Origin of the sequence: Allobrachymonas chironomi DSM 19884 (assembly GCF_000374625.1) — a bacterium.
Lineage (GTDB): Bacteria > Pseudomonadota > Gammaproteobacteria > Burkholderiales > Burkholderiaceae_C > Brachymonas > Brachymonas chironomi.
On record NZ_KB894776.1, the window covers coordinates 1 to 51,197 of the forward strand.

The 51,197-nt window shown below is 64.0% G+C and carries 40 protein-coding genes, 2 tRNA genes and 1 riboswitch; of the genes, 21 read left to right on the forward strand and 21 right to left on the reverse strand.

Features of this window, described 5'->3' with window-relative positions:
* On the forward strand, window positions 1-150 hold a 150-nt coding region (locus tag C513_RS14320), incomplete at its 5' end, for a Tn3 family transposase (RefSeq protein ID WP_018715988.1).
* A 127-nt stretch (window positions 151-277) separates the two neighbouring features.
* On the opposite strand, the gene purL is transcribed toward C513_RS14320, so the two are convergent.
* From purL to C513_RS0110615, 5 genes are all read right to left on the reverse strand, one after another.
* The gene (gene purL, locus C513_RS0110595; protein WP_018715989.1) at window positions 278-4,324 is read right to left on the reverse strand and encodes a phosphoribosylformylglycinamidine synthase; all 4,047 of its coding nucleotides are present in this window, start codon (window positions 4,322-4,324) and stop codon (window positions 278-280) included.
* Window positions 4,325-4,426: 102 nt separating this feature from the next.
* Complete coding sequence (locus C513_RS0110600) at window positions 4,427-5,200, reverse strand: ABC transporter ATP-binding protein (RefSeq protein WP_018715990.1); 774 nt, start codon at window positions 5,198-5,200, stop codon at window positions 4,427-4,429.
* The gene (locus C513_RS0110605; RefSeq protein ID WP_018715991.1) at window positions 5,197-6,225 is read right to left on the reverse strand and encodes a FecCD family ABC transporter permease; all 1,029 of its coding nucleotides are present in this window, start codon (window positions 6,223-6,225) and stop codon (window positions 5,197-5,199) included. The genes C513_RS0110600 and C513_RS0110605 overlap by 4 nt, the downstream gene beginning before the upstream one ends.
* 8 nt (window positions 6,226-6,233) lie before the next feature.
* Entirely contained in the window at window positions 6,234-7,133 is a 900-nt protein-coding gene (locus C513_RS13280; protein ID WP_051084442.1) for an ABC transporter substrate-binding protein, read from the reverse strand.
* A 6-nt stretch (window positions 7,134-7,139) separates the two neighbouring features.
* On the reverse strand, window positions 7,140-9,182 hold the full coding sequence (locus C513_RS0110615; RefSeq protein ID WP_018715993.1) for a TonB-dependent receptor plug domain-containing protein: 2,043 nt from the start codon (window positions 9,180-9,182) through the stop codon (window positions 7,140-7,142).
* A 144-nt stretch (window positions 9,183-9,326) separates the two neighbouring features.
* A riboswitch (cobalamin riboswitch) is annotated at window positions 9,327-9,586 on the reverse strand.
* 116 nt (window positions 9,587-9,702) lie between these two features.
* Between C513_RS0110615 and map the strand changes: the two genes are divergently transcribed.
* From map to C513_RS0110650, 6 genes are all read left to right on the forward strand, one after another.
* On the forward strand, window positions 9,703-10,521 hold the full coding sequence (map, locus tag C513_RS0110620) for a type I methionyl aminopeptidase (protein ID WP_018715994.1): 819 nt from the start codon (window positions 9,703-9,705) through the stop codon (window positions 10,519-10,521).
* 25 nt (window positions 10,522-10,546) lie between these two features.
* Window positions 10,547-13,375, forward strand: coding sequence for a [protein-PII] uridylyltransferase (gene glnD, locus C513_RS0110625; RefSeq protein WP_018715995.1), 2,829 nt, complete (start codon window positions 10,547-10,549; stop codon window positions 13,373-13,375).
* An 82-nt stretch (window positions 13,376-13,457) separates the two neighbouring features.
* Window positions 13,458-14,528, forward strand: a complete 1,071-nt coding sequence (locus C513_RS0110630) for a 3-deoxy-7-phosphoheptulonate synthase (RefSeq protein WP_018715996.1) — start codon at window positions 13,458-13,460, stop codon at window positions 14,526-14,528.
* Between the two features lie 84 nt (window positions 14,529-14,612).
* Window positions 14,613-14,697 (forward strand) — tRNA-Leu (locus C513_RS0110635).
* Between the two features lie 285 nt (window positions 14,698-14,982).
* Window positions 14,983-15,195: a ZIP family metal transporter gene (locus C513_RS14450; protein ID WP_018715998.1), complete on the forward strand. Its 213-nt coding sequence runs from the start codon at window positions 14,983-14,985 to the stop codon at window positions 15,193-15,195.
* A gap of 13 nt (window positions 15,196-15,208) precedes the next feature.
* Window positions 15,209-16,078 carry a GIY-YIG nuclease family protein gene (locus C513_RS0110650; RefSeq protein WP_018715999.1) on the forward strand — a complete coding sequence of 290 codons (870 nt, stop codon included), beginning with the start codon at window positions 15,209-15,211 and terminating at the stop codon, window positions 16,076-16,078.
* 46 nt (window positions 16,079-16,124) lie between these two features.
* Here C513_RS0110650 and C513_RS0110655 read toward each other — a convergent pair whose 3' ends face one another.
* From C513_RS0110655 to smc, 4 genes are all read right to left on the reverse strand, one after another.
* Window positions 16,125-17,636, reverse strand: coding sequence for a CYTH and CHAD domain-containing protein (locus C513_RS0110655; RefSeq protein ID WP_018716000.1), 1,512 nt, complete (start codon window positions 17,634-17,636; stop codon window positions 16,125-16,127).
* An 87-nt stretch (window positions 17,637-17,723) separates the two neighbouring features.
* Entirely contained in the window at window positions 17,724-19,823 is a 2,100-nt protein-coding gene (ligA, locus tag C513_RS0110660) for an NAD-dependent DNA ligase LigA (RefSeq protein WP_018716001.1), read from the reverse strand.
* Window positions 19,820-20,917 (reverse strand): cell division protein ZipA C-terminal FtsZ-binding domain-containing protein, encoded by a 1,098-nt coding sequence (locus C513_RS0110665; RefSeq protein ID WP_018716002.1) that lies wholly within the window; start codon window positions 20,915-20,917, stop codon window positions 19,820-19,822. The genes ligA and C513_RS0110665 overlap by 4 nt, the downstream gene beginning before the upstream one ends.
* A 32-nt stretch (window positions 20,918-20,949) precedes the next feature.
* Entirely contained in the window at window positions 20,950-24,477 is a 3,528-nt protein-coding gene (gene smc, locus C513_RS0110670) for a chromosome segregation protein SMC (RefSeq protein WP_026320766.1), read from the reverse strand.
* Window positions 24,478-24,607: 130 nt separating this feature from the next.
* Here smc and dapC point away from each other — a divergent pair, with 130 nt between their 5' ends.
* The 6 genes from dapC (at window position 24,608) to C513_RS0110700 (ending at window position 30,929) form a co-directional block, all read left to right on the forward strand.
* Complete coding sequence (gene dapC, locus C513_RS0110675; protein WP_018716004.1) at window positions 24,608-25,819, forward strand: succinyldiaminopimelate transaminase; 1,212 nt, start codon at window positions 24,608-24,610, stop codon at window positions 25,817-25,819.
* A gap of 26 nt (window positions 25,820-25,845) precedes the next feature.
* A complete protein-coding gene (gene dapD / locus C513_RS0110680) occupies window positions 25,846-26,670 on the forward strand; it encodes a 2,3,4,5-tetrahydropyridine-2,6-dicarboxylate N-succinyltransferase (RefSeq protein ID WP_018716005.1) in 825 nt (274 codons plus the stop codon).
* A 91-nt stretch (window positions 26,671-26,761) separates the two neighbouring features.
* The gene (dapE, locus tag C513_RS0110685; RefSeq protein ID WP_018716006.1) at window positions 26,762-27,925 is read left to right on the forward strand and encodes a succinyl-diaminopimelate desuccinylase; all 1,164 of its coding nucleotides are present in this window, start codon (window positions 26,762-26,764) and stop codon (window positions 27,923-27,925) included.
* Window positions 27,922-29,994: a ribosomal protection-like ABC-F family protein gene (abc-f, locus tag C513_RS0110690; RefSeq protein ID WP_018716007.1), complete on the forward strand. Its 2,073-nt coding sequence runs from the start codon at window positions 27,922-27,924 to the stop codon at window positions 29,992-29,994. Before dapE ends, abc-f begins: the two co-directional genes overlap by 4 nt.
* Before the next feature lie 103 nt (window positions 29,995-30,097).
* Complete coding sequence (locus C513_RS0110695; RefSeq protein ID WP_026320767.1) at window positions 30,098-30,346, forward strand: GlsB/YeaQ/YmgE family stress response membrane protein; 249 nt, start codon at window positions 30,098-30,100, stop codon at window positions 30,344-30,346.
* 61 nt (window positions 30,347-30,407) lie between these two features.
* On the forward strand, window positions 30,408-30,929 hold the full coding sequence (locus C513_RS0110700; RefSeq protein ID WP_018716009.1) for a hypothetical protein: 522 nt from the start codon (window positions 30,408-30,410) through the stop codon (window positions 30,927-30,929).
* A 111-nt stretch (window positions 30,930-31,040) separates the two neighbouring features.
* On the opposite strand, the gene C513_RS0110705 is transcribed toward C513_RS0110700, so the two are convergent.
* The 3 genes from C513_RS0110705 to C513_RS0110720 all read right to left on the reverse strand — a co-directional run bounded on the left by C513_RS0110705 (window position 31,041) and on the right by C513_RS0110720 (window position 34,447).
* Window positions 31,041-32,237: a branched-chain amino acid ABC transporter substrate-binding protein gene (locus C513_RS0110705; RefSeq protein WP_018716010.1), complete on the reverse strand. Its 1,197-nt coding sequence runs from the start codon at window positions 32,235-32,237 to the stop codon at window positions 31,041-31,043.
* Between the two features lie 168 nt (window positions 32,238-32,405).
* Window positions 32,406-32,846, reverse strand: coding sequence for a DNA polymerase III subunit chi (locus C513_RS0110715; protein ID WP_026320768.1), 441 nt, complete (start codon window positions 32,844-32,846; stop codon window positions 32,406-32,408).
* Between the two features lie 2 nt (window positions 32,847-32,848).
* Window positions 32,849-34,447, reverse strand: coding sequence for a leucyl aminopeptidase (locus tag C513_RS0110720; protein ID WP_033395062.1), 1,599 nt, complete (start codon window positions 34,445-34,447; stop codon window positions 32,849-32,851).
* 39 nt (window positions 34,448-34,486) lie between these two features.
* Between C513_RS0110720 and lptF the strand changes: the two genes are divergently transcribed.
* The 6 genes from lptF to C513_RS0110750 all read left to right on the forward strand — a co-directional run bounded on the left by lptF (window position 34,487) and on the right by C513_RS0110750 (window position 39,512).
* Complete coding sequence (lptF, locus tag C513_RS0110725; protein ID WP_018716014.1) at window positions 34,487-35,638, forward strand: LPS export ABC transporter permease LptF; 1,152 nt, start codon at window positions 34,487-34,489, stop codon at window positions 35,636-35,638.
* Window positions 35,635-36,732 carry an LPS export ABC transporter permease LptG gene (gene lptG / locus C513_RS0110730; protein ID WP_018716015.1) on the forward strand — a complete coding sequence of 366 codons (1,098 nt, stop codon included), beginning with the start codon at window positions 35,635-35,637 and terminating at the stop codon, window positions 36,730-36,732. Before lptF ends, lptG begins: the two co-directional genes overlap by 4 nt.
* Window positions 36,729-37,136 carry a sirohydrochlorin chelatase gene (locus C513_RS13290; protein ID WP_018716016.1) on the forward strand — a complete coding sequence of 136 codons (408 nt, stop codon included), beginning with the start codon at window positions 36,729-36,731 and terminating at the stop codon, window positions 37,134-37,136. The genes lptG and C513_RS13290 overlap by 4 nt, the downstream gene beginning before the upstream one ends.
* A gap of 66 nt (window positions 37,137-37,202) precedes the next feature.
* Window positions 37,203-37,279, forward strand: a tRNA-Pro gene (locus C513_RS0110740).
* 113 nt (window positions 37,280-37,392) lie between these two features.
* Window positions 37,393-38,334, forward strand: a complete 942-nt coding sequence (locus C513_RS0110745; protein ID WP_018716017.1) for a CysB family HTH-type transcriptional regulator — start codon at window positions 37,393-37,395, stop codon at window positions 38,332-38,334.
* An 11-nt stretch (window positions 38,335-38,345) separates the two neighbouring features.
* Complete coding sequence (locus tag C513_RS0110750; RefSeq protein ID WP_033395058.1) at window positions 38,346-39,512, forward strand: pyridoxal phosphate-dependent aminotransferase; 1,167 nt, start codon at window positions 38,346-38,348, stop codon at window positions 39,510-39,512.
* An 81-nt stretch (window positions 39,513-39,593) separates the two neighbouring features.
* Here the strand turns inward: C513_RS0110750 and C513_RS0110755 are convergent, their stop codons facing one another.
* The 3 genes from C513_RS0110755 to hrpA all read right to left on the reverse strand — a co-directional run bounded on the left by C513_RS0110755 (window position 39,594) and on the right by hrpA (window position 44,749).
* Window positions 39,594-39,929 carry a hypothetical protein gene (locus C513_RS0110755; protein ID WP_018716019.1) on the reverse strand — a complete coding sequence of 112 codons (336 nt, stop codon included), beginning with the start codon at window positions 39,927-39,929 and terminating at the stop codon, window positions 39,594-39,596.
* Between the two features lie 135 nt (window positions 39,930-40,064).
* Window positions 40,065-40,646 carry a c-type cytochrome gene (locus C513_RS13295; protein WP_018716020.1) on the reverse strand — a complete coding sequence of 194 codons (582 nt, stop codon included), beginning with the start codon at window positions 40,644-40,646 and terminating at the stop codon, window positions 40,065-40,067.
* 104 nt (window positions 40,647-40,750) lie between these two features.
* On the reverse strand, window positions 40,751-44,749 hold the full coding sequence (hrpA, locus tag C513_RS0110765) for an ATP-dependent RNA helicase HrpA (RefSeq protein WP_033395059.1): 3,999 nt from the start codon (window positions 44,747-44,749) through the stop codon (window positions 40,751-40,753).
* Between the two features lie 102 nt (window positions 44,750-44,851).
* Between hrpA and argA the strand changes: the two genes are divergently transcribed.
* Together argA and ppk2 are read left to right on the forward strand one after the other, a co-directional pair.
* Window positions 44,852-46,198, forward strand: a complete 1,347-nt coding sequence (gene argA, locus C513_RS0110770) for an amino-acid N-acetyltransferase (protein WP_018716022.1) — start codon at window positions 44,852-44,854, stop codon at window positions 46,196-46,198.
* 67 nt (window positions 46,199-46,265) lie between these two features.
* Window positions 46,266-47,402 carry a polyphosphate kinase 2 gene (ppk2, locus tag C513_RS13300; protein ID WP_018716023.1) on the forward strand — a complete coding sequence of 379 codons (1,137 nt, stop codon included), beginning with the start codon at window positions 46,266-46,268 and terminating at the stop codon, window positions 47,400-47,402.
* Window positions 47,403-47,473: 71 nt separating this feature from the next.
* Here the strand turns inward: ppk2 and atpC are convergent, their stop codons facing one another.
* The 6 genes from atpC to C513_RS0110805 all read right to left on the reverse strand — a co-directional run.
* Window positions 47,474-47,935, reverse strand: coding sequence for an ATP synthase F1 subunit epsilon (atpC, locus tag C513_RS13305; protein ID WP_018716024.1), 462 nt, complete (start codon window positions 47,933-47,935; stop codon window positions 47,474-47,476).
* Entirely contained in the window at window positions 47,925-48,833 is a 909-nt protein-coding gene (atpG, locus tag C513_RS0110785) for an ATP synthase F1 subunit gamma (protein WP_018716025.1), read from the reverse strand. Before atpG ends, atpC begins: the two co-directional genes overlap by 11 nt.
* A 5-nt stretch (window positions 48,834-48,838) precedes the next feature.
* The gene (locus C513_RS0110790) at window positions 48,839-49,351 is read right to left on the reverse strand and encodes a disulfide bond formation protein B (RefSeq protein WP_026320769.1); all 513 of its coding nucleotides are present in this window, start codon (window positions 49,349-49,351) and stop codon (window positions 48,839-48,841) included.
* 627 nt (window positions 49,352-49,978) lie between these two features.
* Complete coding sequence (locus C513_RS0110795; RefSeq protein WP_018716027.1) at window positions 49,979-50,296, reverse strand: phage head closure protein; 318 nt, start codon at window positions 50,294-50,296, stop codon at window positions 49,979-49,981.
* A complete protein-coding gene (locus C513_RS0110800) occupies window positions 50,293-50,565 on the reverse strand; it encodes a head-tail connector protein (RefSeq protein ID WP_018716028.1) in 273 nt (90 codons plus the stop codon). The genes C513_RS0110795 and C513_RS0110800 overlap by 4 nt, the downstream gene beginning before the upstream one ends.
* A gap of 140 nt (window positions 50,566-50,705) precedes the next feature.
* Window positions 50,706-51,197 (reverse strand): terminase TerL endonuclease subunit (locus C513_RS0110805; protein ID WP_026320770.1); only part of this gene is annotated, 492 nt, incomplete at its 5' end.

A 51,197-nucleotide genomic window follows, 5' to 3' on the forward strand; every position in this document is an offset into this window, starting at 1 on the left:
CACGGTCAAGCCGTCGATGACGGCCTGTTGCAGTACCTGTCGCCGCTCGGCTGGGAGCACATCAACCTGACCGGCGATTACCTCTGGCGCAGCAGCGCCAAGATCGGCGCGGGCAAGTTCAGGCCGCTACGGCCGCTGCAACCGGCTTAGCGTGCTTTATTTTCCGTTTTCTGAGACGACCCCAAGTTCCGCCGCTGAACATTTCACCCGATAAAGAAAACGGGCCTGCAGGATGCACCTGCAGGCCCGTTGGCTTTTCAGCGCCTGTCCAGGCAGATCAGCCGATCCACTTGCGGGCATTCACCCACAGCTGCATCCACGGGCTGAAGCCGGTCTTGTCACCGGCCTGGGCCGGATCGGTCCAGCTCATCTGCAGCTGGCGGAACACGCGCTCGGGATGCGGCATCATGGCAGTGAAGCGACCGTCGGCGGTGGTGACAGCTGTCAGGCCGCCGGGGCTGCCGTTCGGGTTGAACGGATAGGCCTCGGTCGGCTGGCCGTGGTTGTCCACGTAGCGCATGGCCTTGTGCACCTGGGCGTGGTCGCCCTGCACCGCGAAGTTGGCAAAGCCTTCGCCGTGCGCCACGGCGATCGGCAGGCGGCTGCCGGCCATGCCCTGCAGGAAGATGCTGGGGGAATCCAGCACTTCGACCATGCTCAGGCGCGCCTCGAAGCGAGCGCTCTGGTTGTGCGTGAAACGCGGCCAGTGCTCGGCACCGGGGATCATGCCGGCCAGTTCGGCAAACATCTGGCAGCCGTTGCAGACGCCGAGGGCAAAGGTGTCCTGGCGTGCAAAGAACTGCGCAAAGGCATCGCGCAGCACCGGGTTGAAGGTGATGCTGCGCGCCCAGCCCACGCCGGCACCCAGGGTGTCGCCGTAGCTGAAGCCGCCACAGGCAACCACGCCCTGCACATCGTCCAGCTTGACGCGGCCGGTCTGCAGATCGGTCATGTGCACATCGAGTGCCTCGAAACCGGCACGGTCAAAGGCGTAGGCCATTTCCACGTGCGAGTTGACGCCCTGCTCGCGGACCACGGCCACGCGCGGACGGCTGGTGTGCACGGCAGGCGCCTCAGGCGTGAAGGTCAGGTGCACGTGCATGCCCGGATCGCCCTTGGCGCCAGCAGCCTGGTGTTCGCTGTCGGCGCAGGCCGGGTTGTCGCGCTGCTGGGCAATTTTCCAGCTCACGCTGTCCCACACCTGGTGCAGGTCTTCCAGTTCGGCACTGAAGATGTTTTGCGCATCGCGCCAGATCGAGAGTTGGCCCTTGCCGGCATCGACCTCGGAACTCTCGTTGCGCACGCTGCCGATGAAGTGGCTGCAGCCGCCCAGACCATGCGCGTTCAGCACCTGCATGACATCGTTGCGGTCTTCCTTGCGCACCTGCAGGATCACGCCCAGCTCTTCGTTGAACAACGCCTTGAGCGTTTCTTCGTGGCGGCGGCCCGAGGTCTGTTGCGCCCAGTTCTTGGCTTCGCCGCTGTCCAGACGGCTGTCGCTGAGGCCATCGCCGTGCGCCAGCAGCATGTCCACCGTCAGGGCCACACCGACATGACCGGCAAAGGCCATTTCGGCCACGGCTGCCAGCAGGCCGCCGTCGCTGCGGTCGTGGTAGGCCAGGATCTTGCCCTGCGCGCGCAGGGTGTTGACGGCCTGGACCAGGGCGATCAGGTCTTTCGCCTGATCCAGATCCGGCACGATGTCACCGCCCTGCCCCAGCACCTGGCTCAGGATGCTGCCGGCCATGCGCTGCTGGCCTCGACCCAGATCGATCAGCAGCAGACGGGTATCGGGCGTGTCGCGGTCCAGCTGCGGCGTGAGCGTGCCGCGCACGTCTTCCAGCGTGGCAAAGGCGGTAATGACCAGGCTGACCGGCGAGACCACCTTGCGCGCCTGGGCTGCGCCTTCGGCAGAAGGGTCCTGCCACTGGGTGCGCATGGACAGCGAGTCCTTGCCCACCGGAATCGAGATGCCCAGCTCGGGGCACAGCTCCATGCCCACGGCCTGCACCGTGCGGTACAGCGCGGCATCTTCGCCGGCTTCGCCGCAGGCGGCCATCCAGTTGGCGGACAGCTTGACGCGCGGCAGTTCGATCGGAGCGGCCAGCAGGTTGGTGATGGCCTCGGCCACGGCCATGCGGCCGGAAGCGGGCGCATCGAACACGGCCAGCGGTGTGCGCTCGCCCATGCTCATGGCCTCGCCGGCCACACCGGCGTAATCGGCCAGGGTCACGGCCACATCGGCGACCGGAATCTGCCACGGACCGACCATCTGGTCGCGGTGCGTCAGGCCCCCCACGGCGCGGTCGCCAATGGTGATGAGGAAGCGCTTGCTGGCCACGGTCGGGTGGCTCAGCACCTGGATGATGGCCTGCTGCAGGTCCAGATCGCCGGTATCCAGCGGCATGCCGTGGTGGATGATGGTTTGCACATCGCGCTGCATCTTGGGCGGCTTGCCCAGCAGCACGTTCATCGGCATGTCGACCGGCAGGTCTTGATCGACAATCTTGCCAGAGTCCAGATCGACCGCGCCCACATGCAGGTGGCGCTCGTCGGTGGTGACGCCGACTACGGCAAACGGGCAGCGCTCGCGCTCGCACAGGGCGCGGAACTGCTCCAGGCTTTCCGGGGCGATTGCCATCACGTAACGTTCCTGGCTCTCGTTGCACCAGATTTCCTTGGGTGCCAGACCGGTTTCTTCCAGCGGCACGCTGCGCAGGTCAAAACGCGCGCCACGGCCGGCATCGTTGACCAGTTCGGGGAAGGCATTGGACAGGCCGCCGGCCCCCACGTCGTGGATCGCCAGGATCGGGTTGTGCTCGCCCATGGCCCAGCAGTGGTTGATCACTTCCTGCGCACGACGCTCGATTTCCGGGTTGCCACGCTGCACCGAGTCGAAGTCCAGGTGGGCCGCGTTGGCACCGCTGCTCATCGAGCTGGCCGCACCGCCGCCCATGCCGATGCGCATGCCCGGGCCGCCGAGCTGGATCAGCAGCGTGCCGGCCGGGAATTCGATCTTGTGCGTCAGGCCGGCATCGATGCTGCCCAGGCCACCGGCGATCATGATCGGCTTGTGGTAGCCCATCTGGCGCACCTGCACGCCCTCCTGCGTGCGGCTGACGATGGTCTGCTCGTATTCGCGGAAATAGCCGGTCAGGTTGGGACGGCCGAATTCGTTGTTGAAGGCGGCACCACCCAGCGGGCCTTCGGTCATGATCTGCAGCGGGCTGGCGATGTGCTCGGGCTTGCCGCCCGGCTGGTCGCTCATGCCGCCCCACAGTTTCGATACCGTGAAGCCGGTCAGGCCGGCCTTGGGACGCGAACCGCGGCCGGTGGCACCTTCGTCACGGATTTCGCCGCCAGCGCCGGTCGAGGCGCCGGGGAACGGCGAAATCGCCGTCGGGTGGTTGTGCGTTTCCACCTTCATCAGCACGTGCTGCAGCTTGTCCTGGGCGCGGTAGCGCATGCCGTGGCCGGTGGATTCATCGGCCATGAAACGCTGGCTGACCGTGCCCTCCATGATGGCGGCGTTGTCCGAATAGGCCACGATGGTGTGCTGCGGCGATACCTTTTCGGTATTGCGGATCATGCCGAACAGGCTCAAGTCCTGTTTTTCGCCATCGATGGTGAATTCGGCATTGAAGATCTTGTGGCGGCAATGTTCGCTGTTGGCCTGCGCGAACATCATCAGTTCCACGTCGGTCGGATTGCGCTTGAGCTCCTGGAAGCCCTGCAGCAGGTAATCGATCTCGTCGTCGGCCAGCGCCAGGCCCCAGTCGCGGTTGGCCTGCTCCAGCGCGGCACGGCCACCTCCCAGCACATCGACGTGCTCCATCGGCACCGGGTCCAGGTGGGTGAACAGGCTGTTGGCGGCATCCAGCGTGGGCAGCACGCTTTCGGTCATGCGGTCGTGCAGCAGCGCGGCAATCTGTTCCAGCTGGCCATCCTTCAGCTTGCCGCCCTGTAGCGTGTATACGGTACCGCGCTCGATGCGGCGCACGCTGGCGGCATCGGTCAAGCCGCAGTTGCGCGCAATATCGGTCGCCTTGGAGGCCCAGGGCGACACGGTGCCAACGCGCGGCGTGATGACGATACTGGCCAGCGGCTGGCCAGCGGTTTCGGCCGGCTCGCCATAGGTCAGCAGCTGCTGCAGCGCCTGCTGACTGGCCGCATCCAGCGGTTGGTCGCTTTCAACCCAGTACATGAACTGGCCGGTGATGGCTCGCACACCGGGAGCGATCGCCTGGATCTGGCTCAGGAGTTGCTGGGAACGGAAATGGGTGAGAGCGTTGCCGCCCTCGAAACGGGTAATGGTTGTCTGCATGGAAATGAGAGGCAACAGGCAGCTGATGTAAACCGCCATTGTAATCGGCGGGCATGTCGGTGGGGGCTTCGTGGGCATTCCCCACGCACTTGTGCCCGTGCTTCAGGTGAGCACTTCCCAGGGCACGATGCAATCGGTGTCGAGCTGCTGCAGCCGCAGCGCCTGCAAGCCGAAAACCTGGCGCAACAGGGTATCGTCCAGCACCTGTGCCGGCTGGCCGTGCGCCTGGATGCGGCCCTGCTGCAAGACACAGACCTGGTGGCAGAAACGCGAGGCCAGCGTCAGGTCATGCAGCACCACGGCGATTGCCATGCCCTGCCCCGCCAGCTGGCGCAGCAGGCCCATGATCTGCAGCTGGTGCGCCGGATCGAGCGCGGCCAGCGGTTCGTCTGCCAGCAGGATCGGGGTTTCGGTGGCCAGCGCACGTGCCAGCAGCACGCGGGCGCGCTCGCCGCCGGACAGCGTCTGTACATTGCGGGTGGACAGGTGCTGGCAGTCGGTCAGCGCCATGGCCCGCTGGATGGCGGCTTCGCCAGCGGGACGCTCGGCATCGCCATGCGGCAGCCGGCCCAGCGCCACCACATCGGCTACCGGTAGCGGCCAGTGCACCTGCTGGCCTTGCGCCAGATAGGCGATGTGGCGTGCGCGCTCGCCGGCCGACCACTGCGCCAGCGGCCGATCCTGCAGCAGGATGCGGCCCTGGCTGGCCGGCGCCATGCCGAGCAAGGTGCGCAACAGGCTGGTCTTGCCGGCGCCGTTGGGGCCGAGAATGCCGAGCAGCTGGCCGCTGCGCAGTTCCAGATCGATACCGTGCAGCAGCGTACGCTTGCCGGCCTCCATCTGCACGCCTTGCATCTGCATCATCAGCGCACTCATGCCGACCTCCGGTGCAGGCCCAGGATCAGCGACAGGAAGAACGGCGCGCCAATCAGCGCCGTCAGCACGCCGAGCTTGAGTTCCTGGCCATCGTTGTAGGCCAGGCGCACGCCGATATCGGCCAGCAGCAGCAGGATGGCCCCGGCCCAGGCCGATACCGGCAGCAACGCGGCGGGATCGGCCTTGACGAAGGGGCGCATCACATGCGGTGCCACCAGCCCGACAAACCCGATGCTGCCCGCGACCGACACCGCTGCGCCCACGCTGCAGGCCGTGCCGGCCAGCACCAGCAGACGCAGTTGCGGCAGACGGATGCCCATGGTGTGTGCGGTTTCCTCGCCCAGCGCCAGCGCCTGCAGGCCACGGCGCGATTGCCACAGCAAGAGCAGGCCGAGCACGATCGCCGGCACGCCCAGTGCCACTTCACGCATGCTGCGATCCGCCAGCGAGCCCATCATCCAGAACACGATTTCCTGCAGCGCAAAGGCATTGCGCGACCAGTTCATCACCAGCGCAATCAGTGCGCTGCAGAGCGAGGAAATCGCCACGCCGGCCAGAATCAGCGTGGTGGTGTCCTGGTTGCGCTGCGCCAGCAGCAGCACCAGCAGCACCGCCAGCGCGGTACCGGCCATGCCGGCCAGCGGCAGTGCCAGCGCGGCCATCTGCGCCAGGCCGGTGTAGAGCGCGATCACGGCACCCAGCGCGGCGCCGCTGGTGACGCCCAGCAGGCCGGGTTCGGCCAGCGGGTTGCGCAACAGGCCCTGGAGTGCGGCACCGGACATGCCCAGTGCGGCACCCACCGCCACGCACAGCACGGTACGCGGCAGGCGCAGATCCCAGAAGATGCGGCTGGGCACCCAGTCACCAGCCAGCACGCCTTGCAGCAGGCGCAGCGGCGACATGTCCACATAGCCAATGGTGAGCGACAGCAGGCATAGCGCCAGCAGCACCAGCCCGGCCAGCAGCCAGCGGACGAGCGACCAACGGGCGCGACCCGGCATGGCAGAGAATTCGGAAACAGTCATGGCAGCGATTATCGGCCCTGGCGCTGCTGTGCCATGCGCGCTGCCGTATCCAGACTCCAGAGGCCGCCGCAGATGGTGGTGCGGGTCTGCATCGTCAGGCTGTCGAGCGCGGTGTGCTGCAGCGCCGGGTGCAGCTGGTCCCGCGGCACCACGCTGGGCATGTCGCTGGCGTAGTCGGGCGTGAGCATCAGATCGGGGTGGGTGGCCACCAACCGCTCCAGCGGCAGATAGCCATAGCCGGTCAGGCCGGCCTCGACGCCGGCATTGCGGTAGCCGGCCAGTTCGATCAGCTCGTTCATCAAGGTGCCTGTGCCGGTGCTGTAGCCCTGCCAGCTGCGCTCGGCCGCTACCGGCCATGGCGCGGCTTGCTGCTGCGCCGCCTGTTGCAACTCCAGCTGGCGCTGCTGTAGCGCCTGCACCAGCGCCCTGCCCTTGGCCGATTCTCCCACGGCATCAGCGACCAGCGTGATCTGCTGCTGCACCTCGGCCAGGCTGCTGGCCAGCGGCACTTCCAGCACCGGAATGCCCAGCGAGCGCAGCATCTGCGTGGTGTAGCGTGCCGTGTAACGGCCCACCAGCACCAGATCCGGTTTGAGCAGCAGCACCTCTTCGGTATCGCCACGGACTGCAGGCAGCGCACGCGCCTGCGGCTCCAGCACCGACAGGCCGGGATCGTGCGCCAGCCGGCTGACCGCGGCAATGCGCTGTGGTTCCACCAGCTGCAGCAGCAGCTGGTCGGTGCACAGGTTGAGGGAGACGATACGTTCGGGGTGACCCGGAATGGCCGCTGTCGCCTTGGGTTGCGACGGCCCGGGTTGACAGCCGGCCAGCGCCGCCGCCACGCAACCCGCGGCCAGCCAGCGTCGGGCGTGGCGCAGCATCGGGCGGCGAAGCGGACGGCTGGACATGGTCAATTACCTGAAGTCCCAACGGTAGCCAAGGCGGATTTCACGGCCCGGCATGTTGTAGTTATGGACTTCTTCATAGTAGCGGTCGAACAGGTTGTCCACGCTCAGGCTGACCGTCTGGCGCTTGTCGATGACATAGCCCAGGCTCATGTCCCACAGCGTGTAGCCGCCACGTTCAGCCTTGGATTTCCAGCTCTTGCCGTTGTAGCGGGTACCGAGGCGGGCATGCAGCCTGTCCCAGTTGCCGACCAGGGCGGCACGTGCGGTGTTCTTGGGCACGTACTCCAGGGGCGACCAGACACTGCCATTGCGCTGTTCGCTGCGGAAGCTGTGGGTATAGCCCAGATCCAGATGCAGATTCGGGTTGAACTGCCATTGGCCTGTCAGCTCGACGCCGCGCATGCGCGCCTCGTCGGCATTGCGCCAGCTCTTGAGGCCGGGGCTGACATCGTAGGCGACGATCTTGTCCTTGACGCGCGTGTGGTAGAGCGTCAGGTCCATGTTCCAGTTTTCGCGCTCGATACCGATACCGGCATCGACACTGACACTGCTTTCGGGATCCAGACTGGCATTGCCGACATAGGTGATCGGCACCGGATACCATTCCTTGGTAGCCTCATCATATTTCCAGTCGCTGCCAGAGTACTCGCCAGACAGCTTCCAGGCGCTGGGCGCACTGAAGCCCTTGCCGGCCGAAGCATGCAGCGAGATGCCCGGTGCCACTTCCTGCTTGATGCCGGCGCTGGGGCTGAACTGACTGAACTCGCGGCTTTGCGTCACGTTGCCCAGGCCATCGGTCGGCAGCGTGGACATGGTAATGCGGTCATAACGCCCACCCACGTAGAAGTTGGTCCTGCCCTCGTTCAGGTTGACGTTCTGTTGCGCATACAGGCCATGCGTCTTCAGCTTGCTGTCCGGGTTATAGGAGAAAGTCCAGGGCGGCGTGCCACTGCGTGCGCTGGCTTCGGTCTGGTTGTAATCGTAGCCAAACACCAGCTTGTAGCCGTCGGCCCAGTCCCATTCGTCCTTGAGTTGCAGGCCGTGCCACTTGATGCGCGAATCGTAGGATTGGGCCAGGCTGCTGTCTTTACGGAGATCGTAGTTGACGTAGTTTTCCTTGCCGGTATAGGCTGCGGCAGACAGCGTGTGTTGTCCCAGCTCGCCTTGCAGCGTCAGGCTGTACAGGTCGCGTTCGGCATCCTTGCTGGTCTCGAACTGCTTGATTTCCGGATCGGGGCCGGGGTTCTGCACGTCATCGGCACGGAACAGGTCGGCGCGCGCATCCAGCGTCCAGCCCGGTGCCAGTTCGGCACCCAGGCGCAGGCCATGGCTGTGCTTCTTGTAGCCGCTGAACTCCATGGTCTGACCGCGACCATCCTTGTAGTCGCGGCGTTTTTCCCAGTTGCCAAAATAGTCGAAATTGAGCGTCTCGTTGATGGCACCACCGATATCCGCCTCGACCTGGCGCAAGTTGTGGTTGCCGGCAGAGACGCCCACACCGCCCTCAATCTCCCCGGTACGACGCACCGGAATCACGTTGATCACGCCCGACATGGCCTGGGAGCCATACAGCGAAGATGCCGGGCCTTTCATGACCTCGATGCGCGCCACGCCGTTGACCGGCATGAAGCTGAGGTTGTTGTTGACGGCCGGAATGCCGTTCTGCAGGATCAGCGTCTGCATGCTTTCGCCAGTCATCGGCGAACTCGGCGTAAAGCCGCGCATGCCGACCGAGCCACTCATGCCCGGGTAGCGCTTGGTGTCCACGTTGGTCGTCTTGCCCAGCAGATCGGCCAGTTCACGATGCGGCGTGCGCTCGATCTCCTGGCGTGTCACCACCTCGATGCGCTGCGGCGTGTCCTTCAGCGGCATCGGTGCGCGCGCGCCGGTGACGACCACGCGGTACGGTTCGTCCTGCGGGCTGGCTGCAGCCACTTGCAAGGCCGACTCGACGGCATCGGGCTGGACGGTTTGCGCCACGGCAGCGGCAACCGGAGTCAGGCAGATCAGCAGACCTGCCAGGCGAATGGAATGAGGATGGAGTTTCAAGGCCTGTTCTCGTATCGATAGGCCGTGCTGCATGCGACAGGTCGGTCGTGGTGGCTGGCCGACAGCATCTGCCGGACCAAGCCTTGCCGCCGTGTCTGCTACCCCGCAGACGGCCAGGTTTTCCGCTGCCATCACCCTGTCATGGCAGCACATGCAACTCAGGCCGGTATCCGGACTCGCAAGTCTTGATGCATCGCCTTCCCGCCATCCGCGCCGGTTGCCGCATTGCACGGCACCGCATGGAATCTGCAGTGGCTGCCACCTGACATGGCCTGATGCACCCTCACTCGCTTACCGTTGCGGGGGCAGTCCGGGCATTGTGCGCTGGGCACGCACCCGGTTCCCGTTTAACCTGCCAGCCGGGTCATTCCGGCATCACAGGCACCTGGGTCTTGTCACCGGCATGGTGCCGGCAAGTGTCGGATTGTAAATGCAAAGCGCCACCTTGTCCGCCTGTTGTGCAGGCCCGACAATCCCTGCTGCCTGCGGTGTCCCGCTATTCCTAGGATAATTGCACCCCATGAGCATCAAGATCCATACCCCCGAAGAAATCGAACACATGCGTGTCGCCGGCCGCTTTGCCGGTGAGCTGCTCGACTACCTGGCGCCCTTTGTCGTGCCGGGTGTCACCACCAACGAGCTGGACCGCCTGTGCGCCGAATACACCACCTCGCGCGGCTCGGTATCGGCACCGCTGAACTACGCGCCGCCCGGCCATACGCCCTACCCCAAGTCCATGTGCACCTCGGTCAACCACCAAGTCTGCCACGGCATCCCCAATGACAAGCCGCTCAAGAAAGGCGATATCGTCAACATCGACGTGACGCCGATCACCAACGGCTGGCATGGCGACAGCAGCCGCATGTACATCGTTGGCGGTGAGGAAGCGGCTCCGCCGTTTGTCTCGCGTCTGGTGCGCGTGACCTACGAATCGATGTGGCTCGGCATCCAGCAGGTCAAGCCGGGGGCGCACCTGGGCGACATCGGCCACGCCATCCAGCAGTACGTGGAAGGCCACGGCTACAGCGTGGTGCGCGAGTTCTGCGGCCACGGTACCGGCCAGGAATTCCACACCGAGCCGCAGGTGCTGCACTATGGCAAGCCCGGCACGCTCGAAGAGCTGCAGCCCGGCATGATCTTCACCATCGAGCCGATGGTCAATGCCGGTCGCCGCGAGATCAAGCAGGGGCCGGATGGCTGGGCGATTGTCACCAAGGACCGCTCCCTGTCCGCCCAGTTCGAGCACACGCTGGTCGTTACCGAGACCGGCTACGAGGTACTGACGGTATCGCCCGGCATGCCGGCACTGCCGGATTTCGTCAGTTCCACCAAGACCTGATCCGCCACATTTTTTGCAGACCCGCATGCCGCAGACTCTCGCCCCTCTTTCCCCGGAAACACTGGCCGGTCTGCGCACCGGCTACCAGCAGGACAAGGAGGCCCTGTTCGCGGCCTTTGCTGCCAGTGGCCGCAAGCTGCGTGCGCTGCGCAGCGTCAACACGCTGTGGCGCAAGCTCACGCGCCTGACCGACCGCATGCTGACCACATTGTGGCGTGCGCACGGCCTGCAGCGCGGCGGCCTGCTGCTGGCAGCCGTGGGCGGCTATGGCCGTGCCGAGCTGTCGCCCTACTCCGATGTGGATGTGCTGATCCTGCTGCCCGATGGCCTGGACCTGGCTGGCAACCCGGAGCTGAAGGAGCGTGTCGAAAACTTCATCAGCTGCTGCTGGGATACCGGCCTGCAGATCGGCTCCAGCGTGCGCACGCTGCAGGAATGCATCGCCGAATCGCAGGCAGACATCACGATCCAGACCGCCCTGCTGGAGCGGCGCTACATCACCGGATCGCGCAAGCTGTTCACGCAGCTCAGCGCCGCCTGCGACAGCGCCATGCAGCCCTACGCCTTCTACCTGGCCAAGACGCTGGAAATGCGCCAGCGCCACGCCAAATACGACAACACGCCCTACTCGCTGGAGCCCAACTGCAAGGAATCGCCCGGCGGCCTGCGCGATCTGCATGTGCTGCTGTGGGTGGCCAAGGCTGCCGGTTACGGCAACAGCTGGGACAGCATCCTGCAAAGCGGCCTGCTGACCGATTACGAGGCGCGCCAGATCAAGCAGACCTATGCCATGCTGGGCATGATCCGCAGCCAGCTGCACCTGGTAACGCGCCGCCACGAGGATCGCCTGCTGTTTGATGTGCAAACCAGTGTGGCCGAACAGCTCGGCTACACCACCCAGTCACGCACCACGCGCACCGGCCCGGATCGCAATCCGATCCGTCCGAGCGAAGCGCTGATGCGGCACTACTACTGGACAGCCAAGGCCGTGGTACAGCTGAGCCAGATCCTGCTGCTCAACATTGCCGAGCGCCTGCGTGACAGCGGCCATACCTACGATTACGATCCGGCTCCGGTGACGGAAGCCATGCGCGCGCTGCAGCAGCGCCAGCAGGACAAGGCTGCAGCCGCAGCCGCCGAAGAGGCCTCGCCGCTGCAGCAGCAATCCGTGGTCAACCCGGTGGCCAGTACCGCACTGACCCGGCTGGACTACCTGCCGCGCCAGATCGATCGGCCGCGCCGCAAGATCAATGAGCGCTTCTTCGATACCGATGGCCTGCTCGACGTCGCCACCGACGATCTCTACCAGCGCCATCCGCACGCGATTCTGGAAACCTTTCTGGTGCTGCAGCGCGAAGTCGGCATCCAGGGCCTGTCGGCACGCACGCTGCGGGCGCTGTACAACGCGCGCGCCCTCATGGACAGCCGCTTCCGGCGCGATCCGGTCAACCGCCAGCAATTCCTGCAGATCCTGCAGGCCCCGAGCGGCGTGACGCAGGCGCTGCGCCTGATGAACCAGACCTCGGTGCTGGGCCGCTACCTGTGGGTGTTCCGCAAGATCGTCGGCCAGATGCAGCACGACCTGTTCCATGTCTACACGGTGGACCAGCACATCCTGATGGTGGTGCGCAACGTGCGGCGGTTTTTCAAGGCCGAGCATGCGCATGAATACCCGCTGTGTTCGCAGTTGGCTGCCGGCTGGGATGCGCCCTGGATTCTCTCTACCGCCGCGCTGTTCCACGATGTGGCCAAGGGCCGTGGCGGCGACCATTCGCAGCTGGGCGAAATCGAGATTCGCCGCTTCTGCAAGACACATGGCATCGGCAAGGACGATACCGAGCTGCTGGCCTTTCTGGTGCGCGAACACCTGACCATGAGCCAGGTCTCGCAAAAGCAGGACCTGAACGATCCCGAGGTGATTACCCGCTTTGCCCGGCTGGTCGGCAGCGAGCGTTACCTGACGGCGCTCTATCTGCTGACCGTGGCCGATATCCGCGGCACCAGCCCGAAGGTATGGAACGCCTGGAAAGGCAAGCTGCTGCAGCAGATGTACCAGAGCACGCAGCGTGTGCTGGGCGGCCATATTCCCGATGCCGATGCGCTGGTGGAAGCCCGCAAGCGCGAGGCGCTGATCGAGCTGGCACGCCACTCCATGCCGCACAACGGCCATGTGAAGCTGTGGCAGACGCTGGATGTGCGCTATTTCATGCGCCACGAAAGCGGCGACATCGCCTGGCACACGCGTCATCTGGCACGCCATGTAGGCGAAGGCAAGACGATTGTGCGCGCACGCCTGTCGCCGCATGGCGAGGGCCTGCAGGTAATGGTGTACACGCCGGACGAACCGGATCTGTTTGCCCGCATCTGCAGCTTTTTCGAGCGCGGCTCGTTCAGCATTCTGGATGCACGTGTACACACCACCAGTGACGGCTGCGCGCTCGACACCTTCCTGATGGTCACCGCCATCATGCCGGAGCACTACCGCGAGTTCATCACCATGGTAGAAACCTCGCTGACACAGACGCTGGAAAAGCGTGAACCGCTGCGCGAACCCGGCCGCACACGCCTGTCGCGCCGCGTCAAGGAATTTCCGATCACGCCCTATGTGAAGCTGGCCCCTGATGACAAGGGCCAGAACTGGCTGCTGACCATCAACACCAGCGACCGCATCGGCCTGCTCTACCGCATCACGCGCGTACTGGCGGCCAACGGTATCGCGCTGGAGCTGGCCAAGATCTCCACCATGGGCGAGCGCGTGGAAGACACCTTTCTGATCCATGCGCCGGAGCTGTCTTCCACCCGATTCCAGACCGAACTGGAGCACCAGCTGCTGGAAGCGCTGGATACCAACTGATTCCCGCCTGCCGCTGTTCCATGGCCGTGTCACCGGGCATGGTTACAATGCGGCGGCATAGCCATTGCCACGGACAAACGACATGACCCAAACGACTCACGACACCACCCGCATCGACGATACCCGTATCCGCGCCGTGCGCCCGCTGCTGACACCGGCCCTGCTGCAAGAAAGCCTGCCGGTCAGCGATACGCTGATCGACCGCGTGGAGCAACAGCGCCGCGCCATCAGCGATGTGCTGCATGGCCGCGATGACCGCCTGATCGTGGTGGTGGGGCCCTGCTCCATTCACGACCATGACCAGGCCATGGAGTACGCGCGCCGCCTGCAGCCGCTGGCGCAGGAGCTGGCCGACGACCTGCTGGTGGTGATGCGCGTGTATTTCGAGAAGCCGCGCACCACGGTGGGCTGGAAAGGCTATATCAACGATCCGCACCTGGATGGCACGTTTGCCATGAATGAAGGCCTGGAGCGCGCACGCCGCCTGCTGCTGGAAGTGGTGGAGCTGGGCCTGCCGGCCGGCACCGAGTTCCTGGACCTGCTGAGCCCGCAGTTCATCAGCGACCTGATCGCCTGGGGCGCGATTGGTGCACGCACCACGGAAAGCCAGAGCCACCGCCAGCTGGCGTCGGGCATGAGCTGCCCGGTGGGCTTCAAGAACGGGACCGATGGCGGCGTCAAGGTGGCGGTAGACGCCATTGTTTCGGCGCAATCTCCCCATGCCTTCATGGGCATGACCAAGATGGGCCAGGCCGCGATTTTCGAGACGCGCGGCAATGACGACTGCCACGTGATCCTGCGCGGCGGCAAGACCCCCAACTACGATGCCGCCCACGTGCAGGCCGCCTGTGAGGCGCTGCAGGCCAGCCAGTTGCGCCCGCAGGTGATGATCGACCTGTCGCACGCCAACAGCAGCAAGCAGCACCAGCGCCAGATCGACGTCGCCTCCGACGTGGCCAGCCAGATCGCCGGCGGCGATGCGCGTATCACCGGCGTGATGATCGAAAGCCACCTGGAAGAAGGTCGTCAGGATCTGGGCAAGGGGGAGCTGAAGCGCGGTGTGTCGATTACCGATGCCTGCATCAGCATGGAGCAGACCGAACCGGTGTTGCGCGAGCTGGCGGCGGCGGTGCGCAAGCGTCGGGCGGGCTGAGCCTGTCTACCTGTCCTGCCTCATCGGGGCGGGGCCTCTTCTTTTATAATGGCGCGTTGCCGACCGGTCACGCCCGGTAACCCTGCCCGGGTGATGGAATTGGTAGACATACCGGACTTAAAATCCGGAGCCGCAAGGCGTACGGGTTCGACCCCCGTCCCGGGCACCATGACTATTGCAGGGGTGTTTTTCACCAATCTGCCGGTGTCATGACCTCCTCCCCCTTCCTCCTGATGGCCATTCCGGCCGTGGTCGCCCTGGTCGGCGGCTTGCTGGCGGCCGTCTGGTCACCCGGCCACCAGACGCGCAGCATGATCCAGCACTTTGCCGCCGGTGTCGTGCTGGCCGCCCTGGCGGTAGAACTGCTTCCAGAAATCGCCCGCGAACACCCTCAGCCCTGGCACATCATTGCTGCCTTTGCCGCTGGCAGCTTGTTCATGTACGGCCTCAAGTTGTGGAGCCTCCGGCCGGCAGCCTGCTGCTGGCGCAAGTCTCGCACGACACCATCGGCACCGTCCTGTCCTTCAGTGCCGCGGCTCTGCTCTATCTGGTAACCGAAGAGCTGCTGATGGAGGCCCACGAAGTGGAAGAAAAGTCCTACTTCACGCTGATCCTGTTTGGTGGCTTCCTGACATTCTGGTGTATCCAGTTGCTGGGGCAAGGCTGAGCATATAGCAACCATGACAAAACCAACTCCCAAAACCATCCAGATTTTTCTGCCAGGCGGTAGTCCAACAGGCATTCGCGTCGCTGAAATAACGACACGTATCGTCCAGGTATTTGACATCCCGAGAAAGCTGCTGGCTGACTTCCTGAAGATGCCGGAAAGTCAACAGGTAGGCGTTTATTACCTGGTTTCAAAGCCGGAAGACGGTAGTGAGCCACAAGTCTATGTGGGTCAATCGGGTGACCTGCAGACGCGTCTCAAAGGGCATGACACGCAGAAAGATTTCTGGGAGCGCGCGCTGGTCATGATTTCCCGCACCAACTCCCTGACCCAGACACATGCCCTGTTTCTGGAATGGCACAGCCTTCAGACGATTCGCAAGATTGATCGCTACTCTGATTTGAACGGCAATGCAGGGTCACGCCCCTACACGCCTGCTCCCATGGAAGCCGATTGCCACGAAATATTCGAAACGGGGCAAATCCTGCTCGCTACCTTGGGGTATCCGATGTTTGACCCATTGGTGCAAACAAGCAAGCCGGATGAGCCAGAAGAATATTTCTATTGCAAATCTGGCGGAACCCAGGGTCGAGGGCTGTATACCGAAGAGGGTTTTGTCGTGTTGACAGGCTCGGTTGGCCGCAAAAGCCATGTCCCCTCAATCAGGGGAACCAGTACCGCCAATCTTCGGGACAAGCTACTGGAAGATGGGGTCATGAAGGCGGTAGGAGATACCGTGATCTTTACCAAAGACCATCTATTCCGCTCGCCCAGCATGGCAGCAGCGGCCATACTGGGACGTACAGCCAATGGCTGGCAAGAGTGGAAAGATGAAGAAGGCAGGACGCTGGATGCAGTGAAGCGTCAAGCCCCACTGCCGTGAACTCTTCGGTGATACGGAAGGCCGGTGAATCTCTCGGTTTACCGCCTTACCAATACACCTTCGCCCCACGCATCTCTTGCAGCGCCGGCATGATTTCTTCCACGGCCAGATAGCCAATGCGCTCTTCCCAGCCAGCCGCTGCACCCGCGGCAAACGCCGTAGCCGGTTGCTGCACCGCCAGTTGCTGCAGCAATTCGCGGCTGACCACGGCGTCGTTCATCAGGCCCAGCGCTTCCTGCACGTCGCGGTAGGAGCCCAGGAATTTCTTCACGCGCGCGGCCGGGTACAGGCTGGAGAAGAATTCGGCGCTGTAGCGCAGTTTCTTCACATGCTTGCGCAGCGTATGGCGTTCGGGTTCGTCCAGCTTCTCCCAGCGCTTGGCGTACTTTTCCACCGCCGACAGGCGCTTGTCCAGCGCGGCATGGGCAAAATCCTTCAGCGTCACGCCTTCGGCGGCCGCGTCTTCCGGATGGTCCACATGCAGCCAGGCCAGCAGATGCAGCAGCAGCGTGCCGATGCGCGGCGAATGCATCGTCGTGCGCACCTTCTGGATCAGCTCCTCGCGTTGCTGCAGCAGTGCCTGCTGCACCACATGCAGCGGAATCTTGCCTTCAAAGGCCGGCTCGATGCGCGCCAGGGTTTCGTGTACCAGCACATCGCGGTCACGCACATCCCCCAGCATCTGGGCCAGAGACTGCAGGCCGGTTTCCAGACGGTTCCAGGTGGCATCATCCGGCAGCGCGGAAAACGCCTTGTTGGCCGAGCGCATGCGGCGAATCGCCACGCGCGCCTGGTGGATGAATTCCATGTCATCGCCCTGGCCTACCCACGGCAGGTTGGCCTGCAGGTGGCGCAGGCATTCCATCTTGATCAGGCGGCGCGCCTCGACCGGCGTCATGTCGGGTAACAGCTCGGGCAGCTTGGCCCCTTCCGGCTTGATCGGTGTCTGCGTGAACAGGCGCGAACCGCGCTCGGCCTTGCTGCGCGGCTGCGGCAGCAGCGGAAACGCCTTGGCCAGCGTCAGCGCCACGCCAAACACCGCCTCGATCCTGCCCTGCTTGAGTTCGACCTCGACCTCGTTCACCACGGTGCTGCGGTCATCGCAGGAGATATGGCCGATGTCCAGCGCAATCTCGACGATATTGCCCTGCTTGTCCTCCACCTCCCACAGCGTGCGCTGGATGCGCGTGGTGAATGCCGGCTGCAGGCGCGTGGCGATCTTGTCATCGCACAGGAAGTTGCGCGCGTCCAGATCGGCGATATTCGCCAGCTCCAGCGCCGGGCCATGCGTGATGTGCTCGAACTCGGCACGCGCATTCAAGCCGCCACCGGCACTCTGGCCGTACTTCACGGTCTGGATCCACTGCTCGCCCTTCTGGCGCAGGCGCAGCCCCATCTCGCGGCGCTGCAGGTCCATGTTCGGCGTATCGTAATAAATGCTCAGCAGATCCTGCTGTACCGCCTTGCCGGCGGCGGGCAGCAATTTGGGCAGCTTCTGGATAAAGGCAGCGTTCAGCTCTGCCGGCAAGGCCAGACAGAGTTCAATTTCCTGATCCATGGCGATCCCTTTCTCCTGTCACAATGGTTTGTCGCAAAGGACAAGGCTATCACGAAAGCCCTTGTGAATGATGACAAGCGAGCTGGCTCAGCCCTGCTGCGCCAGCAGATCCAGCATGCCCTGCTGGTCCAGCACCGGGATGCCCAGTGTCTGTGCCTTGTCCAGCTTGCTGCCGGCTTCCGCCCCGGCGACGACGTAATCGGTCTTCTTGCTCACGCTGCCGGTGACCTTGGCGCCGGCGGCTTCGAGCAGTTCCCGGGCCTCGTCGCGGCCCATGGAAGGCAGCGTGCCGGTCAGCACAAAGGTCTTGCCGGCCAACGGGCTGGCGCTGGCCAGGGCAGCCGCCTCGCCTGCCGATTCCGGCCAATGCACACCCAGCGCACGCAGGCGTTCCAGTACTTCGCGGTTGTGCGGCTCGGCCAGGAAGCGCAGCAGGCTGTCAGCCACTACCGGCCCCACATCGGGTACCTGCAGCAGCGCTGCCTCATCGGCCTGCAGCAGGGCATCGAGGCTGCCAAAGTGGCGTGCCAGGTCCTTGGCCGTGGTTTCGCCCACATGGCGGATGCCCAGGCCGTAGACAAAGCGGGCCAGCGTGGTGGATTTGCTCTTTTCCAGCGCATCCAGCAGGTTGTGCGCAGATTTCTCGCCCATGCGTTCCAGCCCGGACAAGGTGTCCAGCTGCAGCGTGTACAGATCGGGCAGGCTGTGGATGATTTCGCCATCCACCAACTGCTCCACCAGCTTGTCGCCCAGACCTTCAATGTCCAGCGCGCGGCGCTGGGCAAAGTGCAGCACCGCCTGCTTGCGTTGTGCGCTGCAGTAGATGCCGGCAGTGCAGCGGGTATCGACCTCACCCTCTTCCCGCGCCACGGCGCTGCCGCAGACCGGGCAGGCATCGGGCATGGCAAACGGCACTGTGCCCTCGGGGCGCTGCTCCAGCACCACCGACACCACCTCGGGAATCACGTCGCCGGCGCGACGCACCACCACGGTGTCGCCAATGCGCACATCCTTGCGATTGGCCTCTTCCTGGTTGTGCAGCGTGGCGTTGGTGACAGTCACGCCGCCCACGAACACCGGTTCCAGCTTGGCTACCGGCGTCAGCTTGCCGGTACGGCCCACCTGCACGTCGATATCGCGCACCACGGTCAGCATTTCCTGCGCCGGGTACTTGTGCGCCACGGCCCAGCGCGGTTCGCGGCTGACAAAACCGAGCTGGCGCTGCAAGGCGATGCGGTTGACCTTGTAGACCACGCCGTCGATATCGAACGGCAGGCTGTCACGACGTTCGGCAATCTGCTGGTGAAAGGCGATCAGGCCCTGCGGGCCCTGGCTGACCACACGTTCTTGGGACACCGGCAGGCCGAAGGCCGCAAAGGCATCGAGCACACCGCTGTGGCTGTCGGGCATGGCCTCCCAGCCCTGCACCTCGCCCCAGGCGTAGGCATAGAAACTCAGCGGGCGCTGCACGGTGATGGCCGGATCCAGCTGGCGCAGCGAGCCGGCGGCGGCGTTGCGCGGGTTGACAAAGGTTTTCTCGTTCCTGGCACCGCGGGCGATTTTCTCGCGCTGACGTTCGTTCAGCGCCTCGAAGGCATCGCGCCGCATATAGACTTCGCCGCGCACTTCCAGCACTGCCGGCAGCGCCTCGCCGCGCAGGCGCAGCGGAATCTGGCGGATGGTGCGCACGTTCTGCGTGATGTCTTCGCCGGTTTCACCATCGCCCCGGGTTGCGGCCTGCACCAGCACGCCCTGCTCGTAGCGCAGGTTGACCGCCAGGCCGTCAAACTTGAGCTCGGCCGCGTACTCGACCGGAGGCTCTGCCGGCGTCAGGCCCAGCTCCTTGCGCACCCGTGCATCAAAGGTGGTGACGCCGCTGGCTTCGGTATCGGTCTCGGTGCGGATCGACAGCATGGGTACGGCATGGCGCACAGCGGCAAAGCCCGGCAACAGCTGTCCCAGCACCCGCTGGGTGGGCGAATCGGCAGTCAGCAACTCCGGATACTGCTGCTCCAGCGTCTGCAGCTCCTGGAACAGGCGGTCGTACTCGGCATCGGGCAGTTCGGGCGCGGCCAGCGTGTAGTACAGATAGGCATGGTGGTGCAACTGCGCACGCAGGGCTGCGGCACGCTCGCGCGCCTGCAGCAGCGGATCGGGCTGCGCCCCGAACAGGTCGGGCGTGCTCATGAGAACAGGCGGCGCGCCAGGTCGGAACCGGCCGGAAAACCGTGCGCATCCAGCTCCTGGTACAGGCCTTCGAGCTCCTGCGCAATCTTCTCCATCGATTCCGGCATGATGCGGATGCCATTGCCGTCGGTGACATTGCCGCCCATGTCTTCGGCCAGCTGCAGCGCGATCTCGCACATGCGTGCAAATGGACGTTCCTCGGCGGGAACATGCGTGACTTCCAGACCCAGCAGCGTCTCGTAAATGGCGGATTGCTCCAGGTCTTCGGCCAGCGCTGCCTGGGTGTCGTATTCCAGGCTCAGCAACGGGGCTGCGCCTTCGGTGGCGGACGGCAGCACCAGACGGCCCGGCAAGGCCCCCGGCACGAAACCGTGGCGCGCCACGGTCTGCTGCAGGTAGCCAATGCTCCAGGCGGCCTGTCGTGCACGCAGCACAAAGTGCAGACGCGCATCGTGGCTGGCGGCAAACTGGTCCAGTTCGCGTGCGCGATGCACCTCGTTGCGCATGTCGGGGATGCGCGCAGAGCCATTGATGGCATCGGCAAAATCCTGCGCCTTGAGCGTGAATTCGGAAAAACCGATGTCGTTCAGTGCGCCACTGCGGTTGGCCAGCTGCACGCCGGCCTGGAAGCCGTTGTACAAGTGGCCGGGCTGCGGGTATTCCCACTCGCCGGAGTCCTTGAGACGGCCTTCCACCGCAAACGGCTTGTTGTCCACGCGGCGTGTCGCCGGCAGGGCCGACAAGGCGGCATCGCCGGAGACCAGCGCGCCCTCATCAAGCAGGATCGGTGCCAGCGCATCCAGCAGCGGATCCAGCATCAGGCGGCGCTCCTGGTGGACCGGTACCTGCAGCGTGATTGGGGTGGCGGCCTCATCGGCGGCCAGCGTGGCGGCATCGCCCAGTTGCGGTTCCTGGCGCTCGGCTTCGCCGGGCACGATGGCGCCGGCATCGGCGGTTTCATGCAGCGGCGTGGCGGTTTCGGGCTCGGCCTTGCGCGGACGCGCCTTGCGTGCCTGCAGCACGTTGTGCAGTACCAGGCCTGCCAGCACCACGCCACCTGTTGCCGCCAGACCGATTTGTAGGGAGTAACTCATGGGATTTCCGTATGACTTGGCCGTATCTTAGGTCAAACCGGCTCGGAATCGGCCATGGAGACAGCCGATTCCATATCTACCGCAACGATGCGTGACACGCCCTGCTCCTGCATCGTCACGCCAATCAGCTGTCTGGCCATTTCCATGGCAATCTTGTTGTGGCTGATGAACAGGAATTGCGTTTCGGCGCTCATGCGCGTCACCAGCCGGGCATAGCGTTCGGTGTTGGCATCGTCCAGCGGCGCATCCACCTCGTCCAGCAGACAAAACGGGGCCGGATTGAGCTGGAAAATGGCAAACACCAGCGCGATCGCGGTCAGCGCCTTCTCACCCCCCGAGAGCAGGTGAATCGTCTGGTTCTTCTTGCCGGGCGGCTGTGCCATTACCTGCACGCCGGAGTCGAGGATTTCATCGCCGGTCATGATCAGCCTGGCCTGACCACCGCCAAACAGTTCGGGGAACATGCGGCCAAAGTGTTCGTTGACGGTGTCAAAGGTCGATCCCAGCAGTTCGCGTGTTTCGCCGTCGATCTTGCGGATCGCATCTTCCAGCGTGGTGATGGCATCGAGCAGGTCTGCCGACTGCGCATCCAGAAAGGTCTTGCGCTCGCGTGCGCTGACCAGCTCGTCCATGGCGGCCAGGTTGACCGCGCCCAGGCCGGCAATCTCGCGCTGGATGCGGTCGATCTCGCCCTGCAGCCCCTGCAGCTTGACGCCTTCTTCCTCGATCCCTTGCGCGATGGCTGCCTCATCGGCCTCGGCTTCCTGCAGCGACTGGCTGAACTGCTCCACGCCAAGGCGTGCCGCCTGCTCCTTCAACTGCAATTCGGTGATGCGCTGGCGCAGCGGGTCCAGCTCGCGCTCCAGCGTCAGGCGGCGCTCGTCGCTGGCGCGCAATCGGGCGCTCAGATCTTCATACTGGCTGCGGCGGGCCGCCAGATCCAGCTCGCGCTCGGCCTTGCGCTCCAGCGCGTCCTGCAGGCCGTCCTGCGCCTGATCGGCCGTCATGGCCTGCAGATCCTGGCGCGCCTGTTCCAGCTGGGCCTGCAGTGCTTGCGCCTGCTGGCTGGCCGTGGCCAGGGTGCGCTGCAACTCGGCCGCGCGCGATTGCAGGCTGCGGCGCGCAAACACCGCCTCCTGCGCCGAACGCTCCAGGCTGCGCTGCTGCTCGCGGCTGTCCGACAGCTTGCGCTCGGCAGCCATCACCTGATCCTCGGACTGGGCATGGCGCTCCTGCACATCGGCCAGCTGCATGTCGAGTTCCTCGAAGCGGCCTTCGGCAGTGGCGCGGCGGATTTGCAGCTCTTCCAGCAGCGCATCGATTTCTTCCAGGTCGGCACCGATCTGGGCGCTGCGCGCACGCATCTGTTCGGACTGCTCCTGCAAGCGCAGCTGCTCCACCTGTAGCGCGTGATGCGCCGATTGTGCATCGGCGGCCTCGCGGCGCACGCTGGCCAGACGCTGGCTGGCATCGGCATAGGCGGCATCGGCGCGCGACAAGGCCAGCCGCGCTTCTTCGTGGATCAGCTGCCGGGCACGCAGGGCCTTGTCCAGGTTATCGATCTCGTGGGCGCGCGCCAGCAGGCCGGCCTGTTCGCTGTCCTGGGCGTAGAAATCCACGCTGTGCGCGCTCACGGCATGGCCGGCGCGCACCAGAATCCGTTGCCCTGGCGCCAACTGCTGGCGCTGCGCCAGCGCCTCGTCGAGCGTGGCGGCCGCGTAGCAGCCGTGCAACCATTCGGCCAGCAAGCCCTGCAGACCGGCATCGTGCACGCGCACCTTGTCGATCAGGGCCGGCAGCGCCACCGCACCAGATGCCGTGATCGCGGTCGCCTGCGGCAGGCTGTAAAAGCCCAGCTTGGCCGGAGGCGCATCGCTGGCAAAGGCGCGAATGCTGTCCAGCCGCGATACCTCCAGCGCGCCCATGCGCTCGCGCAGCGCCGCCTCGATGGCGTTTTCCCAGCCGGATTCGACCTGCAGCCGCGACCACAGGCGCTGCATGCCGTCCAGCCCGTGCTTGTGCAGCCAGGGCGCGAGCTTGCCGTCGGTCTTGAGTTTTTCCTGCAGTGCCTTGAGCGCTTCCAGTCGTGCCGTCAGGTCGGCCAGCTTGCCCGATTCGCTGTTCAGGCCCTGCTGGGCATGGCGGCGCTGTTCGTCCAGCTGCGGCACCTGATCCTGCAGCTCGGCCCATCGGGCCTGGACCAGCTCCAGCTGCTCGCTGCTGCTGGCCAGCTGCGTCTCCATCTGCAGCAGGCGCGCTTCTTCCGGGGCGGCCAGCGCCTTGCGATCGCCCAGCAGGCGCTCGCGACGCTGGTTCTGCTGGCGCAGCTGCTCCTCGATACTGCGCTGCTCTGCGGCCAGTACCTGGATCTGCTGTTGCACCTGGCTGACGCTGGCGCGCAGTTCGTTGCTGCGCTGCTGGCTGTGACGCAAGGCTTCTTCCAGCGCCGGCAGCTGCATGGACTGCTCCTCGACCTGCGCCTGCAGGATCGCCTCGCGCTCTTCCGATTCCATGTCCTGTGCTGCCAGACCTTCCTGTTCGGCCTCGGCTTCCAGGCGGCGCTCGTCCCAGTGCGTGATCTGTTCCTGCAACTGCTGCAAGCGCAGTTCGGCACGCTGGCGGTTTTCTGTCACAAAACGGATCTCGGCTTCGAGCTTGCCGACTTCGGCCGTGGCCTCGTACAGCTTGCCCTGCGCCAGATTGACCTGATCACCGGCGGCATAGTGCGCCTGGCGAATACTTTCCAGCCCGGCTTCGGTGCTGCGCACCTCGGCCATGCGCTCTTCCAGTGCATTGCGGGCGGCCTCGGCCTCGGCCAGCACCTTGCCCTGGTCAACAGCGGCGTTGGCACGCTTCAGGTACCACATCTGATGCAGCCGGCGCGTACCCGTAGCCTGCAGCTGGTGGTATTTTTCTGCCACCTCGGCCTGTTTTTCCAGCCGGCTCAGGTTGCTGTCGAGCTCGCGCAGGATGTCTTCCACCCGCGTCAGATTCTCGCGCGTGTCGTTCAGCCGGTTTTCCGTCTCGCGGCGGCGCTCCTTGTACTTGCTGACACCCGCTGCCTCCTCCAGGAACAGGCGCATTTCCTCGGGCCGGCTCTCGATGATGCGGCTGATCGTGCCCTGGCCAATGATGGCGTAGGCGCGCGGCCCCAGGCCGGTGCCCAGGAACACGTCCTGCACATCGCGGCGGCGCACCGGCTGGTTGTTGATGAAGTAGCTGCTGCCGCCCTCGCGCGTGAGCACGCGCTTCACCGCGATCTCGGTGAACTGGCTCCACTGGCCACCGGCGCGGTGGTCCGCATTGTCAAACACCAGCTCCACCGACGAGCGCGAAGCCGGCTTGCGCGAGGTCGTGCCGTTGAAGATCACGTCCTGCATCGATTCGCCGCGCAACTCGCTGGCCTTGCTCTCGCCCAGCACCCAGCGCACCGCATCCATGATGTTAGACTTGCCGCAGCCATTGGGTCCGACCACGCCCACCAGCTGCCCGGGCAGCTCGAAATGGGTCGGTTCGGCAAAGGACTTGAAGCCGGAAAGCTTGATCGAATTCAGTCGCACGTTGTCAGGCGCAAAATCCGCGTACCGTTCAGCGAGCGGCACCCGGGCTCTTACAATACAGAGTCGGAAAAAAACGCATCATACCTGTTCCCCCCGCCGTCCCATGCGGCGGACTGCCAACCGTGCAACCATGAACCCCCGCCTGCGACTGCTGCAACCCTATCCCTTCGAGCGCTTGCGCCAGCTGTTCGACGGCATCACGCCCAACCCGGACTATTCCCCCATCAGCCTGGGCATCGGCGAACCCAGACACCCCACCCCGCCGTTCCTGAAACAGGCCCTGTGCGATGCCACCCTGGGCCAGCCGGGCCTGGCCGGCTATCCGGCCACTGCCGGAGAAGCGCTGCTGCGCGAGGCTTGCGCCCACTGGCTGCAGCGCCGTTATGGTGTGCAACTCGATCCGCTCACGCAGGTGTTGAGCGTCAACGGCTCGCGCGAGGCGCTGTTTGCCTTCGCCCAGACCGTGATCGATCCCGCTGCCGACGCCATCGTGCTGTGCCCGAATCCCTTCTACCAGATCTACGAAGGTGCCGCCCTGCTGGCCGGGGCCACCCCCTGGTACGCGCCCAGCTTGCCGGAGCGCAATTTTGCCGTGGACTGGGACAGCGTGCCGGACGACGTCTGGCAGCGCACCCGGCTGCTGTTCGTCTGCTCGCCCGGCAATCCCACCGGGGCTGTGATGCCGCTGGAAGAATGGCGCAAGCTGTTTGCGCTGTCGGATCGCTACGGCTTCGTGATGGCCTCGGACGAGTGCTACAGCGAGATTTATTTCCGTGATGATGCCCCGCTGGGCGGCCTGGAAGCAGCCATGCGCCTGGGCCGACATGACTTCCGCAAGCTGCTGATGTTCACCAGCCTGTCCAAGCGCAGCAATGTGCCGGGCCTGCGCAGCGGCTTTGTGGCCGGCGATGCCGAACTGATCCGATCCTTTCTGCTCTATCGCACTTACCACGGTTGCGCCATGAGCCCGGTGGTGCAGCGCGCCAGCGCCGCCGCCTGGAGCGATGAAGCCCATGTCACCGACAACCGTCGCCAGTACCGCGACAAGTTCGCCCAGGTCACGCCGCTGCTGTCTGACGTGCTGGACGTAGGCCTGCCTGATGCCGGCTTCTACCTCTGGGCCGGTATCGGACAGAGCTGTGGCGGCTCGGACGAAGCCTTTGCCCGTGCCCTGTACCAGCACTACCACGTGACGGTACTGCCCGGCAGCTATCTGGCCCGCGAGGCGCGTGGCCACAATCCGGGTGCCGGCCGCATCCGCATGGCCCTGGTGGCCGAAACCGAACCCTGCCTGGAAGCGGCACACCGCATCCGGGCCTTTGTCCAGGGACACCATCCCTGATTTTTCCGTCCTGACAGGAACTCCCCATGACGACCCAACTGCAAACCATCATCGAAAACGCCTGGGAAAGCCGCGCCGACATCAGCCCCTCCTCCGCCCCGAAGGAAATCGTGGACGCCGTGGAGCATGTGCTGGCAGAGCTGGACAATGGCAAGCTGCGCGTTGCCACACGCGAGGATGTCGGCAAATGGACGGTGCACCAGTGGATCAAGAAGGCCGTGCTGCTGAGCTTCCGTCTGCAGGACAACGTGCTGATGCGCGCCGGTGACCTGGCTTTTTACGACAAGGTGCCGACCAAGTTCGGTCGCATGAGCGACAACGAGCTGCAGGCCAGCGGTGTGCGCGTGGTGCCGCCGGCCGTGGCGCGTCGCGGCAGCTACATCGCGCCGGGCGCAATCCTGATGCCCTCCTACGTCAACATTGGTGCCTACGTCGATGAGGGCTCCATGGTCGACACCTGGGCCACTGTCGGCAGCTGCGCGCAGGTCGGCAAGCATGTCCACCTGAGCGGTGGCGTCGGTCTGGGCGGCGTGCTGGAGCCGCTGCAGGGCAAGCCGACCATCATCGAGGACAACTGCTTTATCGGCGCGCGCTCCGAGATCGTCGAAGGCGTGATCGTGGAAGAAAACTCCGTGATCAGCATGGGCGTGTATATTGGCCAGAGTACGCCCATTTATGATCGCGCCACCGGCGAAATCAGCTATGGCCGCGTACCGGCCGGCTCGGTGGTGATCAGCGGCTCGCTGCCCAAGGACGGTGGCCGCTACAGCCTGTATGCTGCCGTCATTGTCAAGCGGGTGGATGCCCAGACCCGCGCCAAGACCAGCCTGAACGATCTGCTGCGCGACTGATTTCCGCTGCCACAGGCCTGCGGGCGTGCCGGCCAGGCCGTGCACGCCCCTGTTTTTTTCCGGCAAACCACTGCCTTTCTGCAGGATTTCCATGTCCGACACCCTCGCCCTTTCCGAAGACCTGATCCGCCTGCCCTCTGTCACGCCGGACGATGCCGGCTGCCTGCCGCTGCTGGTCAGCCAGCTGGAACCGCTCGGCTTCGGCTGCGAACGCATCGACAGCGGCCCGGACGATTTCCGCGTCAGCAACTTGTGGGCGCTACGCACCGGCCGGCTGGGCGCTGCCGGCAAGACGCTGGTGCTGGCCGGCCATACCGATGTGGTGCCGACCGGCCCACTGGAGCAGTGGAGCAGCGCGCCGTTCGAGCCGACCCGGCGCGACGGCAAGCTCTATGGCCGTGGTGCCAGCGACATGAAAACCTCGCTCGCCGCCATGGTGGTGGCGGTGCGCGAATTCCTGCAGCAGCAGCCGGACACGCCGCTCAACATCGGCTTTCTGCTCACCAGTGACGAGGAAGGCCCGGCGCACGATGGCACCGTGATCGTCTGCCGCACCCTGCAGCAGCGCGGCACCCGCATCGATTACTGTCTGGTGGGCGAACCCACGGCCGTCAGGCAAACCGGCGACATGATCAAGAATGGCCGCCGTGGCAGCATGAGCGGCCGCCTGACCGTGCACGGCATTCAGGGTCATATCGCCTATCCGCAGCTGGCGCGCAACCCGATCCACCAGGTCGCGCCGGCGCTGGCCGAGCTGGCCGCCATCACCTGGGATGCCGGCAATGCCTTCTTTCCGCCCACCAGCTGGCAGATCAGCAATATCCACGGCGGCACCGGAGCCAGCAACATCATTCCCGGTTCGGTGGTGATCGACTTCAACTTCCGCTTCTGCACCGAATCCACGCCGGAGCGTCTGCAGCAGCGTGTCGAGGCCGTGCTGCAACAGCATGGCCTGGAATACAGCCTGGACTGGAGCATCAGCGGCCTGCCCTTCCTGACCCCGCCCGGCGATCTGGTACAGGCGGCGCAGCAGGCGATCCGCGACGAAACCGGGCTGGAAACCGAGCTGTCCACCAGCGGCGGCACCAGCGATGGCCGCTTCATCGCGCAGATCTGTCCGCAGGTGATCGAGCTCGGCCCGCCCAACGCCAGCATCCACAAGATCGATGAGCACATCGCGCTGCAGGACATCGAGCCGCTCAAGAACATTTACCGCCGCCTGCTGGAAAACCTGTCGGAGGGCATCGACACATGATCGTGCTACAGGATGTGGTGCTGCAGCGCGGCACCAAGGTCTTGCTCGACAAGGCCTCCGTGACCATCAACCCCGGCGAGCGCGTTGGCCTGGTCGGCCGCAACGGCTGCGGCAAGTCCAGCCTGTTCAGCCTGCTGCAGGGACGCCTGCATGAAGATGCCGGCGATGTCACCGTGCCGGCGCATTGGCGCATGGCCGAAGTGGCGCAGAACATGCCCGAAACCGGCGATAGCGCCACCGACTTCGTGCTCGGCGGCGATACCCGGCTGCAGGAAGCCCAGGCCGCCCTGACGCAAGCCGATGCCAGCGGCGACGGCATGGCGATCGCCCACGCGCACAGCTTGCTGGCCGATGCCGGCGCGCACGATGCCCGCGCCCGCGCCCAGGCACTGATCCTGGGACTCGGCTTCCAGATCGACGAACTGGAACGTCCGGTCAACAGCTTCTCCGGCGGCTGGCGCATGCGCCTGCAGCTGGCGCGCGCGCTGATGTGCCCCAGCGACCTGCTGCTGCTGGACGAACCGACCAACCACCTGGACCTGGACGCCCTGGTCTGGCTGGAAAGCTGGCTCAAGCGCTATCCCGGCACGCTGCTGGTGATCAGCCACGACCGAGAATTCCTGGATGCCATCACCCAGGTCACGGTGCATGTGGAACACGCCCAGCTGGCGCGCTACAGTGGCAACTACACCGCCTTCGAGGAGCAGCGTGCGGAACGCATCGTGCTGCAGCAGGCGGCCTACACGCGCCAGCAGGAAAAAATCGCCCATCTGCAGCAGTTCATTGACCGCTTCAAGGCCAAGGCCACCAAGGCCAAGCAGGCCCAGAGCCGCGTCAAGGCGCTGGAACGCATGGAAAAACTGGCTCCGGTTCTCACCAGCGCCGATTTCACCTTCGAGTTCCAGGAGCCGCCGCAACTGCCCAACCCGATGCTGGCGGTACGCGATGCCGCTTTTGGCTACCGTGGTGCGGCCCACATCACACCAGCCGAAGTCGACAGCGAACTGCAGGATTTCAGCACCAGCCAGCAACTGCACCAGCACCAGCTGCACAGCGGCGAGGCCCTGCCTCCCATCACCGGGCAGGACAAGGTGATCCTGCAAGGCATCCACCTGTCGGTACTGGCCGGCCAGCGCATTGGCGTGCTGGGAGCCAACGGCCAGGGCAAGTCCACCTTCGTCAAGACGATTGCCCATGCGCTGCCGCTGCTGGCCGGCCGCATCACCGAAGGCAAGGGCCTGCGCCTGGGCTATTTTGCCCAGCAGGAACTCGACGTGCTGCAGCTCGACGACCACCCGCTCGGTCACATGACCCGGCTGGCGCGCGAGCATCCGGACCTGGCAGCCCAGGCCGGCCGCGAACAGGACTTGCGCAACTTTCTCGGCAGCTTCCAGTTTGCCGGCGACATGGTGCACCAGGCCGTGGGCAGCATGAGCGGCGGCGAAAAGGCGCGCCTGGTACTGGCGATGCTGGTCTGGCAGCGCCCCAACCTGCTGCTGCTGGACGAACCCACCAACCACCTGGATCTGGTCACGCGCGAGGCGCTGGCAATGGCGCTCAACAGCTTCGAAGGCACGGTGATGCTGGTCAGCCACGACCGCGCCCTGCTGCGTGCTGTCTGCGACGATTTCTGGCTGGTTGGCGAAGGCGGCATCCGCCCCTTTGATGGCGACCTGGACGATTACCAACGCTACCTGCAGGAAGTGGCGCGGCAGCGCCGCGAACAGCTGAACGCCGGCAACAGCAGCGCAACGGCCGATGCCGACAGCAAGCCCGCCCTCAGCGGTGCCGAGCAGCGCAAGCTGCAGGCCGCACGCCGCCAACAGTACCTGGAGCAGCGCCGCCCGCTGGCCAAGCGCCAGCAGCAACTCGAAAAAGACATCGACAAGCTGCGCGCCGACAAGGAGCGTCTGGAGGCCGAACTCTGCCAGCCGCTGGAACCGCAGGCGATTGCCGATGCCGGCCGCCAGCTCAAGCAGGTCACGGATGGGCTCGATGAAGCCGAAATGGAATGGCTGGAGGTGTCGGAGCAGCTGGAGGCCCTGGAAGCCGCCCAGCAGGAGACATAAATCACAGTCTGACACGGCTGCAAGCGCTTGTCTGGCACAGGACTGTCAAGATTTACGGTTAGGATGACGCCATTGACAACCAACCAGGGAGTTTTTTCTCATGATGCAAATCATTTCCATCATCATCGTCGGTTTTATCGTCGGCCTGCTGGCCCGCGCCCTGAAGCCGGGCAACGACAGCCTCGGTTTCCTGATGACTACCGTGCTGGGTATTGTGGGTTCTGCCGTGGCCAATTTCCTGGGCTCCATGCTGGGTCTGTACGGCCCGGGTGATGCCGCCGGCTGGATCGCCTCCATCATCGGTGCCATCATCGTGCTGTACCTGTACGGTCTGGTTACCAAGAAGCGCTGATGCCGGGCGCGGCAAGCCGCGCTGCTGGTATATAGTTGCAGGGGCTTCGGCCCCTTTTTTCATGTCACATACCATTCTCATGTTCCGTTCGCCTGCCCGCAGCAGCCTGCTGCTGACCACTCCCGTGCTGGCATTGCTGCTGTCGGCCTGCCAGCCCGGCACCGATGCAGCTGCGCCCCCGGCGTCGGCTGCCAGTGCGCTTGCGGCAACCGCTGCCAGTACGGCCGCTGCAGCCGATGCTCCGCTGATGCAGGGCGTGTTCTTTTGGGGACCGCAGGTCGAGACCTTCTCGCCCTGCAATACCAACCAGACCTTCTGGCTTGATGGCGAACCGGAGCAGCTCGCCCCGCTGGAAGACATGGCGATCGACAAGGCCGACAAGGCCAACGAAGCCTACCAGCCGATCTACGCCGAAATCCGCGCTGTCTCCGCCGGCCAGGCCACCGATGGCTATGCTGTCGAATACGATGGGGTGCTGTCGCTGCAGCAGGTCGTCACGCTGTCGCCCGAAGTGCCCAGCAGCTGCAAGCTGATAGAGCCGCCGCCCCCGCCTTCCGGCCTGGCGGCCAGTGCCGAGGACTGAGCTGCGCCGTTTGTGTCCGGGCCGCCACACGCATCAGCAGTACCCCAAGACAAAACAGGCCACCCGTGACGGGTGGCCTGCTGCCATCAGGGTTTCGGTTTCAGCCCGGCATCAGTCCATGGCTTTCTTCTTGCCATCCACATACTGGTACAGCGTGCTGGGCGCATTCTTCATGTCGCCAGTTTCGTCAAAGCTGATCTTGGAGGTCACGCCAGCGTAATCCGAAGCCGCCAACTGGGCCAGGTAGACCTTGGGATCAGCCGAATTGGCCCGCTTCATGGCATCCACGATCAGCATCGTGGCGTCATAGGTGTAGGGGCTGTAGATCTGGAACTGGCCCGGGAAGGCCTTTTCGTAGCGCTCGCGCCAGGCCAGGCCACCCGGCATCTTGGTCAGCGAGGCACCGCCTTCGGCGCAGACCACGTTCAGCAGCGGCTTGGAGCCACCGGACAGCTTGGCCAGTTCGGTGGTGCAGATGCCGTCACCGCCAAAGTACTTCTGCGTTGTCAGGCCGAGCTGCTCCATCTGGCGCAACATCGGGCCGGCCTGGGCATCCATGCCGCCGTAGAAGATGCCATCCGGGTTCTGGGCCTTGACCGCTGTCAGGATCGCCATGAAGTCGGTCGCCTTGTCATTGGTGAACTGCTGGCTCACCACCTCGATGCCATTCTGCTTGGCCACCGCGGCAAATACCTCGGCCAGGCCCTGGCCATAGGCGGTACGGTCATCGATCACGGCAACGCGCTTCAGGCCGAAAGCCTTGGCCTGGTTGGCCAGCGCCGCGCCCAGCGTGTTGTCGTTGGCGATGATGCGGAAGGTGGTCTTGTAGCCGTTCTTGGTCAGCGCCGGGTTGGTGGCGGCACCCGTGACCATCGGCAGCTCACAGTCGTTGTAGATCTTGGATGCCGGAATGGTGGTGCCGGAGTTCAGGTGACCGACCACGCCGTTGACCTTGGAGTCACACAGCTTTTGCGCCACGGCCGTGCCCTGCTTGGGGTCGGCGGCATCATCTTCCACCACCGCCTCGAAGCGCACCGGCTTGCCGCCAATCGTGACACCCTGCTGATTCAGGTCATCCACGGCCATCAGCACGCCGTTGGCATTGTCCTTGCCGTAGTGGGCCTGGCTGCCCGACATGGGTGCCACGGAGGCCAGCTTGACGACCTGGGCATCAGCCGCAGGCGCTGCTGCAGCATTGCCTCCGCTGGCGGCAGGCGCTGCCGGGGTTTCGGTTTTCTGGCCACAGGCTGCCAGCACGGCACTGGCTGCGAGGACGGCGGCTACGCTCAGACGGAGTTCAAATTGCATGGAGCTCTCCCATTACACAAGGATGGCAGCCGCCGACATCCACGGAATGCAGACTGTCTCGATCTGGCTGTTGAAAAAAATTGTAGCCAGACCCTTTTCCATTTTTCAGCCAGACGTCAAGCTCAAGGGAAAACACCGATTCGCCGCAGGCTGCTGTCCACCCCTGCCTCAGCCGCGCACCTGCACATCGTGGCGCACGATCTGGTAACCCCGGCTGGTGTAGTGCTTCCAGCGCAAACGGGCCTGGGCGCGGTCCTGCTCGTCCAGCGTGACCACCTCGATCAGGCGCGCAAACTGCTCGAAACCGGCCGGCACCTCGGGCAGCAGGCTGACCAGCACATCGTGACGTTCGCACTGGCTGACATCGGACATCAGCCACAGGCGCGCATGGCGCGCTTCGGGCGATTGCGCCTGCTCCGGCTGCGCCAGCAGGCAATGGCCGATGAACTCGGTCGGCGCCAACTGCCACAGCAGATGATCGACCTGCTGCAGTACCTCGGGGGCAGCCACCAGCACCACCGATTCCGAATGCGCCACGGCCTTGCGCAGCAGACGGCTTACATAGCGCAAGCGCTCCGGAATATTGAAATGAAAGGCAACCTCGGTCACGTTCAACCCGCGCGCTTGCCGCTCTTGCTGCGCGGAGCAGCCTTCGCCACCTTGCCGGTCTTCGCTGTCCTGGACGGAGCGGCGACCTTGTCGGCTTGGCTCTGCTGCTGTGCCACGGACGGACCGAAGTCCACCGGCTGCTCTGCCATGTTGAGTGCAAACTGCAGCAGCAGCGGCACCGGACGCCCGGTCGCGCCCTTGGCCGCGCCTTCGTCCCAGGCTGTACCGGCAATGTCCAGGTGCGCCCACGGATAGCGGCCGGTAAAGCGCTCCAGGAACTTGGCGGCAGAAATCGCGCCGGCCAGGCGGCCCGCCACGTTGGCCATATCAGCAAAATTGGACTTCAGGTCCTTGCCATAGACATCATCCATCGGCATGCGCCAGCACAGGTCGGAGCTTTCATCGGCAGCGCGCTGCAGTTCGTGGGCCAGCACATCGTTGGTGCTGAACAGGCCGCTGCGCAGATGGCCCAGTGCCAGCACGCAGTTGCCGGTCAGGGTGGCAATATCCACCACCGCCTGCGGCTGGAATCGCTCGGCATAGGTCAGCGCATCGCACAGGATCAGGCGACCCTCGGCATCGGTGTTCAGGATCTCGATGGTCTGGCCGCTCATGCTTTGCACCACATCGCCCGGCTTGAGCGCACGGCCGCTCGGCATGTTCTCGCAGGTCGGAATCAGGCCTACCACATTGATCTTGGGGCGCAGCAGGCGCAGCGATTCGAACAGGCCCAGCACGCTGGCGGCACCGCCCATGTCGAACTTCATCTCGTCCATGCCGGCCCCCGGCTTGAGCGAGATGCCACCGCTGTCAAAGGTGATGCCCTTGCCGACAAACACCAGCGGGCGCTGGCTGTCATCGGCGCCTTCGTAGCGCAGCACGATGAAGCGTGGTGCTTCATCCGAGCCCTTGGCTACGGACAGGAAAGACCCCATGCCGAGCTTCTCGATCTGCTTCTGCTCCAGCACCTCGCATTCAAGCTGGCCGTGGCCTCCGTCCTTGCGGGCCTGGGCCGCGATATGGCGCGCCACGTCTCCCAGCATGCCCGGCGTGGCATGGTTGCCCGGGCGGTTGGCCCACTCCCTGGCAAGCGTCATGCCGGCCACCAATGCCTTGCCATACGCCAGCGAGCTCTTGCGGGTAGCCGCATTGGGTGCGCCAAGCAGTACCTTCTTCAGGCCGCCCCTGGCGCTGGGCTTGGTCGTGCCATAGACATGGCCGCCGGCCGCAATAGCCGTCATGGCCGCCGTCCACTGGGCGTCTGTGGCGTCCTGGGCAAAGCAGACAGCCAGCTTGAGCGGATCCACCGCCAACTCCTTGACCAGCTTAGCCAGGGCATCCCGGATTCTGGCCGGCGCACCGTCACCGATACCCAGCAGCTCCACCCGCGCCGCCGGGCGCGATTCGGGCAGGTACAGCGACAGGCGCTTGCCGGAATCGGTGCTCCAGTGGCCGGCTGCCAGAGCCCGCTTGACCAGCAGGGACAATCCGGCCTGCAGCGGCTCTCCCAGGTCCAGGCCGTCAGCGGCCAGCAGGATCAGGACATCACCCAGTTCGGCGTCCTGGGTCAGGGGATTGGCAGATGCAAGAGAAAAATTCATCATAATGTCGGTTTGAGTTGAGGCTTTAGCGCAACGCCAATGTTATTCCAAACTTCCATCCGGCGCGAACTGGCCCGCAGTTTCGGGGCCACGCTGTTCGTGCTCCTCATCATCGTGCTCACGATGATGCTGATCCGTGCCCTGCGATATGCCAGCAAGGGTGCCATCGGCCCGTCCGAAGTCGCCCTGATCCTGGGCTTTTCGACGCTGGCCTATTTTCACGTGCTGCTCACGCTCAGCATGTTCATCTGCGTCGTCTCCACGCTGACGCGCATGTACCGCGACAGCGAAATGGCCGTCTGGTTCTCCAGCGGACAGAGCATGTTCAACCTGTTGCGGCCGATTTTCACCTTCTCGCTGCCGATCGTGCTGCTGATCATGGCGCTGTCGCTGTTCGGTTGGCCCTGGGCCAATGCCCAGACCGAGGAATTGCTGAGCCGCTACCAGACACGCGGCGACATCGAGCGCATCGCCCCCGGCCAGTTCCAGGAGTCGTCCGATGGCTCACGCGTGTTGTACGTGGATGATGACCGCAACACCCGTGGCAGCGGCCAGATCGAGAACGCCAGCAAGCTGTTCGTGTTCACGCGCAAGGACGATACCGAAACCGTGATCACCGCACGCAGCGGCAGGATCGAACAGCGCGAGGATGGCGCCTTTGCCGTGCTGAATGACGGCCAGAGCACCGAAATCAACCAGGACCAGACTCTCACCATCAGTCATTTCGGTGAATACGGCATGCGCATCAGCGAACAGCAGGCACAGTCCGGCGGCATCGACCTGAACAACCGTGATGCGTTGCTGCGCGCCAATCCGCGCATGGTCTCCACGCCGGTCCTGTTCGGCATTGACGTACCGCGCTTCCAGGGCGAACTGGGCTGGCGACTGGGCATGGGTCTGGCCGCGCTCAACCTGGTGCTGCTGGCCGTGGCCTCCACCAATCTGAACGTGCGTTCCTCGCGCAGTGGTGGTGTGCTGCTGGCCCTGATGATCTTCGTCATCTATTACAACCTGCTCAACTATGCCAGCGACTACATCAGCATGGACAAGGCCGGCATGCTGCCGACACTGCTGGTGCTGCATGGCGGCGTGTTCCTGTTCGCCCTGCTCTGGCTCTACAAGCGCCAGCAGCAATGGACACTGGGCGGCTGGCTGCGCCGGCGTGGCGCCCGTGCGGAGGTGGCGGCATGAGGGTGTCACAACGCTATATCTACCGCCAGATCCTGCTGGCCGTGCTGTTCGTCTCGATCGGCTTTCTGGCACTGTTCTTCTTTTTTGATACCGTCAGCGAACTGTCCTTTGCCGGCCGCAACAACCACGACTACAGCCCGAGCAGTGCCATGCTCTACGTCGGCCTGCTGCTGCCCAGCCACGCCTACGAGCTGCTGCCCATCACGGTGCTGATCGGCAGCATCTACGTCATGTCCAGCATGGCGCAATCGTCCGAATTCACCATTCTGCGCACCAGCGGCCTGAGTCCGGCACAGGCCTTGCGCACCCTGCTCTGGCTGGGCCTGGGTTTTGCCGTGCTCACCTTCGTGCTGGGCGATTATGTGGCACCGGCCTCGGAGCGCATGGCACAGCAGCAGAAAGCCGCCATCGAGGGCAAGCTCACCACCGGCCGCACCGGCGCCTGGATGAAGGAGCGCCTGGGCGATCACGACCGCATCGTCAACGTGCAGGAGCTGCTGCCAACCGGCGAAATGCGGCAGGTACGCATTTTCGACTTCAATCCGCAGGGTCTGCTGCAGGAAGTGATCCGTGCCGAATCGGCCACCCTCGAAGGGGAGCACTGGCAGCTGCGCCAGGTCGAGCGCAGCACGGTAATCCCGGACAACGAGCGCCAGCAGCTGGACCGCGCCATCCAGGACAGCATGCCACTGGCCACCACCATCCGCCAGGACATGGTGTCTTCCGCGCTGCTGGACCCGGACCGCATGTCCACGCTGGACCTGTATACCTACATCAACCACCTGCAAAGCAACAAGCAGTCGGCGCAGAGCTACCAGATCAAGTTCTGGCACAAGGTGTTCTACCCGTTCAGCTGCCTGGTGATGATGATGTTGGCGCTGCCCTTTGCCTACCTGCATTTCCGCTCCGGCGCGATTTCGTCAGCGGTGTTTGGTGGCGTCATCGTCGGCATCAGCTTCTTCCTGCTGAACAACGTGTTCGGCTATATCGGCAACGTGAACGGCTGGATGCCCTGGCTGGCGGCGCTGACACCCAGCCTGATCTACACCGCGATTTCGCTGGCGGCCTTTGCCTGGCTGGTACGCAACCGATGAGCGCGCAACCCGGCCAGCCGACAGCGGAGCGTTGCGGCGTGATCCTGTTCTGTCATGGTTCGCGTCGCCCCGGCTGGGACGACACGGTGCAGCTGCTGGAACAGCGTCTGCAGCAACGCGATCCCGTACTGCAGGTGCAGCGCGCCTATCTGGAACTGCAGCAGCCCGATCTGGCAGAAGCCGCACGCCGGTTGGTACGACAGCATGGCGTGACCCAGCTGCACGTGATTCCGCTGTTTCTTGGCAACGGCAACCACCTGCTGGAAGATCTGCCCGCCCTGGTGCGCCAGCTGCAGCAGGAGCAGCCGGATTTGCAGTTACACTTGCAGCCTGGCATCGGGCAACGCCACAGCTTTGCCGACTGGCTGACCGCAGAAATCCTGCAGGACATCGGCCAGGCCTGAAGAAATTTTTCGGAAAATGCAGTACCACTTCAAAACATGCATTTTCTGAGCTATAATTTCTGTCTTCGGAGTATAGCGCAGCCTGGTAGCGCGTCTCGTTCGGGACGAGAAGGTCGAAGGTTCGAATCCTTTTACTCCGACCATCCTTGAACCCATTGCTTCCCGGGCAATGGGTTTTTTCTTGCCTGTCCCTATAAGCCAGCCGCCGCTTATAATCCAGGGGAATGAAAGATTCCCACTTCATGCACTCCGCATCATGAACCTGCATCAATTCCGCTTTGTCCAGGAAGCGGTGCGCCGCAACCTCAACCTGACCGAAACAGCCAAGGCACTGCATACCTCGCAGCCAGGTGTTTCCAAGGCCATCATCGAGCTGGAAGAAGAACTGGGCGTGGACATCTTTGCACGCCATGGCAAGCGCCTGAAACAGGTCACCGAACCCGGCCAGCACATTCTGGAAAGCATCCAGGTCATCCTGCGCGAAGTGGCCAACCTCAAGCGCATCGGTGAGGAATTCAGCAGCCAGGACAGCGGTCGCTTCAGCATTGCCGCCACCCACACACAGGCACGCTATGTGCTGCCCTCGCGTGTGGCACGCCTGCGCGGCCTTTACCCCAAGGTGCAGATCAGCCTGCACCAGGGTACGCCTGAGCAGGTGGCCCAGATGCTGCTGGAAGAAACGGCCGAAATCGGTGTCGCCACCGAATCCCTGGCGGACTATCCGGAGCTGGTCACCCTGCCCTGTTATGACTGGCAGCACGTGCTGGTGATTCCCGAGGCGCACCCGCTGGCACAGCAGCAGCGCATCACGCTGGAAATGCTGGCCGAACATCCGCTGATCACCTACCACCCCTCGTTCACCGGCCGGACCCGCATCGACCAGGCCTTTGCCCAGCGTCACCTGACGCCCGACATCGTGCTCGAGGCGATCGATTCCGATGTCATCAGCACCTATGTGCTGCATGGCCTGGGCATCGGCATCGTTGCCGAGATGGCTGTTGCCGATGACAGCAAGCCGGGCCTGGTGTATCACCCCATGGGCCATCTGTTCGGCAGCAACGTGACGCGCGTCGCCTTCAAGCGCGGCATCTATCTGCGCAACTACGTCTACGAATTTGCCGAGCTGCTCAGCGAACGCCTGCCGCGCAAGCTGGTACACAAGGCCATGACGGGCCACTACGAAGATTACGCCCTGTAAGGAACGCCATCATGTCCCGGACTCCGCCCGTGCCCTCCCGCCTGCCGGATAGCGGCACTACCATTTTTTCCGTGATGTCGGCGCTGGCCCAGCAGCACCAGGCGGTGAACCTGGGCCAGGGTTTTCCGGACTTTGGCTGTGATCCGGCACTGCTGGATGGCGTGACCGAAGCGATGCAGCAGGGCCACAACCAGTATCCGCCCATGCCCGGTATTCCGGCGCTGCGCGAGGCGATTGCAGCCAAGATCGCCGCGCTTTACGGTCATGGCTACGATGCACAAACCGAGATCACGGTCACGGCCGGTGCCACCCAGGCACTGCTGACCGCCCTGCTGGCCATCACGCAGCCGGGCGATGAGGTGATCGTGCTGGAGCCCTGCTACGACAGCTATGTTCCGGGTATTCGCATGGCCAATGCGGTGCCGGTAGCGGTCAGCCTGGATCCGCTCAGCCATGCGCCGGACTTTGATCGCATTGCGGCCGCCATCACGCCGCGCACGCGCGCCATCATGATCAACACGCCGCACAATCCGAGCGGCACGGTCTGGTCGGAAGCCGACATGCTGCGCCTGCAGCAGCTGCTGGACGGCACCGACATCATCGTCATCAGCGACGAGGTGTACGAGCACATGGTGTTTGACGGGATGCCGCATGCCAGCGTGTCGCGTTATCCGGCACTGGCAGCGCGCAGCATCGTGGTCAGCAGCTTTGGCAAGACCTTCCACGTCACCGGCTGGAAGGTCGGCCATGTGGCCGCCCCGGCTGCGCTGATGACGGAGTTCCGCAAGATCCACCAGTTCAACGTGTTCACCGTCAACACACCGATGCAGCACGGGCTGGCTCGCTACCTGCAGGATCCGGCACCCTATCTGGGCCTGCCGGCTTTCTACCAGCGCAAGCGTGACCTGTTTGCCAGCGGCCTGCAGCAGACACGCTTCCGGCTGCTGCCCTGCCAGGGCACCTACTTCCAGTGTGTCAGCTATGCCGATATCGCCCTGCCGGAGCGCGATCTGGGGGAAGCCGCCTTCTGTGAATGGCTGACGCGCGACATCGGTGTGGCCGCGATTCCGCTGTCGGCCTTCTACGGCCAGCCGGTCGACAGGCAGACCATCCGCTTCTGTTTTGCCAAACAGGATGCCACGCTACAGCAGGCGCTGGAGCGACTGGCACGCCTCTAGGCGCACATGAAAAAACCCCATCTCCTCGCGGATGATGGGTTCTGGAGGCGGCCAGCAGCCGCCTCAAGCTAGCTTGCCGGCTTAGCGGCTGGCAGCAGTCTGGGCCTTCTTGGCAGCTTCTTCGGCCTTCTTCAGGGCGTCATTGGCGGCTTCCTTGGTGGCGGCAGCAGCGTCCTTGGCAGCGTCGGTCGTTGCAGCAGCAGCGCCCTTGGCAGCGTCCACGGCCTTGTCGACGGCGCTGGCAGCGGATTCGGCAGCAGCAGAGGCCGCATTCACGGTAGCGGAAGCAGCCAGACCGGCGGCGGCAGCAGCCTGGTCCTGGGCCTTTTCGACCTTGGCATCTTCTTTCTTGCCGCAAGCGGCCAGGGACACGGCAGCAGCGATTGCCACAGCCAGCATGGAGCGTTGGAAGTTCATGATCTGTTCCTTGAACTGGATAAAAAAGACCTGCTGACCACGCAGCCCGCAGGGTGACGCTAATTTACTGCATGGACGGATGCTGACACAAGCCTGTCGTGTAAAAAAAGACAGGCCATGTGCAACAGTTGGCAATCAGCGAACCTTGCTGGTCATGAATATCACGGCATTCTTCATTTCCTCGTCGCTGGCGGTGGAGGCGCCACGGGGCGGCATCACGCCGGTCAGCCCGGTATAACCGTCAATGGAGTGCTTGATCAGCACCTGATCGCCCTGCGCCAGACGCGGAGCCCAGGCTTCCTTGTCGCCCAGCTTGGGCGCGCCAGCGATACCGGCATCATGGCAAACAAAGCAGGCGGTCTTGTACAACTTTTCGCCAGCAGCCAGATCCACGTCACCTGCAGCGGCAGGCGCAGCAGCCTTGCCGGCATCGGCAGAAGCGGCGGCAGCAGCCACGGCAGCCGTACCGGCGGCCACAACAGCAGTGCCAGCAGACTGGGCGGCCTGGTCAGCAGCGCTGGCAGCCTGGCTGGCCGTTTCAACTACGGCAGAAGCGGCCTGCGCTGCAGAAGCAGCAGCCTCGGTAGCCTGCTGGGCAGACGTGGTGGCCTCGGAAGCGGCAGTCTGGGCGGCGCTCGGGGCCTCCTGCTTGTCGCCACAAGCTGCCAGTGCAGCGGCTGTCACCAGGGTCAGAATGCCAAAAGTACGTTGCATCATGCGGGTTACCTCCTAGTATTGGGAATCTTTTTTCAAGTATACATGGCCGTCACCATGCGCCCAAATCAAGCGATTACCCATGTTTGCTTCAAGACAAATGTTTCTCAATGAATCAGTTGCATCCATATCTTTTCCAGCCGCTTGACGCTGACCGGCTGTGGCGTGCGTAATTCCTGTGCAAAGAAGCTGACCCGCAACTCCTCCAGCAGCCAGCGAAACTCCAGCATGCGGCTGTCCTGCTGCCCCTTGCGTTCGGCCAGCAGGCGCCAGTAGCGCTGCTCCAGCGGTTTCAGCTCGGCCAGCTTCTGCGCATCGCGGGCACTGTCGCTGCGCAGCTTGTCCAGCCGCAGCGTGATCGCCTTGAGGTAGCGCGGCATGAACTGGAGTTGGGTCCAGGGGGTATCGGCCAGAAAACGCGGGCCGACCAGTTTCTGCAGCTGCTGCGTGATGTCGGCTGTTGCCTCGGGCTGGTTGCGCGTGTCTTTCAGCTTGCGGCGTGCGGCATCGAACTCGGCCAGCACAATCGCCGCCTGACGCGCCACTTCCTGGGCAATCAGGCTGAGCCGGCTCTTGCCCTCTTCCACCCGCTGGCGGAAGCTGTCGGCATCGGCGGGCAAGGGCTCCAGCAGAAAGGCGCGATCGATCGCCAGATCCAGAATCTGCTGGCGCAGCTCATCAGCCGTGCCCAGCTGCATGTAGGCCGTGGCCATCTTCTGGAAGTCCGGCAGGTTCTTCTGCAGATACTTGAGGGTATCGCGCACCTGCAGGGCAAACAGACGGCGCAGGCCCAGGCGATGACGTGTCTGTGCCCGTTCGGGCTCATCAAACAGCTCAATCGTCACGGCATCGCCGACATCGATCAGGGCCGGAAAACCGATCAGGGTCTGGCGGCCACGCCGCAGCTCCATGATTTCCGGCAGTTCGCCAAAGCTCCAGTCGGTGTAGCGCTGGTCTTCGTCCAGTGTGCTGTTCGTGGCAGCAGCCTGGGGGGTGGCCTTGCCAGCCGGCGCGGCAGCGGCTGCCACAGCAGCGCTGGCCTCCGGCTCTTCCTTGCGCACGGCGGTTTTCAGCACCGCCAGCGCCTGGAAGGCACCACGCGCCTGGCTACCCAGCTCGGCCTTGAGGGCCCCGAGGTTACGGCCCATGCCGAGTTGGCGGCCATGCTCATCCACCACGCGGAAGTTCATGAACAGGTGCATCGGCACCATGTCGAGCTTGAAATCGGCCAGCTTCACGTCCAGCCCGGTATGCTCGCGCGCGCACTGCAGCAGCACATCGGCCAGACTGCCCTTGCCAAAGCCCGGCTCCTGCTGGATCTGTTCGGCCAGCTTGCGCGCACTGTCAGGCAGGGGCACAAAGCGGCTGCGCGGACGTTGCGGCAGGCTCTTGAGCAGGGCCTGGATCTTGTCTTTCAGCATGCCGGGGACCAGCCACTGGGCACGCTCTTCGTCGACCTGGTTCAGGGCAAACAGCGGGATTTCCACCGTGACGCCATCGCGTGCATCGCCGGGCTGGTGCAGATAGCTGGCCCGGCAATCGACGCCACCGAGTCGGATGGTGCGCGGGAACTGGTCGGTAGTGATGCCGGCGGCTTCGTGCCGCATCAGCTCATCCTTGCTGATCTGCAGCAGCTTAGGCTGCTGGCGGCTGGCTTCGCGGAACCATTTTTCCAGCTGATGCGCGTTGCAGACTTCACGCGGAATCTGGGCATCGTAAAAGGCATAGATCAGCTCGTCATCCACCAGCACGTCCTGGCGACGCGACTTGTGCTCCAGATCCTCGACCTGACGCACCATCTTGCGGTTGGCGGCCAGAAACGGCAGCTTGCTCTCCCAATCGTCCTCGACCAGCGCCTGGCGGATGAAGATGTCGCGTGCGTGTTCGGGATCGAGCTTGTCGTAATCGACGCGGCGGTTGTTGTAGAGCACGATGCCGTACAGCGTGGCACGTTCCAGCGCCACCACCTTGCCGGCCTTTTTTTCCCAGTGCGGGTCCAGCAGCTGGCGGCGCAGCAGGTGCGCGCCGACTTCTTCCAGCCACTGCGGCTCTATGGTTGCCATGGTGCGGCCGTAGAGACGGCCGGTTTCCATCAGCTCGGCACACACCACCCAGCGGCCCGGGCGCTTGCGCAGGCGCGCGCCGGGATGGCGGAAGAACTTGATGCCGCGTGCGCCCAGGAACCAGTCTTCCTCGTCATTCTTGCAGCCAACGTTGCCCAGCAGGCCGGCCAGCATGCTCTTGTGCAGCTGCTCGTAACTGGCTGGCTGCGGCTTCGGTTTCCAGCCCTGCTCGGCCGCCACGGTCAGCAGCTGGCTATGGGTGTCGCGCCATTCGCGCACGCGGCGCACGTTGATGAAGTTCTGGCGCAGCAGGCTCTCGTACTGGCGATTGCTGAGCTTGTGCACTGGCTGGATCGCTGCTGATTCTTCGGCAGCCGGCTGTGACTTGCCCTGGCTGCGCTGCGCCACCGGCAGCACCGCTTGCGACGTCGGCTTGCGGCCGGCCTCACGTTGCTGGCTGCGCGCCGAGCCCAGCGCGGAATGGCCGCCGCGCACATCGTGCAACCACTGCCACAACTTGAGCGTGCTGACGAATTCGCTGCGCTCGTCATCAAACTTGGCGTGTTGCTGGTCGGCCTGGGCCTGCTGTTCCAGCGGCCGGTCACGCACATCCTGCACGCTGAGTGCCGAGGCAATCACCAGTGCCTCGTTGAGCGCGCCGCGTTCTTGTGCCTCCAGCAGGATGCGGCCCACGCGCGGGTCCAGCGGCAGGCGAGCCAGCGCCTGGCCTGTGCGTGTCAGCTGCTTGTCGTCATCGACCGCGCCCAACTCGTTAAGCAGCTGGTAGCCATCGCTGATCGCCTTGGGGCGCGGCGCTTCCAGAAACGGGAAATGCTCCACCTCGCCCAGATGCAGCGACTGCATGCGCAGGATCACGCCGGCCAGCGAAGAGCGCAGGATTTCCGGATCGGTAAACGGCTGGCGACCGGCAAAATCCTTCTCGTCATACAGGCGGATGCAGATGCCGTTGGCAACCCGGCCGCAACGGCCGGCACGCTGGTTGGCTGCCGCCTGGCTGACCGGCTCCACCAACAGCTGCTCTACCTTGTTGCGATAGCTGTAGCGCTTGACGCGCGCGGTACCGGAATCGATCACGTAGCGGATGCCTGGCACCGTCAGCGAAGTTTCTGCCACGTTGGTGGCCAGCACGATGCGGCGGCCCTTGTGGTTGTCGAACACGCGGTCCTGCTCGGCCTGGCTCAGGCGCGCAAACAGCGGCAGCACCTCGGTGCTGCGCAACACCGGGCTGTGGCTCAGGTGCTTGCGCAGATGATCGGCGGCTTCACGGATCTCGCGTTCGCCGGGCAGGAACACCAGGATGTCGCCGCTGTCCTGCGGGCTGCGCCACAGCTCGTCCACGGCATCGGCAATCGCCGTATTCAGATCGGTATCGCGCGTCTCTTCAAACGGACGATAGCGGATTTCCACCGGAAACAGCCGGCCCGATACCATCAGCACCGGTGCCGGTCCGTTCGCCGAGGCAAAGTGCTTCGCAAAGCGGTCGGCATCGATCGTGGCCGAGGTGACAATCAGCTTCAGGTCGGGCCGGCGCGGCAGGATTTCCTTCAGGTAGCCGAGCAGAAAGTCGATATTCAGACTGCGCTCGTGCGCCTCGTCAATGATCAGCGTATCGTAGGCCTTGAGCAGCGGATCGCTCTGCGTTTCGGCCAGCAGAATGCCGTCCGTCATCAGCTTGACCGAAGCGCCTTTTTGCAACCGGTCGGCAAAACGCACCTTGTAGCCCACCACCTCGCCCAGCGGCGTCTGCAATTCTTCGGCGATGCGCTTGGCCACGCTGCTGGCGGCAATCCGGCGTGGCTGCGTGTGGCCGATCAGGCGCGGCCGCTGGCCCGGCTGGGCGTTGCAGGCACCGCGCCCGAGCGCCAGCGCGATCTTGGGCAGCTGCGTGGTCTTGCCGGAGCCGGTTTCGCCACAAACAATGATCACCTGGTGGCGTTGCAGCGCCGCCATGATCTCGTCGCGACGGCCTGAAACCGGCAGCGATTCCGGAAACTGGATACGCAAGGGGGATTTATCTGACAAGGAGTGTCCTGATCTGAAGCAAAGTATCGGAAAATGCGGGATTATCCCAGCATTGCCGGCGGGCGTCACTTGGCGCGCCTGCCGCCATCCCCATATCGTTCCATGTCCAGCGTTTTCAATTTCACCTTTGTCCCCTGGTTCCGTTCGGTAGCGCCGTACATCCACATGCACCGCAACAAGACGCTGGTGCTGGGCGTGCCCGGCGAAGCCATTGCTGCCGGCAAGTTGCCCAGCATCGTGCAGGATCTGGCCCTGATCAAGAGCATGGGCGTGCACATCGTGATGGTGCACGGCTTTCGTCCGCAGGTGAACGAACAGCTGCGCGCCAAGGGCCAGGAGCCGCGCTATTACAAGGGCCTGCGCATCACCGACGAGGTGGCGCTGGACTGTGCGCTCGAGGCGGCCGGCCAGCTGCGCTACGAGGTCGAGGCCGCCTTCAGCCAGGGCCTGCCCAATACCCCCATGGCCGGTGCCACGGTGCGCGTGATTTCCGGCAACTTCCTCACCGCCCGTCCGGTGGGCATCGTGGACGGCGTGGACTACCTGCACTCCGGCCAGGTGCGCAAGATCGATGCCAGCGCGATCCAGTCCATGCTGGACCAGAACGCGCTGGTGCTGCTGTCGCCGCTGGGTTTCTCGCCCACCGGTGAAGCCTTCAACCTGACCATGGAAGACGTCGCCACCGAGGTGGCCAGTGAGCTGCATGCCGACAAGCTGCTGTTCCTGACCGAAAACGGCGGCATCCGCCAGCGCCCCTTCGATCCGCCCGGTGAAGACAACCCGATCGATACCGAATTGCCGCTGGCCTATGCCGAAGATCTGATGGCCCAGCTGCCACCGCCCGAAAAGCACACCGACAAGGGCTTCTACCTGCGCCACTGCATCAAGGCCTGCAAGAATGGCGTGGAACGCAGCCATATCGTGCCCTACAAGGTTGATGGCTCGATCCTGCTCGAAATCTACACCCACGACGGTATCGGCAGCATGGTGGTAGACGAAAAGCTGGAAAGCCTGCGCGAAGCCACCATCGAGGACGTGGGCGGCATCCTGCAGCTGATCGAGCCCTTCGAGCAGGACGGCACCCTGGTCAAGCGCCAGCGCCACGAAATCGAGCGCGATGCCCATCTCTACACCATCATCGAGCACGATGGCGTGATCTTCGGCTGTGCCGCCCTCTATCCCTACCCTGAAAATGGCACCGCCGAAATGGCCTCCGTCACGGTCAGCCCGCAGGTGCAGGGCCAGGGCGATGGCGACAAGCTGCTGCGCCGCATCGAGCAGCGCGCCCGTGCCCAGGGCCTGAAGAGCATCTTTGTGCTCACCACGCGCACCATGCACTGGTTCATCAAGCGCGGTTTCCAGGTTGTCGATCCCAACTGGCTGCCTGAAGCACGCAAGCGCAAGTACAACTGGGACCGAAGAAGCCAGGTTTTAGTGAAAAAATTGTGATGACGTGTAAATCCGTGCCATTTAAAATGCTCCTTTGGGTTTAAACAACATCAAGAAGGAGCCGCTGATGGCCACACGCCGCACCCCCGCCCCCGAAAAACCCCGCCTCGCCCGATCGGGTGACGTGATTCTCGGCAAAACATCGCCCGAGAACATTCCCAAGGTTGCCGCACGTGACGCCGAGCTGTCCGCGCTGACGCGTCGTGAAGTGGCCATCGAGCAAATCCTGGAAAAGGCCGAAGACAAGGTCGAGGCCATGAAGACCCTCATGAGCCGCGCCTCCAAGGACGAACTGGATGCGTTGCGCCTGATGCTGGCCACGCCCACGCATGTCGCACAGCGTGGCACCGGCGATGACGAACTGGCGCCCAACTGGCGCAAGGGCGGGTATCCCTACAAGAACCTGATGAGCCGCAAGAGCTACGAGAAGCAGAAATACACGCTTCAGGTAGAGCTGCTCAAGCTGCAGGCCTGGGTCAAGGAAACCGGGGCCCGCGTGATGATTGTTTTCGAGGGCCGTGACGCTGCCGGCAAGGGCGGCACCATCCGCCGCTTCATGGAACACCTGAACCCGCGCGGTGCACGCGTGGTCGCCCTGGAAAAGCCGACCGAGGAAGAAAAGGGCCAGTGGTATTTCCAGCGCTACGTCAAGCATATGCCCACGCATGGCGAGATCGTGCTGTTTGACCGTTCCTGGTACAACCGTGCCGGCGTGGAGCGCGTGATGGGCTTCTGCACCGATGACGAATACCGCGAATTCATGCTGCAAGCACCGCTTTTCGAGCGCATGCTGACACGCAGCGGCATCTACCTGATCAAGTTCTGGTTCTCGGTCAGCCGCGATGAACAGCGCCGCCGCTTCAAAGAGCGTGAACTGCACCCGCTGAAGCAATGGAAGCTGTCCCCGATCGACAAGGCCAGCCTGGACAAGTGGGACGACTACACCCGCGCCAAGGAAGCCATGTTCTTCGAAACCGATACCGTGGACGCCCCCTGGACCGTGATCAAGTCGGACGACAAGAAGCGCGCCCGCCTGAATGCCATGCGCTACGTGCTGAGCCGCGTCCCCTGCGACAACAAGGATACCGAGAGCATCGGCACGCTGGACAGCCTGCTGGTCGGCCGTGCCAACAGCATCTACGAGCACGGTGAACACCCGATGGGCGAATTCCGCCACGCGTTCGACCTGATGAGCCGCAAGTAATCCGGCTCCAGCACGGCTGCGACCGATACCAGGGCTGATCATCGATCAGCCCTTTTTCGTGGTGGCTGCGATCAGGGTTTGCGGCCGAACAGCACCATCTGGAAGAAGCGCAGCAGCTCCTGGTCCAGGGCGGCCTTGATGCCCTTGAAGTCTGCCGGACGCGGTTCGGGCACATGTTGCGCCTCGGCACGGTGCAGCGCCTCGGCACGGCGTACGGCATCGGCCTCTTCCGAGTGCACCGCGTGATCGGCCAGCACGTGCACATAGCCGGGCCCGACTTCGGCCAGGCCACCGACGACATATAGCGCAGCAGGTTCGGCATCTGCGCTTGTGCGGTAGCTCAGCATGCCGGCATCCAGCGTGGTCAGCACCGGCACATGCCCGGGCAGCACGCCCATGCCACCGGCCGACCCCGGCAGATTGACCTCGTACACCACCCCGCTGAAGATCAGCCCGCTGACGGTACCGACTTCCAGGTGCAGGTGGTCAGGCAGCGCATGGCGGCCGTGGTGGGTAGGGGATTCAGCGTTCATCGATGGCTGCCGCTCCGGCCACGATCTCGATCAGCTCGCGCGTGATCGCTTCCTGTCGGGCCTTGTGGTATTCCAGGGTCAATTCTTCCACGCGCTGATCGGCGTTTTCCGAGGCCGATTTCATGGCCGTCATGCGCGCAGCCTGTTCGCAGGCAGCGTTTTCGGCCACCGCCTGGTAAATAATGGTTTCAACGTAGCGCAGCAGCAGCGCATCCACTGCTTCCTGCTCGCCGGGTTCATAGATGTAATCTACCGGATGATGCCCTGGATGGTGGTGCAATGGCAGCTGCAGGTGCTCCGGCACGCCTGCCAGCGCATGGCCCAGCGGCAGAAAGCGCGACAGCAGCGGCTGATAGTTGAGCACGTTGACGAAGCGGTTGGTAGCAACATACAACTCGTCGATCTCGCCACGCAGGAACTGCATGATGGGTACCGACATTGTGCCCAGCAGCTCTTCCGAAGGCTGGAATTCGCTGCCCGCGGGCACATGCGCCACCACCCTGCTGCCGCAACGCTTCAGCGTGGCCAGACCGCGCAGGCCGACAATCGTCAGACTGCACTCCTGCCCTGCCTGCTGCCAACGCTCCAGCTGCTGCACGACTTCCTGCAGCAGCCGCGTGTTGAGCGGGCCGCACATGCCGCGGTCAGTGGTAACCACGATCAGGCCCACGCGTTTCACCGGATCGCGACGCGCCATCAGGGCTGGCTGGTAATCACCGTCCACATGCACAAAGCGCGCCATCATCTTGCGCAGGATGCGGCCATAGGGACGGATGCTCTCGGCACGCTTGCGCGCCTGCGCCAGTCGTGCAAACGCCATGCGTTCCATGGCGCGCGTGATCTTGCGTGTCTTGCTGATGTTGGAGATCTGCGCGCGTATCTCGCGCGTCTGGGCCATGCGGCTCAGCGACGGCGCAGCGCCGTGCGGAACCAGCCCAGACAGACCAGCACGATGGCAGCGAAGCCGACAAAAGACCAGTTGGCAATCGTGCCACCCAGGAAGGTCCAGTCGATCGCCGTGCAATCACCGCTGCCGGCAAAGATGCGCGGCAGCGCCTGGCTCAGCGGCAGCTGCTCGATCATGCCGTAAAAGTCACGCCCGCAGCTGTAGAACTCGGGCGGATACCATTGCAGCCAGGACTGGCGTGCCGCCGTAAAGGCACCGAACAGCGCCACCGGCAGGATTAGGCCCATTGCCGCCAGCGCCGTGCGGCAGCCCCCTGCCACCGCACCCAGCAAGGCCAGGATCAGCACCACAATATAGGCATAGCGCTGCACGATGCACATTGGGCAGGGTGTCAGGCCCAGGCCGTACTGCAGGTACATGCCGAAGCTCAGCATGCCCAAAATCACGGCCGCCATCCACAACAGGGTACGGCGCGGGGTAGAGAAGAACAGGTTGATGAGACTGGTCATGTTGGCGATTTCCAGGACAGGCCGCATGAGACGGCAGGATGCCGCGGCAGACTGGATATTATTCCTGAAATGCACCTTTTTGCGCAGTGCAGCATGAAGCCCGTGCAGGAAAAGCGGCCATCTTGTCAGCAAGGGCCCGGAGAGATTCGAATTCTCCGGTTAACCAATTGAATTCATTATGATTTTTCGGGGTGACTTTCGATCTTTGCCCCCACTTGTTCCCCTATACCGCTTTGTTCCCCCACTTTTTTGTAACAGGGGCCCGAAAACGCGGGAAATTGACGCCATTTTAAGACGCTTTGGGGGAACATGGCGCCATCACTTTGATGCACCTTCAGCTTGGTTCTTCACGGCCTCAACCACTTCCGGAGCGGCCTTTGCCTGAACGGTCTTGGCTTGCTTGATGGTGTTGACGTGTACGCCGGAGATTGCGGCCAGCTCGGCAGTGGACTTTGAGGGTGGACATTCAGTGTCCACCCTGCCCTCATGTTGGTTTGAGCCAACTGGCTTCCACGCGCACGCGGGAAGAAGCTTATCACTTGAAGCCGTTTCAAGTGACGAACGCCCTCGCCCACGCGCACGCGGGAAGAAGCCCTTTCGGATTTCAAATCCAAGTGGGCCGAACGATCACCCCACCACCTTGCACAGCAGCTCCAGCGTCCGGCCAGCGCTGTGACGGTCGATCACGGCCGTGATGTTCATCTGCTTGCCCTTGTGCGTCAGCCGGTCAGCAGGCGTGATGCCAGGCCGGTAGCGCATGATGATGCGCACATCACCGATAGCCGTCACCGCGTCAGCAGCAATCACCTCCCGACCCGTCAGCGGCAGCACAGCGGCCCAGAACGTCCCCACCGTCTCCCAGCCCTCCGTCCAGGCTCCGGATGCGTCCTTGTACTCCCCGAAGCGCTCCAGCGTCACGCGCTGGTCAAGTTCTCCGGCCCTCATAGCGCCATCACTCGATAGGGTTGCAGCAGACGCTCAAAAGTCCGGTTGCCGTGCAACGGGCGGTCTGTCTGCCCCTCGCGGTTCTCGTACAGATCACCCACACGCAGCAGGATGGCAGCGCGTACAGGCGCAGGCATGGCGCTGGGTAGCTCGATGCCCAGATAATCGGCCACAGACGCTTCTGCGGCGTCCATGTAGGCGTGCAGCAGGCTATCTTCGTCGCTCGTCTCGATGCGCAGGTGCTGCTTGACTTCGATCAGTGTCAGCATGTCAGTTCCTCATGAATGGATGAATAGGTGCCGGTCGCGGGCGTCCGACGCATCCCACCGGCTGACGGGGTTTTCTTCCAGCGCGGCACTGTCCGTCTGATCCGCGTCCGGGATACGCCTTGCGGCACCCCCCGGCAGGGTTACACAAAATAGATGCCGGTAAAGGCTTCTTCCTCGGCCATGCTCGTCGCCAGGCCCATCGCCATGGCAAGCGCCTGCATACCGTCGATGCGGCCTGTCTGACGGCTCTTGTCCAGCTTCCTGTTTCCGGCAGGATCGCGCACGGTCGTTGCGTTTGCCGCGCACATCGTCAATACCGGGTGCATACCGTGCGCTATGCGCTCGTTCAGCAGCTCGGCTTCCAAAGCGTCCAGCGCGGGCGACATGCTGGCGTAGCCTTGTCCCCATGGGGTCAAAGGCACATCAGCGCCGATCCTGTCCAGTTCCTTTTGCAGCACGTCGATGCGCCAGCGGTCGAATGCGATCCCTTGCACGTTGCAGGTGCTGCATATCTCGGCCAGCTCGCGGGCGATCGCCTCGTAATCGATCGTTCTGCCGGGTGTCGTATGCAACTGACCCTCTCTGACCCACACGTCATAGGGCGCACGGTCACGCCTTGCACGCTCTGCCAC

Excerpts from the sequence above, each read along its gene's own strand:
- C513_RS0110630 (WP_018715996.1), top strand. The coding sequence starts at position 13,458 with ATGACCCAAACGACTCACGACACCACCCGCATCGACGATACCCGTATC.
- C513_RS0110720 (WP_033395062.1), bottom strand. The coding sequence starts at position 34,447 with ATGAATTTTTCTCTTGCATCTGCCAATCCCCTGACCCAGGACGCCGAA.
- dapC (WP_018716004.1), top strand. The coding sequence starts at position 24,608 with ATGAACCCCCGCCTGCGACTGCTGCAACCCTATCCCTTCGAGCGCTTG.
- C513_RS0110790 (WP_026320769.1), bottom strand. The coding sequence starts at position 49,351 with ATGACCAGTCTCATCAACCTGTTCTTCTCTACCCCGCGCCGTACCCTG.
- C513_RS0110750 (WP_033395058.1), top strand. The coding sequence starts at position 38,346 with ATGTCCCGGACTCCGCCCGTGCCCTCCCGCCTGCCGGATAGCGGCACT.
- C513_RS0110600 (WP_018715990.1), bottom strand. The coding sequence starts at position 5,200 with ATGAGTGCGCTGATGATGCAGATGCAAGGCGTGCAGATGGAGGCCGGC.
- C513_RS0110700 (WP_018716009.1), top strand. The coding sequence starts at position 30,408 with ATGTCACATACCATTCTCATGTTCCGTTCGCCTGCCCGCAGCAGCCTG.
- atpG (WP_018716025.1), bottom strand. The coding sequence starts at position 48,833 with ATGGCCCAGACGCGCGAGATACGCGCGCAGATCTCCAACATCAGCAAG.
- dapD (WP_018716005.1), top strand. The coding sequence starts at position 25,846 with ATGACGACCCAACTGCAAACCATCATCGAAAACGCCTGGGAAAGCCGC.
- C513_RS0110655 (WP_018716000.1), bottom strand. The coding sequence starts at position 17,636 with ATGGATCAGGAAATTGAACTCTGTCTGGCCTTGCCGGCAGAGCTGAAC.
- C513_RS0110800 (WP_018716028.1), bottom strand. The coding sequence starts at position 50,565 with ATGCTGACACTGATCGAAGTCAAGCAGCACCTGCGCATCGAGACGAGC.
- ligA (WP_018716001.1), bottom strand. The coding sequence starts at position 19,823 with ATGAGCACGCCCGACCTGTTCGGGGCGCAGCCCGATCCGCTGCTGCAG.
- C513_RS0110650 (WP_018715999.1), top strand. The coding sequence starts at position 15,209 with ATGACAAAACCAACTCCCAAAACCATCCAGATTTTTCTGCCAGGCGGT.
- C513_RS0110745 (WP_018716017.1), top strand. The coding sequence starts at position 37,393 with ATGAACCTGCATCAATTCCGCTTTGTCCAGGAAGCGGTGCGCCGCAAC.
- lptF (WP_018716014.1), top strand. The coding sequence starts at position 34,487 with ATGTTATTCCAAACTTCCATCCGGCGCGAACTGGCCCGCAGTTTCGGG.
- glnD (WP_018715995.1), top strand. The coding sequence starts at position 10,547 with ATGCCGCAGACTCTCGCCCCTCTTTCCCCGGAAACACTGGCCGGTCTG.
- purL (WP_018715989.1), bottom strand. The coding sequence starts at position 4,324 with ATGCAGACAACCATTACCCGTTTCGAGGGCGGCAACGCTCTCACCCAT.
- C513_RS0110605 (WP_018715991.1), bottom strand. The coding sequence starts at position 6,225 with ATGACTGTTTCCGAATTCTCTGCCATGCCGGGTCGCGCCCGTTGGTCG.
- C513_RS0110795 (WP_018716027.1), bottom strand. The coding sequence starts at position 50,296 with ATGAGGGCCGGAGAACTTGACCAGCGCGTGACGCTGGAGCGCTTCGGG.
- map (WP_018715994.1), top strand. The coding sequence starts at position 9,703 with ATGAGCATCAAGATCCATACCCCCGAAGAAATCGAACACATGCGTGTC.
- atpC (WP_018716024.1), bottom strand. The coding sequence starts at position 47,935 with ATGAACGCTGAATCCCCTACCCACCACGGCCGCCATGCGCTGCCTGAC.
- dapE (WP_018716006.1), top strand. The coding sequence starts at position 26,762 with ATGTCCGACACCCTCGCCCTTTCCGAAGACCTGATCCGCCTGCCCTCT.
- C513_RS13295 (WP_018716020.1), bottom strand. The coding sequence starts at position 40,646 with ATGATGCAACGTACTTTTGGCATTCTGACCCTGGTGACAGCCGCTGCA.
- C513_RS13280 (WP_051084442.1), bottom strand. The coding sequence starts at position 7,133 with ATGTCCAGCCGTCCGCTTCGCCGCCCGATGCTGCGCCACGCCCGACGC.
- C513_RS0110705 (WP_018716010.1), bottom strand. The coding sequence starts at position 32,237 with ATGCAATTTGAACTCCGTCTGAGCGTAGCCGCCGTCCTCGCAGCCAGT.
- abc-f (WP_018716007.1), top strand. The coding sequence starts at position 27,922 with ATGATCGTGCTACAGGATGTGGTGCTGCAGCGCGGCACCAAGGTCTTG.
- argA (WP_018716022.1), top strand. The coding sequence starts at position 44,852 with ATGTCCAGCGTTTTCAATTTCACCTTTGTCCCCTGGTTCCGTTCGGTA.
- lptG (WP_018716015.1), top strand. The coding sequence starts at position 35,635 with ATGAGGGTGTCACAACGCTATATCTACCGCCAGATCCTGCTGGCCGTG.
- C513_RS13290 (WP_018716016.1), top strand. The coding sequence starts at position 36,729 with ATGAGCGCGCAACCCGGCCAGCCGACAGCGGAGCGTTGCGGCGTGATC.
- C513_RS0110665 (WP_018716002.1), bottom strand. The coding sequence starts at position 20,917 with ATGAGTTACTCCCTACAAATCGGTCTGGCGGCAACAGGTGGCGTGGTG.
- C513_RS0110695 (WP_026320767.1), top strand. The coding sequence starts at position 30,098 with ATGCAAATCATTTCCATCATCATCGTCGGTTTTATCGTCGGCCTGCTG.
- C513_RS0110755 (WP_018716019.1), bottom strand. The coding sequence starts at position 39,929 with ATGAACTTCCAACGCTCCATGCTGGCTGTGGCAATCGCTGCTGCCGTG.
- ppk2 (WP_018716023.1), top strand. The coding sequence starts at position 46,266 with ATGGCCACACGCCGCACCCCCGCCCCCGAAAAACCCCGCCTCGCCCGA.